The following is a 56,142-nucleotide window of genomic DNA, read 5'->3' as shown; positions in this document are numbered from 1 at the left end:
ATGGATAAATCGTCAGAGAAAATTACGCCATTGAAGCCTAATTCCTGACGCAGTACGGTTTTCAGCCAGTGCGGAGAGCCGCTGGCCGGACGCGGATCGACCTCACTGTAGATGACGTGCGCAGGCATGATGGCATCCAGCTTGTTATCAGCGATCAGCGAGCGGAAAACCGACATGTCTTTAGCGCGAATGTCTGCTTCCGGGCGCGGATCGCGCGGGGTTTCTTTATGGGAATCCGCCGTCACCGCCCCGTGGCCCGGGAAATGTTTGCCGGTGGTTTTCATGCCCGCAGCATGCATACCGTCAATAAAGCGCGTCGCCATTGCCAGCGCAATACGCGGATCGTCATGATACGAACGCTCACCAATTGCCGCGCTAATGTGTCCTACGTCCAGCACCGGGGCGAAGCTGATGTCGATATCCATGGCGATCATCTCGCTGGCCATCAGCCAGCCGGCGTCCTGCGCCAGTTGACCGCCCTCTTCGATCCCCAGCAGCGCAGCAAAAGATTGCGCGGCGGGTAAACGGGTAAACCCTTCGCGGAAACGCTGCACACGCCCACCTTCCTGGTCTACGGCCACCACCAGGTGATTGCGCGACGCCGCACGGATCTGGCGAACCAGCTCACGCAACTGCTCCGGATCATGATAATTGCGGGTGAAAAGAATCAGCCCCCCTACCAGCGGATGCGCCAGAATTTCGCGCTCTTCCGCATCCAGCTCAAACCCTTCGACATCCAACATTACTGGACCCACACCTACCTCTCTTATCCTTTCGTTTGTAACTGACGCCAGGCATCATTTGCCAGCGCAATAAATTGTTTGTCATCTGTCTGCTGAAGGCGCATTTCAAACCATCCCGCCATCAGCATCAACACCCACGGACGCCAGCGCGCGACCTGCCGCGCAAGGGTGAGCGTATTGATGTTGGCGTTTCGGGCATAGGCGGTTATCAGCTGCTCGCGCGACGCCTCATCAGGCATCCAGACCGCAGCGAGTTCGAGCGCCACGTCACCGTCTCCGGCATATTCCCAGTCGATAAGTTTCTCGCCTGCCGTGGTATGAACGATATTACCCGCGTGGACATCCATATGCAGCGGCGCCAGACGTAACGCCTGCGGCTCTCCCGCTCTGCGTAGCCGCTTAAGCTGCGCCAGCCAGTAGGGCGTGCGTCGTCCAGGCGCAGCCTGCTGCCAGTAGTGATCCAGCAAAGGAAGTAACGTTACCCGCCAGCCCAGACGCGGCTGGCGATGCAGATGATACAGCATGGCTGCAAGCGCAGGCGTATCGGGAAGCTCGCTTTTGATCTCACCCGCAATAAACGCCACCGCCATCCAGTCTCTGATAAAGAGATGAGGTTGTGGCGCAAGGTCGGCGGGCAGGCGCTTCAGGGCGCGGAACTGGCGATGAAAATGGGAGGCAGGCGCGGCGGCATCGTGATGCTGACGTAAAACCAGCCGATGGTCGCCACGCTCAATAATGCAACTCGCGCCGCCAAGCCCGGCGGGGGCTTGCGGCGCGATAACACGGTACTGAGGGAAATAACGCGTCAGGACGTCATGACGCGTGCGCTTATTGTTGCGTAACGGCACCTTTACCTGACCAGATAATTTCGCCGGTCTGAACCAGCATTAACTGCATCTGCAACGACGGCGTGTTCACGTTGCCTGTCGCGTTAGAATAAAGGACATACTGCGCGCCAACGTTGCGGGCAATACCCATCGCTTTACTGCGCGAACCCAGGCTGTCCTGAGGCGACAGACCAAGCTGCTGCTTGGCGACCGCGAGCTGCTGAGCTGAGACCAGCGTAAATTTACCGTTGTTTGCCAGCGCGTTGCGCAGGGTTTCCGTCGCTTCTCCCGCATTCAGGGAACCGTTTGTACGGTTGTTCACGCTATCCACCAGCAGCACGCTGCCGGGCGTAACGCCCTGTGCCTGCAACATTTTGCCCACCATCGGCTGCATTGCGCCGTTCCAGTCATAGTGGCGTACTCGCGGCGCAGGCTGTGCGGTGTCGTCCGGATGTTCGATCGGGCCAGGCTGCGCCGGAATGGTCGGTACAGACGGCACGGTTGGAACAGGCTGCGCTGGCGTTGTTGGCTGTTCCGTTCCCGGCTTCGCCTGATCTACCGGTGCTGGTTCTTCCGTTCGCGTCACACAACCCGCCAGAAAGAGTGCAAAAGCACTCAGGAGCGCATAACGGCTCATTGTTTTAATCAAGGTTCACTCCTTACAAATAAAGATAAAGTCTCACCTTATGTGCACCCAGATAGCTGGCGCTGCCGTAGAGCGTGACTGACGATCTTGCCGGGATGGTCACGCTGCGCGGCGCCTCAAGCGGGTGCATCTCAAGACCTCTCACGTCATACCAGTAGAAGCGATAATGCACCGTCACTGGCTCTTGCCTTTCGTTATAGAGCGTAGAGGAGGCTGAAGACTGGATTTCGCTTATGGTCAGCGAAGGCTTCTCCGCCGTGATGCCCGCAGCAAGCACTGAGGACTCCATCACCAGCGTCTGTTCTTCACTGACCGGGATGGCGGGACGCGCGCTGCACCCAACCATTACCAGCGTCACGATCAGCGCTGCAATACGCCCAGTTAACATATTAAAGACCTTTATGTGCCAGCATCGGTCCCAGTGGACGTCCACCCAGCAGATGCATATGAATATGATAGACTTCCTGGCCGCCATGGCGATTACAGTTCATGATCAGACGGTATCCGTCTTCAGCAATCCCTTCCTGCTCTGCGATTTTCGCGGCTACCGTAAGCATACGGCCCAGCGCCACTTCATGCTCGGTTTTAACGTCATTAACGGTCGGGATCAGAATATTGGGAATAATAAGGATGTGCGTCGGCGCCTGGGGAGAAATGTCGCGGAAAGCCGTGACCAGTTCATCCTGATAGACAATATCCGATGGAATTTCGCGGCGGATAATTTTACTGAAAATCGTTTCTTCAGCCATGACCTTTTCCTTTTAAGTTTAATCTGGCGTCGTGCGTCCGTTGTTAACACACATTGTCTGATTTACTGCGTGACACAAGACAAGAGTATGAGCGAGTTTCTCCTGTCCTTTCAACCTTCTCCCGTGATTTCTTTCCTGATTGTCCGCCATCTGGCTGAAGAGGCATCGCTTTAGGACATTTCTTTTCTGAAACCTTATTTCAGTTCATCCCGAAACATCTGTTTACAGCATTAATCACAATGCGTATATTTCGCATTTGCATTTTCATGCGCATTTTTAACATAGAAAACGACGTCAGCCCGTGTTAGCGGGACTGTCGCGAATTACCTTCACCATTCACTAAGGGTTTGATGATGTCTTTCATTAATCACACCAGGGATGGGCAACATCAGCCTGCCGCAACACCTTCGTTGCTGGCCGCCTGCATTGCTATGGCATTGACGCCAACCGCCGCTTTCGCTGCTTCAACCACCGAAGATACCGTCGTCGTAGACGGGGGTTTTGACAACACACAGGATCTTTCTGCCAGCCAGGATCAGGATTACAGCGTAAAAACCACCACCACCGGCACCAAACTGTTGCTGGTTCCCCGCGACATCCCACAGTCCGTCAGCGTTATCAGCCAGCAACGTATGGCTGACCAGAATCTGCAATCCATCGGACAGGTGCTGACGAATACCACGGGCATTACGGCCCAGGTGCAGGACAGCGACCGTACCGTGTTTTACTCACGCGGCTTTTTCGTCAGCAACTACGCCTATGACGACCTGCCGACGTCCATCAGTGAAGTGTGGAACTTTGGTGATACCGCCGCGGATACCGCGATTTATGACCGCATCGAAGTGGTTCGCGGCGCCACCGGCCTGATGTCCGGCACGGGCAACCCGGCGGCGTACGTTAATATGGTGCGTAAGCACGCGGACAGCCCGGAATTTAAAGGTAACGTCTCCGCCAGTTACGGCAGCTGGGACAAGCAGCGCTACGTGCTGGATCTCCAGGCGCCGCTGGTAGAGTCAGGTAAGGTACGGGGCCGTCTGATTACGGGTTATCAGGACAACGACAGCTTCGTGGATAACTACCACTACCGGAAGAAATTCCTCTACGGCGTGATGGACGCGGATGTCACCGACAGCACCACCCTCTCGGTAGGGTATGAGTATCAGGAAAGCCATACCGCCGACCCGACCTGGGGCGGGCTGCCGACCTGGTACAGCGACGGAAGTAAGACCCACTACAATCGTAGCCAGACCGTCGCACCTGACTGGGCTTATTCAGATAAAGACAGCACCCGCATCTTCGCTAACCTGACTCAGCGTTTCGATAATGGCTGGGAAGCGCACATCAACGGTATGCACGCTGAAACCAACTTCGACTCCAAACTGATGTATATGTCCGGCTATCCGGATAAAGAGACCGGTGCGGGCCTGGTGGGTTACGGCGGCTGGAACCGTGGGGAACGTAAACAGGATGCGGTTGACGCCTTCCTGCGCGGCGGCTTCGATCTCTTTGGCCGTCAGCACGAAATGATGTTCGGCGGCAGCTTCAGCCGTCAGCGTAACCATTACGACAACTCCATGCCGGATGCGGTATACGGCATGGTTGATGTCGGCAACTTTAAGAACTGGAACGGGAACATCGCCGATCCCCAGTGGACGCCGTGGAAACTCTACAGCAAGGATGATATTCGCCAGTCTTCAGCCTATTCGTCGGCTCGTTTCTCGCTGGCCGATCCGCTGCACCTGATCCTGGGCGCGCGCTACACCCAATATAACATTCGTTATAACCCGGCAGGATCGCCGAATACCCGTCTGGAAAGCACCAAAGATGATGTCACGCCGTACGCCGGCCTGGTGTATGACATCAATGAGGACTGGTCGACCTACGTCAGCTATACCTCTATCTTCCAGCCGCAGGATAAGCGCGATGCCAGCGGACGTTATCTTGACCCTACCACGGGTAAAAGCTACGAAGCTGGGGTGAAGGCGGACTGGTTTAATACCCGCCTCACCACCTCGCTGGCGATTTTCCGCATTGAGCAGGATAACGTCGCCAGCAACACCTATACCTACATGCCGAGCGGTGAGTCGATCTATGAATCGCTGGACGGGGTGGTCAGCAAAGGGGTCGAGTTCGAGCTCAATGGTGCCCTGACCGATAACTGGCAGCTGACCTTCGGCGCGACGCGTTACATCGCAGAAGATAAGAATGGCAACGCCGTCAGCTCCGATCAGCCGCGCACAACCATGAAGCTCTTCACCCGCTATCAGTTGCCAATGCTGCCGGAACTGACCGTGGGCGGTGGCGTAAACTGGCAGAACAAAGTGTGGACGGACGTGGAAGGCGGCCCGGCAGGACGTTCCCGCGCGGAGCAAGGCAGCTATGGGCTGGTGAACCTGTTCAGCCGTTATCAGGTCACCAAAGATTTTGCGGTGCAGGCTAACGTCAACAACCTGTTCGACAAAGAGTATTACGATTACGTCGGCTCTTATGTAGTGTATGGCGCGCCGCTGAACGTCTCGGTGAGCGCGAGCTACGATTTCTGAGTGACAGAAGCCCGGTGGCGCTGCGCTTACCGGGCCTACCCATCACGTAGGCCGGGTAAGACGCAGCCTCCACCCGGCACCGCAAGCAGCAGTAATAAAAAAGGCAGCCATTCGGCTGCCTTAGTCTCCCCAGGTCACAGCTTAGTTGTTGCGGATGTACTCATCCATTTCGGTTTTCAGGTTATCGGATTTCGTACCGAAGATTGCCTGAACACCAGAACCTGCAACAACGACGCCCGCTGCGCCCAGTTTTTTCAGACCCGGCTGGTCTACTTTCGCAACGTCGGCAACGCTCACACGCAGACGAGTGATACACGCGTCCAGGTTAGTGATGTTCTCTTTACCGCCGAAAGCAGCTACCAGAGCAGGCGCCATTTCGCTGGTCACACCGGCTTTGCTGTCTTCCGTTGCATCTTCACGACCCGGCGTTTTCAGGTCCAGTGCTTTGATCAGCACGCGGAAGACGGTGTAGTACACCACTGCGTAGCCCGCACCCACAATTGGGAACAGCCACAGCTTGCTGCTGTTACCGGACAGAACGATGAAGTCGATCAGACCGTGAGAGAAGGACGTACCGTCACGCATACCCAGCAGGATGCAGATTGGGAATGCCAGACCTGCCAGTACCGCGTGGATGATGTACAGGATCGGCGCAACGAACATGAAGGAGAACTCGATCGGCTCGGTGATACCGGTCAGGAACGAGGTCAGCGCTGCGGAGATCATGATACCGCCCACTTTTGCACGGTTCTCTGGTTTAGCAGAGTGCCAGATCGCAATTGCGGCGGCCGGCAGACCGTACATTTTGAACAGGAAGCCACCAGACAGTTTACCTGCCGTTGGGTCACCCGCCATGTAGCGTGGGATGTCGCCGTGGAACACCTGGCCTGCTGCGTTGGTGTATTCACCAATCTGCATCTGGAATGGAACGTTCCAGATGTGGTGCAGACCAAATGGTACCAGGCAGCGCTCAATGAAGCCGTAGATACCGAACGCCACAACCGGGTTCTGGTAAGCCGCCCACTGAGAGAAGGTCTGGATTGCCGTACCGATTGGTGGCCAGATGAAAGACAGAACCACACCGGTGAAAATCGCGGCCAGACCAGAAATGATCGGCACAAAACGTTTACCCGCGAAGAAGCCCAGATACTCAGGCAGCTTGATGCGATAGAAGCGGTTAAACATATACGCTGCAATCGCACCGGAGATGATACCACCGAGAACACCGGTGTCCGCCAGATGCTTAGCGGCAATCTCTTCAGCAGGTAAATGCAGTACCAGCGGCGCAACCACAGCCATGGTTTTCACCATGATGCCGTAAGCAACAACGGACGCCAGCGCGGATACACCGTCGTTATTGGTGAAGCCCAGAGCAACACCGATAGCGAAGATCAGCGGCATGTTAGCAAAAACAGAACCGCCTGCTTCGGCCATCACGTGGGAAACTACGGCTGGCAGCCAGCTGAAGTTTGCAGAACCGACACCCAGCAGGATACCTGCGATAGGCAGTACGGATACTGGCAGCATCAGCGATTTACCGACCTTTTGCAGGTTAGCAAATGCATTCTTAAACATAATTGAGAGTGCTCCTGAGTATTTGTGCTTTTTTTACGTTTTCACGCATTGGCCCGGGGGGAGTACCGCGCCGTGGACAGGACATCTAAGCGCCCTTTATTTATTACACAGAGTAAAATAATTCCCTCTGAGTTTGTTTGACGGCTATCACGTTTCAGTTCAAGACGGCCAAAAAACTTGCAGATATTTACATAAAGCATGTCTGGATGTGTCTAAAAACGCCATCACCGCCCCAAATGAGGCGGTGAACTTTACTCGTTTTACTTATTAATTACGAGCCTAAAAATAACAGGCGTATCAGACAGATTGCAGGTGGGCGGGGTCGATATGGAACAGACTAGCGAAGTTTTCCGTTGTCACGCGAGCCAGCTCTTCAATACTGACACCTTTCAGAACGGCCATATACTCAGCGACATCCCGGGTCATCGCTGGCTGATTTTCTTTGCCGCGATGAGGCACCGGTGCCAGGTACGGGGAATCGGTTTCCACCAGAATACGATCCAGCGGAACATATCGCGCCGCATCACGCAGTTGCTCAGCATTCCGGAACGTTACAATCCCCGAGAACGAGATATAAAAGCCTAAATCAAGCAGCTTACCCGCCGTTTCTCTGTCTTCAGTGAAACAGTGTAGTACGCCACCGCAATCCGTCACCTTTTCTTCCCGCAGGATCGCCAGCGTGTCGGCGCGCGCATCGCGGGTATGAACGATAACAGGCTTATTCAGTTCACGGCCAATACGGATGTGGTTGCGGAAGGATTCCTGCTGGCGAGGTTTCGTTTCCGGGGTGTAGAAATAGTCCAGGCCGGTCTCGCCCATCGCCACTACGCCCTCTTCTGCGGCAAGACGGCGTAAATCCTCAATATTGTACGCTTCATCCTGATTCAGCGGATGCACGCCGCAGGAGAAGACGACATTATCGCGCTCGCCTACCAGTTCACGCATGGAGCGGTAACCCGGCAACGTGGTCGCCACGGCCAGGCAAAATTTCACATCGCGCGCGGCGGCTTTCGCCAGCACGTCGTCCACATTTTTATGCAGGGACTGATAATCCAGGCCATCGAGATGGCAGTGTGAGTCGACTAAAAACATAATGTCTCTCTCAGAGGTGGGAAACCGGCGGTATGACGCCTGGTTGCAGGTAGTGTTCGATACGCAGTAACTGGTCGGTCAGTAAAAGCTCGCGATTGAGACCCGTTACCGTCAAAAGTTGTTCACGACTCTGGCAGATATCATGAAGGATAGCGTGCAGCGACTGCCCTGACAGGCGATTCGCCAGCGTGGTGACCAGCGCCCACACGTCAGGGTTAGTCAGAAGCGTCGCCCCCTGCTGGATTTTGAGCGCATCCAGCAGCAGTGCGGCCAGCCAGTGCAGCCGTTCCGGTGCCTGATCGCTGTTCAGCGCTGGCAGCACGCTCAGCCAGTCATGGCTGTCGAGGGCTGATTCAACCGCACGACATAGCGTTTCACGCTGGGACCACACTTCCGGCTGCAATAAGGCCAGCGCAGCCGCAGGCGCACCGCTGCACAGGCGCAACGCCGAGCGCGCCGCATCTTGTGACACCGTCACTTCTCGCTCAAGCCAGGCGAGCGCCCAGGATTCCTGAGGGACAGCGAGGTGGTGAAGAAGGCAGCGACTGCGCAGCGTCGCCAGCAAGCGTTCCGGCTCGCGGCAGGAGAGGAAAAACCAGGTATTCTCTGGCGGCTCTTCCAGGGTTTTTAACAGGGCGTTGGCTGCGGCTTCCGTGAGTAGCGCGGCGTCTTTCAGCCACACCACTTTCGCCCCCCCCAGACGCGCATATTCGTACAGTTTCTCACTGACCTCACGCACCGCGTCGATACCGAGCGTATTTTTGCCCTTCTCGGGTTCGAGGGTGTAATAGTCAGGATGCGTGCCCGCCTGCATAAGCTGGCAACCCCGGCATTTACCGCAGCTTTTATGTCCTTCCGGCTGTTGGCACATCAGAAAGCGGGTGATGGCGTAAATCAACGCATCATCACCCATTCCCGGCAGCGCCTGGATCAGTAACGCATGATGCCCCCGACCAACCTGATAGCTGCCGATCAGCTGTTCAAAGTGTGGGCGCAACCATGGATACCATTTCATGCCTGCTGCTCCTGTAGCCACTGCGTAACGGTCTGCTGAATATCACGCGTAACGTCTTCAAGGGATTGCGTCGCATCGATGGTACGAATGGTCTTGTCCTGCCCGGCCAGTTCCAGATAACGCGCACGGGTGCGGTTAAAGAAATCAAAAGACTCCTGTTCAATGCGGTCCAGTTCGCCGCGGGCACGGGCGCGCTTCAGGCCCACCTCAGGAGTTACGTCCAGATACAGCGTCAGGTCAGGACGGAAATCGCCCAGAACCGCGTCGCGAAGCGTAGCCAGCATGGCCTGATCGATACCCCGGCCCCCGCCCTGATACGCCTGGGTTGAGAGATCGTGGCGATCGCCAATCACCCATTTCCCTTCTGCCAGAGCGGGTTTGATCACCGTCTCCACCAGCTGAACGCGCGCAGCATAGAACATCAGCACTTCCGCTTTGTCGGTAATAACTTCATCGCCAACGGATTTGATATCCAGAACCAGGCTGCGCAGTTTTTCCGCCAGCTGCGTACCGCCCGGCTCGCGGGTAAAGACCATGTCGGCAACGCCAAGCGACGTAAGCGTATCCACCACCACGTTACGGGCAGTTGTTTTGCCCGCCCCTTCGAGTCCCTCAATGACAATGTATTTACTGCGCATTTTTTTCCTTAAGTGCCTTCAGATAGTCCTGAACGGAGCGATTGTGGCTGGCCAGGTTGGTATTAAACGTATGCCCCCCTTTTCCGTCAGCCACAAAATAGAGATACGGCGTTTTGGCCGGGTGCGCGGCGGCCTTCAACGATGCTTCACTCGGCGTCGCGATCGGTCCAGGCGGCAGGCCGCTAATCACGTAGGTATTATACGCCGTTGGCGTCTCCAGATCTTTTCTGGAAATCCTGCCGTTGTAGTTTTCGCCCATGCCGTAGATGACGGTAGGATCGGTTTGCAAACGCATGCCTATGCGCAGACGGTTAATAAACACCGAGGCAACCTGGTCACGTTCGGCAGCAACGGCCGTCTCTTTCTCGATGATCGAGGCCATCGTCATGAACTGGTTTTGATCTTTATAAGGCAGGCCCTCTGCTCGCCCTTTCCAGGCAGCATCTACCGCCGCGACCATTTTGTTGTGCGCGCGCTTCAGAATGGCCACATCCGTCGTGCCTGCCGTATACATCCACGTATCGGGCCAGAACCAGCCTTCCACCCACTCGGGATGTTGGAATTTTAAGGCGTCTGCCACGGTCTGGTAGCGGTCATCTTTCAGCGTATGCTTAATGTATGGCGCGTCCCGCAGCTGCCTGAGGTAATCGCTCAGACGCATACCTTCCACAAAACGCAGCGGGAACTGGGCTTCTTTACCACTCTCCAGCAGTTGCAGCATCTCGCGCACGGTCATGCCAGGGGTAAAGCGATAGGTGCCGGCCTTGAAATGGGACAGGTCCGGTTCAATACGCAGCAGCCACTGGAATACGCGTGGGCGATTGATAATTTTGTCGTCATACAGCTGCTGACCAAGCGCCTGCCGCCCGGTCCCCGCTTTCAGGGTAAAAATCGTCTCGTCTTTTATCAGGATCTGACTCTCCGCCAGCTGACGGACTTTCCACACTCCCGCTCCGCCAGCGATACCGAACGCAACGATAAGAAGGAGGACAAAGCGTAACATTTTCTTCATGACTACCTGGTTTGCTCACATAACGGGGCCAGAAACTGGAACAGCTCGCGGGATGACCAGCATTTGCGGCCATAAGCGCGAACGGGGACAACGGGCATCAGCGCATTGCAGATTACGACTTCATCGGCGGACAGCAGCGCCTCTTCCTTAGCGTTGACTTCGACAACGCGAAAGCCTGCGCGTGCCAGCTGGTGCAGACAAAACTGCCGCATAATGCCGTTGACGCCGGCCTGCTCCAGCGAAGGCGTGAACACGTCACTGCCCTTCCGCCAGAGTAAATTAGCCGCACAGCATTCCGTAATGTACCCTTCGCTGTCAAGAACCAGCGCCTCCCCGGCCTCCGTCTGCTCAAGATGAGTACGAATAAGCACCTGTTCAAGGCGGTTGAGATGTTTTATGCCAGCGAGCATCGGGTTTCGCCCCAGACGTACCGGACTTAACGCCAGGGCTACGCCCTCTTCACGCCAGTGCGCATAATGGGAAGGATAATCTGAAACGGAAAGGACCCGCGTAGGATGCAGACAGGCAGAACCGCTATAGCCCCGGCCACCGCTCCCGCGGCTAATAATGACTTTCAGGACGCCGCTTGCTTTATCTGACGCCAGCCGACGCATTTCACTTTCAAGAATGTCCCACTGCGAGAAGGGGATCAGTAATGCTTCGCAGGCTTTTTGTAAACGAAGGATATGGGCCCCGAGCAGACACACGCCACCGTCGAGAATACGCGCAGTCGTGAAACAGCCATCGCCAAACTGGGTCGCCCTGTCGCTTGCCGGCAGCGTTTCTTGCTCAAGGCCATTAATTAAAAACATGGTGGCTCCTTATGCGTGGAGGCTCAGTCTGGCAGGATGTGGACAGCCGGACAAGGGGATTTCGCCTAATAAAAAAGGCCCGGCAAGCGGACCTTTTTTTATCGTCAGCGACCAACCAGACTCAGACCTTTTTGAAGATCAGAGAGCCGTTAGTCCCACCGAAGCCGAAGGAGTTACACAGGGTATACTCCATACCGCTAACCTGGCGCGCTTCGTGAGGAACGAAGTCCAGATCGCAACCTTCATCTGGATTATCCAGGTTGATGGTTGGCGGTACAGCCTGATCGCGCAGCGCGAGAATAGAGTAGATTGACTCTACTGCCCCCGCAGCACCCAGCAGGTGACCGGTCATGGATTTCGTGGAGCTTACCATTACGCGGCCAGCAGATTCGCCGAAGATAGACTTAACAGCCTGCGCTTCTGCTTTATCGCCCGCAGGGGTAGACGTCCCATGGGCGTTAACGTAGCCAATCTGTGCCGGCGTAATGCCCGCATCGCGGATGGCGTTTTCCATCGCCAGCGCAGCGCCTGCGCCGTTCTCTGGAGGAGACGTCATGTGATAAGCATCGCTGCTCATGCCAAAGCCAACAACTTCAGCATAAATTTTCGCGCCACGTTTTTTCGCGTGTTCGTACTCTTCCAGTACGATCATGCCTGCACCGTCACCCAGTACGAAACCGTCACGGTCTTTATCCCACGGACGGCTCGCCGCCTGCGGATTATCGTTTCGGGTAGAGAGCGCACGCGCTGCACCGAAGCCACCGACGCCCAGCGGGGTACTGGCTTTTTCAGCGCCGCCCGCAACCATAGCATCTGCATCGCCGTACGCAATGATACGCGCGGCCTGGCCGATGTTATGCACGCCAGACGTACAGGCTGTCGCGATTGAGATGCTTGGGCCACGCAGGCCGAACATAATGGTCAAGTGACCTGCCACCATGTTGACAATCGTAGACGGAACGAAGAACGGGCTGATTTTACGCGGGCCGCCATTCATCAGAGATGTATGGTTTTCTTCAATCAGACCAAGACCGCCAATCCCGGAGCCGATAGCGGCGCCGATACGGGTCGCGTTCTCTTCCGTAATCTCAAGGCCAGAATCCTGCATGGCCTGAACGCCAGCGACAATTCCATATTGAATGAAGGCATCCATCTTGCGCTGTTCTTTGCGCGAGATGATCTCTTCACAGTTAAAATCCTTTACTAAGCCAGCAAATTTCGTTGCATAGGCGCTAGTATCGAAATGGTCGATTAGGCTGATGCCGCTCTGACCGGCAAGGAGAGCTTTCCAGGTGGACTCTACGGTATTGCCGACAGGAGACAACATGCCAAGTCCGGTCACAACTACACGACGCTTAGACACGCTTGTCCTCCAGGGAGGGATAAAAAAAGAGATTCGTGGGACAACAAAAGATAAAACTCAGGCGGTCGAATGACCGCCTGGAGATGTTCACTTACGCCTGGTGACCGTTGATGTAATCAATGGCAGCCTGAACGGTGGTGATTTTCTCAGCTTCTTCGTCCGGAATCTCAGTATCAAACTCTTCTTCCAGAGCCATTACCAGCTCAACGGTGTCAAGAGAATCTGCGCCCAGGTCTTCAACAAAGGAAGCGGAGTTCACAACTTCTTCCTGCTTAACGCCCAGCTGTTCGCCGATAATTTTCTTAACGCGTTCTTCGATAGTGCTCATACTCTTAAATTTCCTATCAAAACTCGCTTTCGCGATGGTTTTCGTAGTGTATAAAATGTTGAAAAATTTGCAACTAAATCCCGGCAGGTCTTACCACGATTTTACGTTATTTTGAGGCCATTTGCCCAAATAACGCAAATATTTTCGATCGTGATTAAACCATGTACATCCCGCCGTTGACGTGGAGGGTTTCACCAGTGATGTAACCCGCTTCGTCAGAGGCTAAAAATGCAACCGCGCTGGCGATTTCTTTAGGGTCGCCAAGACGACCCGCCGGAACTGCCGCCAGCGTACCCGCACGCTGCTCATCAGTCAGCGCACGCGTCATGTCCGTTTCAATAAAGCCCGGAGCAACAACGTTTACAGTAATTCCGCGGGACGCGACTTCACGCGCCAGCGACTTACTGAAACCGATCAGACCTGCTTTCGCCGCAGCGTAGTTAGCCTGACCAGCATTTCCCATGGTACCAACCACAGAACCTACAGTGATAATACGACCATGACGCTTTTTCATCATAGCGCGCATTACCGCTTTTGACAGACGGAATACAGATGACAGGTTGGTTTCGATAATATCGTTCCACTCGTCGTCTTTCATTCGCATCAGCAGGTTGTCGCGAGTGATCCCGGCATTATTGACCAGAATATCCACTTCGCCAAACTCTGCGCGAATATTTTCCAGAACAGATTCGATAGATGCTGGTTCAGTCACATTCAGTACCAGACCTTTACCGTTCGCACCCAGATAGTCGCTGATGGCCTGTGCGCCATTCTCACTGGTCGCAGTCCCGATCACCGTCGCGCCGCGCGCAACCAGTGTTTCAGCAATAGCGCGCCCAATACCGCGGCTTGCGCCGGTCACCAGGGCAATTTTTCCTTCAAAACTCATGGTATTCCTCTTTTATTGCGAGAGTGCCGCTTTCATGGCTTCCGGCTCGTTAATCGCCGAGGCAGTCAGGGTGTCTACAATACGTTTTGTCAGACCGGTAAGTACCTTACCTGGACCAACTTCATACAGATGTTCAACGCCCTGAGACGCCATAAATTCAACGGTTTTAGTCCACTGAACCGGGCTGTAGAGCTGGCGAACCAGCGCGTTACGGATAGCCTCCGGCGCGGTTTCGCACTGCACATCGACGTTATTCACAACGGAAATCGTCGGTGCGTTAAAGGTCATTTTTTCCAGCTCAACCGCCAGCTTATCGGCAGCGGGCTTCATCAGCGCGCAGTGAGACGGCACGCTCACCGGCAGGGGCAGTGCACGTTTTGCGCCCGCAGCTTTACAGGCAGCGCCTGCACGCTCAACCGCTTCTTTATGACCCGCGATAACCACCTGGCCTGGCGAGTTAAAGTTTACCGGAGAAACGACCTGACCTTCAGCAGATTCTTCACAGGCTTTAGCGATAGAAGCATCATCCAGACCGATGATGGCAGACATGCCGCCCGTGCCCTCTGGCACCGCTTCCTGCATGAATTTACCACGCAATTCAACCAGGCGTACCGCGTCAGCGAAGGCAATCACCCCTGCGCAGACCAGCGCAGAGTATTCACCCAGGCTATGACCCGCCATCAGCGTCGGCGCTTTGCCGCCCTGCTGCTGCCATACGCGCCACAATGCGACGGAGGCTGCCAGCAGTGCCGGTTGAGTCTGCCAGGTTTTGTTCAGCTCTTCAGCGGGGCCCTGTTGGGTCAGCGCCCACAGATCATAACCCAGCGCGTCAGAGGCTTCACGGAAAGTCTCTTCAATAACCGGATAGTTTGCTGCCATTTCAGACAACATCCCAACAGTTTGCGAGCCCTGTCCCGGGAACACAAAAGCAAATTGCGTCATTTTTTAATCCTTATCCTAGAAACGAACCAGCGCGGAACCCCAGGTGAACCCGCCACCAAAGGCTTCAAGCAAGACCAGTTGGCCCCGTTTAATTCGTCCATCGCGTACCGCTTCGTCAAATGCGCACGGTACCGATGCCGCAGAGGTGTTGCCGTGGCGATCAAGCGTCACCACAACGTTATCCATAGACATGCCCAGCTTCTTCGCCGTCGCGCTGATGATACGCAGGTTCGCCTGATGCGGCACCAGCCAGTCGAGTGCGGTGCGTTCAAGGTTATTGGCTTCCAGCGTCTCATCGACAATATGCGCAAGCTCAGTCACCGCCACCTTGAATACTTCATTACCTGCCATGGTGAGGTAAATGGAGTTATCAGGATTAACGCGATCGGCGTTAGGCAGCGTTAACAGCTCGCCGTAGCGGCCATCGGCATGCAAGTGCGTGGAGATGATGCCCGGCTCTTCGGACTGCCCCAGCAGCACCGCGCCCGCGCCATCGCCAAAAATAATGATCGTGCCGCGATCGGTTGGATCGCAGGTACGCGCCAGAACATCAGCGCCGATCACCAGCGCATATTTTACGGCGCCCGATTTTACATACTGATCGGCGATGCTCAGCGCATAGGTGAAACCCGCGCACGCTGCTGCAACATCAAATGCCGGGCAGCCTTTGATGCCGAGCATGTTCTGCACCTGGCACGCTGCGCTTGGGAAGGCATGCGTGGCAGAGGTTGTCGCCACCACAATAAGCCCGATCTGTTCTTTATCAATGCCAGCCATCTCAAGCGCTCGCTGAGCGGCTTCGTAGCCCATGGTGGACACAGTTTCGTCTGGCGCGGCGATACGACGTTCACGGATACCTGTGCGCGTGACAATCCACTCGTCAGACGTATCTACCATTTTTTCAAGATCGGCGTTGGTACGCACTTGTTTTGGCAGGTAGCTGCCGGTACCTAAAATCTTCGTATACATGTACGCTCAGTCACTTTTAGCTAATACAGATCCCAGGCGAGCGGCAATCCTCTGAGGGACTTGTCGCTGCACCGCCTGCACTGCCTGTTCAATCGCGACGGTAAATGCTCGCTGATTGGCGGCGCCATGACTCTTAATCACGATGCCGCGCAATCCTAACAGACAGGCGCCATTATACTGGTCGGGGTTGAGGTGACTGAATCGCCGCGTCAGGCTTTTTTGTAACCAACGCTTTAATAAAATCAGCCACCAGGACCTTTTTTTACCTTCTCCCTGCGATTTCAGCAGAGAAAGGAACATTCGTACGACCCCTTCCATGGTCTTCAACGTCACGTTTCCGGTGAAGCCATCACACACTAATACATCCGTTTTGCCCGTCAGCAACTCATTGGCTTCGAGATAACCAATATAGTTGATGGAGGGGACCTGTTTGAGTATTTCCGCAGCGTCGCGGATACTGTCCAGGCCTTTAGTCTCTTCTTCACCAATATTCAGTAATGCAACGCGGGGATTGTTAATCCCGACCACGTCTTCAGCCAGCACCGACCCCATAACGGCAAACTGAGCCAGCATTGTACTATCACAATCCACGTTAGCGCCCAGATCCAGCACCACCGTTTTGCCCTTCTGCTGATGCGGTAATACCGTCACCAGCGCCGGACGCTCAATGCCCTCAATCGGCTTGAGCAATAATTTCGACAGCCCCATCAGCGCGCCAGTATTTCCCGCGCTGACGCAAGCCTGCGCTCGCCCTTCTTTCACCAGCTCCAGCGCCATTCGCATAGAGCTGCCGCGGCTATTACGAATAGCCTGCGATGGCCGGGCATCACTGGCAATAACTGACTGCGCAGGAATAATCTGCAGACGCGAACGTTGTTCAAAGTCAGCTTTTGCAAGTAATGGCGTGATTGTGTCGGGATTACCGACTAAAAGAAGTGTGAGTTGCGAATTAGAATTCAGTGCCTGCAATGCTGCAGGCACTGTCACGGTAGGGCCAAAATCTCCCCCCATGACATCTAACGCCAGGGTTAGACGTGTCAAGGTATCGTCGCAGCCTGGTTCGGTAAACTCCCCGTTTGCACGGGGAAGTTCCTCACTAAGCCTAATCACGCTGACGCGTGATTACTTAGTGATAACCTTGCGGCCGCGGTAGAAACCGTCAGCGGTGATGTGGTGACGCAGGTGTTTCTCACCAGAAGTCTTGTCTACAGACAGGCTGGTAACTGCGGTCAGCGCGTCATGGGAACGACGCATGCCACGTTTGGAACGGGTTGGTTTATTCTGTTGTACGGCCATGGACCTTACTCCTCAATTACTTACGCTTTAAGCTGGCTAATACGGCAAATGGGTTTGGTTTTTGCGCTTCATCAGGCAGTTCCCCAAAGACCATGTCCGCCTCGGACACTTCACAGTGTTCAGAATCATGCACCGGAACGACTGGCAGGGAGAGGATGACTTCATCTTCAACCAGCGCCAGAAGATCGATTTCACCGAATTCGTTAACCTCAATCGGCTCATACGCTTCCGGGAGTGCTTCAGCCTGTTCGTCAGAACGAACCGGACTAAAACAATACGTTGTGTGAACATGCTGTACAAACGGTTTCCCGCAACGCTGACATTCGAGCGTTACCGTCACCTTTGCATCACCGGTTAACACGGCGAGACGCTGGTTGTCGATAGCGAACGACATGGAGCATTCTACATCACTGTCCACACTGACTACAGATTCGGCAATACGCTCAGCCTGATCGGAAGAATAGATTCCTTCGTAATCGAGGCGTTTTTGAGCCGTACGAACCGGATCAAGAGTCAGGGGTAATTTTACCTTTTGCATAGGGCGCGCATATTAACTTTGTAACGTCATAGAGTCAAAGAAAAAGGCAACCAGAGCTGCCTTTTGCCAATTATTCGCACACATTGCGGCCTGTAGTTTAAAATGGCTGGCATCGATACGCTATATCTGGTGATAAAAATATGCCAAATCTCGTCCTTGCTTCCACTTCACCTTATCGCCGAATGCTGCTGGAAAAGCTCGGGATCCCGTTTGAATGCGCTGCGCCGGAGGTGGATGAAACGCCACAGCCGGGCGAGTCACCGCGTCATCTGGTGACCCGTCTCGCGAAAGAGAAAGCACAGTCGCTGGCCGTACGTTACCCCGCACATCTGATTATAGGCTCCGATCAGGTTTGTGTGCTGGACGGCGAAATCACCGGCAAACCGCATACGGAAGAAAACGCCTGCCAGCAGCTGTTGCGTGCGCGAGGCGGTATCGTGACCTTTTATACCGGCCTGGCGCTTTATAATTCGGCTTCCGGTCATCTGCAAACCGAGTGCGAGCCGTTTGATGTGCACTTCCGTCATCTTAGCGAGCAGGAGATTATGGATTATGTGCGTCGGGAACGTCCGCTAAACTGTGCAGGGAGCTTTAAAAGTGAAGGACTAGGGATTGCGTTGTTCGACAAGCTCGATGGCCGCGATCCCAACACGCTGGTGGGGTTGCCGCTGATTGCGCTGTGCCAGATGTTGAGGCGAGAAGAGTGTAATCCGCTGACGATATGACCGTTGCGGCCTGATGCTCACAGGGAGGGGGAGAAAAACATGTTGGCCGGGTAAGCGCAGCGCCACCCGGCACAAAATCAGCCGCGCAGAACTTTCAGACAGCGTTTGAGCTGCTCATCCAGCGGCGCTTCAATACGGATAACTTCGCCGGTATTAGGATGGGTAAATTTCAGCGCTGCCGCGTGCAGGAACAGACGCGACAGCCCTGTTCCCGCCAGCTGCTTATCAAATTCGCGATCGCCATAGCGGTCATCAAACGCAATCGGATGGCCCGCAAACTGGGTATGGACGCGAATCTGGTGGGTACGCCCCGTCACCGGACTACAGCGCACCAGCGTGGCGAATTCGTAGCGCTCTTCAACTTTAAAGCGCGTCTCAGACGGTTTCCCTTCCTGATTAACACGAACAATGCGCTCGCCGCTTTGCAGAATATTTTTCAGCAGCGGCGCCTGCACCACTTTCACGTGGGACTGCCACTGGCCGCGCACCAGCGCCAGGTAATCTTTCTGCATCCCTTTTTCGCGCAGCTGTTCATGCAGTGAACGCAGCGCAGAACGTTTTTTCGCCACCAGCAGCACGCCAGAGGTATCGCGGTCAAGACGGTGAACCAGTTCGAGGAAACGCGCTTCCGGGCGCAGCGCGCGTAACCCTTCAATCACGCCGAAGCTCAGACCGCTCCCCCCGTGTACCGCCGTTCCGGACGGTTTATTCAGCACCAGAATGTGGTCGTCCTCATAAAGGATAACGTCGCTCAGGGCCGCGACTTTTTGCAGCTTCGGAGAAACGACCTCTTCTTCACGCTCTGCAACACGTACCGGTGGAATCCGGACTTCATCGCCCGCCTCGAGCTTATACTCGGGCTTCACGCGTTTTTTGTTCACCCGCACCTCGCCCTTACGCAAGATGCGATAAATCATACTTTTTGGCACGCCCTTCAACTGGGTGCGCAAAAAATTATCGATACGTTGCCCCGCCTCGTCGTCGGCGATGGCAACCATTTTTACGGCTGGAGTCTCTGTTTTCATGGTTGGCGATTCTAAATAGCGTCAGACATTAGCGCCACTCATTTTTCTATGCTTATATTTACTTTTATCCGGACCACTCCCCTTTCGCGCAATCGATTTGGTGGTTATTAAACCAATCACCCCGTTGAAGTGAAGAAACTGTGAGTAACCGGGTGATAATTGGTAAAAGTCATCTTGCTATAACCCGGCGAGCAGTGGAATAATGAATCCGTTTTCCGCGTTAAATCCGGGTTTTGTAAGGATGTCGACGGAATGACCAATTTTGTCTGACCGATCATCCACGCAGCAATGGCGTAAGACGTATTGATCTTTCAGGCAGTTAGCGGGCTGCGGGTTGCAGTACTTCCCGGTATAAGGATTGTTCTCTGGAGAGTTTTCCCAGGCAATTCCCCTGATAATTGCGCTGTGTTTCCGTATGAAACACAGGCAACCGACACTCTGCGCCTCTTAAGCGAGCGACAACCGTGAGGTTGGCGACGTGAATAGACACGAGGCCATCGGTTCATACCCCGGAAAGCGTCACCTTGCCCGCAGCTTTGTCGTCAATGTAAGAATAACGAGTAAGTTACGATGAAAAGAATGTTAATCAACGCAACTCAGCAAGAAGAGTTGCGTGTCGCCCTTGTGGATGGGCAGCGCCTGTACGATCTGGATATCGAAAGTCCTGGACACGAACAGAAAAAAGCGAACATTTACAAAGGCAAAATCACCCGCATTGAACCAAGCCTTGAAGCTGCATTTGTCGATTACGGTGCTGAGCGTCACGGTTTCCTTCCTCTCAAAGAAATCGCCCGCGAATATTTTCCTGCAAACTACAACTCCCATGGCCGTCCGAACATTAAAGATGTTCTGCGTGAAGGTCAGGAAGTTATCGTCCAGATCGATAAAGAAGAGCGTGGCAACAAAGGTGCCGCACTGACCACCTTTATCAGCCTGGCAGGAAGCTATCTGGTATTGATGCCAAACAACCCGCGTGCGGGTGGCATCTCTCGCCGTATCGAAGGCGATGACCGTACCGAGCTGAAAGAAGCGCTGGCAAGTCTCGAGCTGCCAGACGGCATGGGCCTTATCGTGCGCACCGCAGGCGTCGGCAAATCTGCCGAAGCGTTGCAGTGGGACCTGAGCTTCCGTCTGAAGCACTGGGAAGCCATCAAGAAAGCGGCTGAGAGCCGTCCTGCTCCGTTCCTGATCCACCAGGAAAGCAACGTTATTGTGCGTGCCTTCCGTGATTATCTACGTCAGGACATCGGTGAAATTCTGATTGATAACCCGAAAGTGCTTGAGCTGGCTCGCCAGCACATCGCCGCGCTGGGTCGCCCGGATTTCACCAGCAAAATTAAACTGTACACCGGTGAAATCCCGCTGTTCAGCCACTATCAGATTGAATCCCAGATCGAGTCTGCCTTCCAGCGTGAAGTGCGTCTGCCGTCCGGCGGTTCTATCGTAATTGATACCACCGAAGCGCTGACCGCTATCGACATCAACTCCGCGCGTGCAACCCGTGGCGGCGACATCGAAGAGACCGCCTTCAACACCAACCTTGAAGCCGCTGATGAAATCGCCCGCCAGCTCCGCCTGCGCGACCTGGGTGGTCTGATTGTTATCGACTTCATCGACATGACCCCGGTTCGCCACCAGCGTGCGGTTGAAAACCGTCTGCGTGAAGCGGTACGCCAGGATCGCGCACGTATCCAGATTAGCCATATCTCGCGCTTCGGCCTGCTGGAAATGTCCCGTCAGCGTCTGAGCCCGTCACTCGGCGAGTCCAGCCATCACGTCTGCCCGCGCTGTTCCGGTACGGGTACCGTGCGTGACAATGAATCGCTCTCCCTCTCTATTCTGCGTCTGATTGAAGAAGAAGCGCTGAAAGAGAACACCAAAGAGGTTCACGCCATCGTTCCGGTGCCGATTGCCTCCTACCTGCTGAACGAAAAACGTGCAGCGGTAAGCGCAATCGAAGCGCGTCAGGGCGGTGTTCGCTGCATCATCGTGCCAAACGACGAGATGCAAACCCCGCACTATCACGTGCTGCGCGTGCGTAAAGGCGAAGAGACAAGCACCCTCAGCTACCTGCTGCCGAAGCTGCATGAAGAAGAAATGGCGCTGCCATCGGATGAAGAGCCTGCCGAGCGTAAACTGCCTGAGCAGCCTGCATTAGCAACCTTCATCATGCCGGAAGCCCCGCCGGAAGCGACGCTGGAAAAACCAGCGGCAAAACCTGCCGTGCAAAAGGCGGCCCCTGCCGCGCCAAAAGCGCAGCCTGAGCAGCCGGGTCTCCTGAGCCGCATCTTCGGCGCGTTGAAAAAAATGTTTGCTGGCGAAGAAGTTCAGCCTGAGCAGCCGAAAGAAGCGCCAAAAGAAGCGAAACCTGAGCGTCAGCAGGACCGTCGTAAGCGTCAGAACAATCGTCGCGATCGTAATGACCGCAACGACCGTAGCGATCGTAACGAGCGCCGTGATAATCGTTCCGAGAACAATGAAGGTCGTGAACAACGCGAGGACAACCGTCGCAACCGTCGCGAGAAGCAACAGCAGAACGTTGAAGATCGTGAGATTCGCCAGCAGGCGGGCGATGAGTCCGAGAAGAGCAAACAGCGTGACGAGCAGCAACCTCGCCGCGAGCGTAACCGTCGTCGTAACGACGAGAAACGCCAGGCCCAGCAGGAAGTCAAAAACCTGAACCGCGAAGCGCCTGTTGAACAGCAGGACACGGAGCAGGAAGAGCGTACTCAGGTTATGCCGCGTCGTAAGCAGCGTCAGCTGACCCAGAAAGTACGTGTGGGTGCTGTTCAGACGGAAGAAAACGACGTTATCGCGGTTGAAGCAGCAGAAAGCACAACGGGTACCCAGGTCGCGAAAGTTGACCTGCCAGCCGTAGTGGAAAATCAGGTTGAGCAGGACGAAAGCAGCGAAAACCGTGACAACGCAGGTATGCCGCGTCGCTCCCGTCGTTCTCCGCGTCACCTGCGCGTGAGCGGCCAGCGTCGTCGTCGCTACCGTGACGAGCGTTACCCGACTCAGTCGCCAATGCCGCTGACCGTGGCGTGCGCGTCACCTGAGATGGCATCCGGTAAAGTCTGGATCCGTTATCCGGTTGCTCGCCCGGAGCAGGCTGTTGAAGAACAGGCTGTGACCGAAGAGGTGATTGCACCGGTAGCAGCGGTGGAAGACGTCGTGACTGAAGCGGCAACCGTGGTCGAACCGCAAGTTGTTGACACGGTGGCACCGCAGGCTGTGGAAGTGGAAACGACCCATCCTGAAGTCATTGCTGCGCCGGTTGATGCCGCTCCGCAGATCATTGCCGAAGAAGATACCGTGGTGGCTGAAGAAGTCGCGGAGGAAGCTGAGCCGGTCTCCGCAGCAGAAGAGCCCGCAGACGTTGCCGTCGAAACGGTGACGGAAGAGGTTGTTCAGGACGTCGAGATTCAGGTTGAGCCTGTTGTCGAAGAGGTCAAAGAGGCTGAAGTGAAATCCGAGCCGGTTGAGGTCGTTGCCGCTCCAGCGCCTGCTCACGTTGCTACCGCGCCGATGACTCGCGCCCCGGCACCTGAGTATGTACCTGAAGCGCCACGCCATAGCGACTGGGTTCGTCCGGCATTCAACTTCGAAGGCAAAGGTGCTGCCGGTGGTCACAGTGCAACGCACATGGCTACTGCGCCAGCTACTCGTCCTCAGCCTGTTGAATAACGCACGCTAAGACTGAAAGCCGACCTTCGGGTCGGCTTTTTTATGGCTGTTGCAGGGGCTTTCTCATTCCGGTGACCTCCGGCATTATCTGCCGCATCAGCTCCAGAAAACGCCGCAAGCGCGCCGGATAATAACGAGACCAGGGGTAAACCAGATGTACCGGTAACGCTGCCGGCTGCCACTCTGGCAGTAGATGCACCAGTCTTCCTTCCTGAATATCATCCTGTACCGTCCAGCTGGATACCACCGCCACGCCAAGCCCGGTGAATGCCGTATTGCGCGCCACATACAGGCTGTCTGTACTCAGGCGTGGCGTAATGGTAACCCGCGCCGGGGCGGATGATGCATCGTGGAAAAGCTCCACATGGCGTTGATAAAAAGAGCTGATGGCGATCCAGGGAAGCTGCTGCAAATCTTTCGGCGTTTTAACCGCGGGATAACGGGCCAGTAATTCCGGTGAAGCCACCACCGAGCGCGGCACTTCAGCCAGCAGCACGGACACGGTTGCCGGATCGACTTCCACACCCACCCGAATAGCACAGTCAAGGTTGTCGCCGAGGAAATCAACCGAGCGATCGTTGAGCATCCACTCTACAGAAAGCTGGGGATAGCGCTGTAAAAATTCGGTTAACGGTTTCAGAAGCTGATCCTGGCCAAACGCGTGCGGGGCGCGCACCCTCAGCACCCCAACCGGTTCATCTTCCGTCTGCCCTACCTCGTCTTCCAGCGCCAGCCAGCTGTCAATCACCCGTCGGGCATGCTGATAGCAGCGTTCGCCGTCATCGGTCAGCCGGGTCGTATGGGTTGTGCGCAACATCAGGCGTACTCCCAGCATGGTCTCAAGCGACTGCAACCGTCGGCTCACCGTGGCCTGGGTTGTTGCCAGCTGACGTGCCGCCGCAGAAAGAGACCCCGCCTCCACAATGCGAACAAACGTTCGCATCAGTTCTACCCGATCTATACGCTCAGACCTTTTCATACCATTTTTACCCATACGCCACACGTATAAGCGTTTTACCACCGCGCCCGCTACCGTCGCAAGGCGTACTGATAAAAAATAGCCGCACACGACGAATGAGGAACATCTTATGAACACAACCACCACCCGGGCCGTAAGCCGCTGGGTAATCTTAATGCTGGCGCTCGGTGCGGGCTTTAGCGTGGCATCCATCTATTATGCCCAGCCTCTGCTGCCGCTGATGGGCTCAGACCTGCATCTGAGCATCGAAGGCATGGGCATGGTCCCGACGCTCACCCAGGCGGGTTATGCCCTGGGCATCCTGTTTCTGCTCCCGCTCGGCGATCGTCATGACCGCAGAACGCTGATCCTGATAAAAAGTGCGGCTCTGGCGCTGTTCCTGCTGGGTTGTAGCCTGACCGGACAACTGCACTCCCTGCTGCTCACCAGCCTGCTGATTGGCATGGCCGCCACCATGGCGCAGGATATTGTCCCGGCCGCAGCGATCCTCGCGCCGGAAGGTAAACAGGGAAAAACGGTCGGCACGGTGATGACCGGCCTGCTGCTGGGGATTTTGCTCTCCAGAACCGTCAGCGGCGTGGTCGGTGAAGCCTTTGGCTGGCGGGTGATGTATCAGCTGGCTGCTGCAAGCATTGCCTTTGTCGGCGTGGTGATGTGGGCCGTACTCACACGTTTTGCTATTCACTCCACGCTGAGCTATCCCGCGCTGATGCGTTCCATGGAGCACCTGTGGCGTCGTTACCCGGCACTGCGTCGCGCGGCGCTGGCTCAGGGTTTTCTGTCGATTGCCTTTAGCGCATTCTGGTCAACGCTGGCGGTCATGCTGCTGGAACGGTATCACCTTGGCAGCGCCGTAGCGGGTGGATTTGGTATTGCCGGAGCCGCTGGTGCGCTGGCTGCACCGCTGGCAGGGGGTCTGGCAGATAAGCTGGGCGCCGGTAAAGTGACCCAGCTGGGTGCCGCGCTGGTGACCCTCTCGTTTGCCCTGATGTTCCTGATGCCGGCACTGGGTGTACACGGTCAGTTGATCCTGATTGCCCTCTCCGCGGTCGGTTTCGATCTCGGCTTGCAGTCCAGCCTCGTGGCCCACCAGAACCTGGTCTACAGCCTTGAGCCGCAGGCCCGCGGACGCCTGAACGCCCTGCTGTTTACCGTCATTTTCATCGGAATGGCGCTGGGTTCGGCATTAGGCAGCAATATCTATACGCTGGCAGGCTGGTCTGGCGTGGTGGCTCTGGCAACCCTGTGTGGTGCCATTGCGCTGGCTATCAGAGTGATTGAAAGCGCCCGGGTGCTGTCCGCACAGGCAGAACGTGTGTAAAAAAAATGCCCAACCCGGACGGGTTGGGCAGTCAAAACATGCCCAGTTTCAAGACATGTCAAACAGGTCAGAGTCTTATTTGTTCATCTGGAACAAAGACATACCCTGCATATCGCTAAAGGCTTTATACGAGGCCTGCAACGCCGCCTGCTGCATGGTGTAGGACGAAATCACCGAGTTCCAGTCCACGTCAACCAGGTTACTCATCTGCTGCGTCTGACCCAGCGCGCGGTCTTCACCCAGAGCGTCCAGCTTGCCCAGCTCATCCAGCTTGATGCCGAGGTCGGCGCGCACGGTCAGCACGTTGTTGAGGGAGTTGCTCAGGCCACGGTTGGCTTTATCAATAGCCGCCGTAAACGCCTCGGCTTTCGTTTCATCCTCCCCAATCGGCGTATTCAGCGCTTCAATTGCGGAGTCGAGGATCTTGAACAAATTCGTTTCCGGCGCACTACCATCTGGCTCTGGCTTGGCATTGCTGGTGAAGCTATCGAAAACTTCAGTGCCCGTATGGCTAATTTGCATCGTGCGCGCGGAGTCAACCTGCTGGCTGATTGGCGTTCTGCCGCCCTTATAATCACCCGTCGCCTGGTCGAAAGCCGCCGCTTCGGTCTTGTAACCGGAAAAAATATAGCGACCGTTACCGTCCGTGCTGTTAGCCAGGTTCATGAGCTGATCGCGAATACCTTGCAGGTTCGTGGCCAGCGAAGCGCGGTCATCGTCACTTAACGTACCGTTGCCCGCATTGACAATCTTTTCCTGAGCAGCCTGGATGGCGGTTGTCACTTGCGATAACACGTTCTCTTCCAGCGAGACTTTCGTCGTAGCGAAGGAGCGTGCCAGCGCATACTGGCTGTTTTGCGTTTGAGCCTGAGAGAGCACAACGGCCTGCGAGGCGGCAATCGGATCGTCAGACGGACGGTTGATACGCTTCCCCGTAGACATCTGCTCGCCGTAGCTGAGCCAGAGACTTTGGGAGTTCGTCACGCCGCGCATGCTTTGCTCATACATCATTTGAGTACTAATACGCATTTTTTATGCCTCAGCCTTAGCGGATATTGATCAATGCATCAAACAGCGTGCTCGCCGTTTGCAGCACCTGCGCATTCGCCAGATAGTACTGCTGATAGCGTTGCAGGTTGCCATACTCTTCATCCAGGTTAACCCCGGAGATTGACTGCTGTTGTTTGGTCAGCTGCGTCACCACGTTAACTTTGGTTTCGCTGCTGGTTTTCAGCGACGCCGTGGTGCTGCCCACCGTACTGACCAGCGCGGCATAAGCATCGTTAAAGGTTTTGTTCCCTCCCACCAATTTGGCGCTCTGTAAATCCAGCAGCTTCTGGCCATTGGTATTGTCGCTTTCACCGCTTCCTTTCGCGGAGGCCATCGCCAGTTTGGATTCGTCGCTGATCGCTACGTCCATATTCACAATGACGTCATTCACCGGTTTGACGATGAAACTGTCTTTATTATCGGCTGAGCCGCTAATCTTAACGTTGAGACCATCAAACGACAGATTACCGCTGGCGTCAGGCTTGGCCGTGAAGCTGGTATTGTCCGACAGACGCGTGATTGTCCAGTCAGTACCGTTGTACTCAACTTTATAGTTTGTCGCCTGGACCTTTGTACTGTCCGTCATCGTGGCCGTAACGGACGCGCTTCCGGTGTTTTTACCGTTACTCAGCACTGCCGGCGAGCCAAAATCAAACAGCTTGCCGCCTGCATCCCCGTTGGCATCAAAGCCAGCCTGGTGCTGGGTATTCATGGCATCCGCAAACGCCAGCGCCATCTGGTTAAGGGTGTTTCGCGCCTGATCCAGATCCTGAGAACGGAACGTTAACAGCCCCCCAAGCGACCCCGTGGTGATCTGTTTTTCTGAGATCTCCACGTTGCCCGCTGCGGTATCCACATACGCAATTGTTGTACGCGCTGGGTCCGCACTGGATTTCACCGCCGCCAGCTGGCTGGCGTTGCTGCCCTGTACCAGGGTGTAACCGTTGGCGATAGAGATGTTGTAGGTGCCGCTGTCCTGTACGGTGACGTCCACACCGACAATCTTGTTCAGTTCACTCACCAGCTGATCGCGCTGATCGAGCAGTTCATTCGGGGATGCGCCCGCACCGACGCCAGTCAGCCGGGAGATCTGATCGTTAAGATTGGCAATCTGTTTCGCGTAGTTATTGATCTGATCGACGCTGGTAGAAATCGCCGTATTGACCTGCGCATCCTGATCGCGGAGATATTGATCGTTGGTTTTAAACTGGTTTACCAGACCATCCGCCTTCCCGAGTACCGTCTGGCGAGCAGCCGGATCTTCTGCGTTACTCACCAGCGTTTGCAGGCTTTTAAAGAAATCCTGGAGGTTGGCAGAAAGCGAGTTCGTGGTATCAGAAAGCACGTCGTCAATTTTTGACATCTGCTGGTAGCGCGTGGTCAGCCCACTGCTCTGGTTCTGCGCCGCGCGCAGCTGGTTGGTGATAAACGCATCATATTCACGCTGAACACCGGAGACATAGACCCCGTTACCCACCCAGCCACCGCCGGTCAGGGTGCTGTTTGATGCCCCCAGAATGGTGGACTGGCGGGTATAACCTGCCACGTTGTAGCTTGAAATATTATTACTGACGGTATTGAGTGCCGACTGCGCAGCACTGAGGCCACTCATGGCGCTGTTAATCAAACTGGACATGGGGGTTCCTTTTATACGTTCAGACACGAGTCCTGATGAAGGTTATCGGCAACCTCCACCGGGACTTGAGAACTTTCAGAACAGATTTTCGAGATCTGTGCTATACGCTTTGCTGACCTTCTCAGACATGGATTTCAGCTGCTGGATCATGCTGGTCAGCTTGCGCGCATAGTTTGGATCGGTCGCGTAGCCAGCATTCTGCAATGCCTGAGCGCCCTGCTCTGGCGTGGCGGCCTGGGTCACGGCGGTGTAGCGCGGATTCCGGCTCAGCAGCCCGACATAATCCGACAACGCTTCCAGATACGAGCTGTAGACGCGGAATTTGGCTTTCACCTTCACTGCCGCACCGTTCTCATATTCGGTGGTGGTGATCTCGGTGGTCGGCCCTTTCCAGCTGGAGGTGGCCTTCACGCCAAAGATGTTGAAGCTCGGCTCACCGTTCTCCCTGCGGATCTGACGTTGCCCCCAGCCCGACTCCAGCGCCGCCTGCGCCAGAATCAGATGGTGCGGCACGCCGCTCTCTTCACTGGCAAGACGCGCCGGCAGGGAGAGCTGCGCCAGGAAGTCTTTGCTGTCGCCGGAGAGCGGCTCGTCACGCGTTTCTGCCGGCTTCGGCATCGCCTTACGCACCATCTGCGTCAGCGCCTGATTTTGATAACTGGTCACCTTTTCCAGATCAAACTTCAGCGGCACCTGCTGCGGGGCCTCTTCAGGCGGGAGCCCCTGAGCGGCTGCGGTCTGCTTCACAATCATGTCCGCCAGGCCGAGCCCCTTTCCGGCGGTCATTTGCTGGGCAATCTGCTGATCGTACATGCTGGTGTAAAGCCGCGTGGAATCGCTGCTGAACATGCCATCTTTCGGCAGGGTTTCACGCATGCTTTTCAACATCATCTGCACGAACATGCCTTCCACCTGACGGGCAACCGGGCGGATATTCGCCGCCGGATCCTTGCCCGCTTTGGTTTTCAGCTCGTTGAGCGACTGGGCATCCCAGGCGGCACTGGTCAACAGTTTGCTATCGGTCAGCATTTAGATGATTTCCAGTCTGGCGCGCAGGCAGCCTGCACTTTGCATGGATTGCAGAATGGACATCAGATCCATTGGCGTTGCACCCAGCGCATTCAGAGCACGCACCACGCTGTTCAGGTTGGCGCTGGAGCGCACGCTCTGCAACGAACCGCCGCTCTGTCGTAAATCAATCTGCGTTTGCGGGGTCACTACCGTCTGACCGCCACCAAACGGGGTATCCGGCTGGCTGACGTTGGCCGAGCGGTTAACCGTGACGGAGAGATTGCCCTGCGCCACGGCGCAGCTGTCCAGCGTCACTTCGCGGTTCATCACCACCGAGCCGGTACGGGAGTTGATAATGACTTTCGCATCCTGCACCGGCACGTTCACTTCCATATTCTGGATATCGGCCAGCAACCGCACCTGGTTGCTGCTGCCGGTTGACGTGCGGATCTGCACGGTACGGGCATCCAGCGCGGTGGCGCTGCCGTAGCCCCGGCTGCGGTTGATGGTGTCAGCGATCTGCTGCGCCATCGTGAAGTCTTCGTTATTCAGTTGCAGGTTAATGGTGTTGCCGGTGCCGAACTGGGTCGGCAGCTCACGTTCGATGATCGCGCCGTTGGTAATACGTCCCCCGTTCAGCTGGTTCACCTGCACGCTGCTGCCGCCCGCCGACGCGCCTGCTCCGCCAACCAGAATGTTGCCCTGCGCCAGAGCATACACCTGGCTGTCGACGCCTTTCAGCGGCGTCATCAGCAACGTACCGCCGCGCAGGCTTTTGGCGTTACCCATCGACGAGACAACCACGTCGATGGTCTGCCCCTGACGCGCAAAGGCCGGATAAGACGCGGTCACCATCACGGCCGCCACGTTTTTCAGCTGCATGTTGGTCCCGGCCGGTACGGTAATACCGAGCTGCGAGAGCATATTGTTCAGGCTCTGGGTGGTGAACGGCGTCTGGGTCGTCTGGTCACCCGTCCCATCCAGCCCCACCACCAGGCCGTAGCCAATCAGCGAGTTTTCGCGCACGCCCTGCACGCTGGTGAGATCGCGTATGCGATCGGCCTGCGCAACGGTAGCGACCAGCGACAGCGCCACGGCGAAGAGAAATTTATACATAGGTCACCTCGCTTACATCGGCGATAAGTTAAGGAAGAAGCGTTGCAGCCAGCCCATATTTTGCGCTTCGTTGATGTAGCCGTTGCCGACGTACTCAATGCGCGCATCCGCCACCTGAGTGGACGGTACGGTGTTGGTGCCGCTGATGGTGCGAGGGTTAACCACACCGGAGAAGCGAATGAATTCCGTACCCTGGTTAATGGCGATCTGTTTTTCGCCCACCACGTGCAGGTTGCCGTTCACCAGAACCTGGTCAACCGTAACCGTCAGCGTTCCGCTGAAGGTGTTGCTGGCGTTCGCACCACCTTTACCGTTAAAGGTGTTGCCGCCGGAGGCTTCCACATCCGCACGGGCGTTGCCGAACAGCCCTTGCAGATAGCGCGGCACGGTGTCGAAGCCAAAATTGGTTTTGCCGTCGCGGCTGGCGTTCGCCGACGAGCTCTTACTCGCACTGACGTTTTCCTGCAACACAATGGTCAGCGTATCGCCAACGTTACGCGGACGACGGTCTTCAAACAGCGGCTGATAACCGTAGTTAATCGGCTGCGCGGTCTGGAAAATAGAGCCGTTCACCACCGGCGCGGGGCCGGGAACGGGTTGGGCGGTAGTCGCACCCTGTACCAATGGTTTAGACGGGATCCAGGCACACCCGCTGAGGGTGACGGCCAGAACAGTCAGGATCGGATAACGAAACGCCGCGTTTTTTTGCATTGCCTTCATCTTCGAAAACAGGGAGCCGGTGCGACGTTTACCGCACCGGGCTACACCTTAGAGTTGCGTCAGTTTTTGCAGCATCTGGTCGGTCGTCGACACTGCTTTACTGTTAATTTCATAGGCGCGCTGGACCTGGATCATATTCACCAGCTCTTCCGCCACGTTAACGTTCGAGGTTTCCACATACCCCTGATACAGCAGCCCCGCCCCGTTCAGGCCCGGGGTACTTTCATTTGGCGTGCCGGAAGACTGCGTTTCGGTGTAGAGGTTCTCGCCGATGCTTTCCAGTCCGGTATCGTTCATGAAGGTGGTCAGGTTGAGCTGTCCAACCTGGACCGGCGCGGCCTGACCTTGCTGAGTGACGCTGACGATACCGTCACGACCAATGGTGATACTCAGCGCGTTCGCCGGGATGGTGATCGCAGGCTGAACCTGGAAACCGCCCGCCGTCACCAGCTGGCCGTTCTGATCCACCTGGAACGAACCATCGCGGGTATAGGCGGAGGTCCCGTCAGGCAGCTGCACCTGGAAGAAACCCTGACCTTTAATGGCAACGTCTTTACTGTTGTTGGTCTGGGACAGGTTGCCCTGGCTGTGCAGACGCTCGGTGGCGACCGGGCGCACGCCGGTACCAATTTGCAGACCGGACGGCAGCGTGGTTTGCTCAGAAGACTGCGCCCCTGGCTGACGAATCGTTTGATAAAGCAAATCTTCGAAAACCGCACGCTGGCGCTTGAAACCATTGGTGCTGACGTTTGCCAGGTTGTTGGCAATCACATCCATATTGGTTTGCTGTGCGTCCAGACCGGTTTTCGCGATCCATAAAGAACTGATCATAGGGAGTCCTGTTAACTCATAGCCAGAAGTTGGTTAGCCTTGCCTGCGTTTTCATCGACGCTGCTGATGATTTTCATCTGCATTTCGAAGCGGCGGGCGCTGGCGATCATGTCGGTCATGGCTTCCACCGGTTTGACGTTACTGCCTTCCAGCACGCCGGACATCACGCGGATGGTCGGGTCGGCCTGTAACGTGGCGCCACGCGTGGCCTGCGCCGCCTGGGTCAGACGGAACATCCCGTCATCGCCACGCTGCACTTCGTTGCCTTCCGCTTTCACCAGCTTCAGACGACCGACAGGCGCAACGGTGTTCGCCGGGTCGCCCGGGTTTAACGCCGAGATCGTCCCGTCTGCCGCAATGGTCAGCTCTGACCCTTCCGGCACCGTCAACGGACCGGCTTCGCCCATAACCGGATGCCCCTGAATCGTCAGCTGCCCGGTGGCGCTCACCTGGATATTACCGTTGCGGGTATACCCTTCCCCGCCGTCAGCCGTTTGCACCGCCAGCCAGCCGTCCTGCTGAAGGGCAACGTCCAGCGGACGCGCGGTGTAATCCATCTGACCTGGCGTCATGTCGGCGCCCGGCGTGGAGGCGGTGACCAGCGTACGCGTGGGCAATGACAGCCCTTCTACCGGCACCGCACGCAGCGCGTTGAGCTGCGCACGAAAACCTGGCGTGGAAGCGTTCGCAAGGTTGCTGGCGGTAACAGCCTGCTGATTGAGCGTCTGGCTTGCTGCGCCCATCGCTGTATATATTGCGTGATCCATTGCGCTTTCCCGTCAGCTGCTTAACGCAGGTTAACCAGCGTGTTGAGGATCTGATCCTGGGTTTTGATGGTCTGCGCGTTGGACTGGTAGTTACGTTGCGCGACGATCATGTTCACCAGCTCTTTACTCAGATCGACGTTGGAGGCTTCCAGCGCGCCGTTAGTCAGCGTGCCGAAGTTACCGGAACCCGCGGTACCCAGCAGGGCAACACCGGAAGACTGCGTGGCAGACCAGACGTTATCCCCTTCGGATTTCAGGCCTTCGTTGTTGGCGAAGTTTGCCAGCACGATCTGGCCCAGCACCTGGGTCTGTTCGTTCGAATAGTTACCGACAACGGTACCGTCATCGTTGATCTGGTAGCTCACCAGATCGCCCGGCTTATAGCCGTTCTGGCTCGTCGCCACGATATTGTTCGCACCGGTGTTTTGCTGCATGGAGTTGGCGAAACTCATGTCAAACGTGGCTGGCGTCGCGCCCGGAACGGTGCCCGTTGTGATCTTGATATCATCGCCACCCGTCAGCACACCACTCTCGTTAAAGGTCAGCGTGGTTGCCAGTTTCGCTGCATCTCCCGCTACGCTGCCGTCCTGCGAATACACTTTCCAGGAGTTAGCTGGCGTCTCGTTTTTGACATAAAACAGGTTCATGTTGTGCGCATTACCCTGGCTGTCAAACACCGTCACGGTGCCTTTCTTGTTGTAAGAGTCAGGGTTGGACGGATCGAAGGCGACGGTTGGCGCGGTATCGGTGGAGTTCAGGTTGATCTGCTGAGAGGCCGTGGTGGTGGACTTCGCCGCCATCAGCGTCGTTGGGATGGAGATCGCCTGCGGATTCGCACCGGTTTGCACCGTAGGCGGCGTGCCGGCAACCGGATAACCGGTTAACTGAAGCCCCTGCATGTTCACCAGGTTACGGTTTTCATCCAGCTTGAACTGGCCGTTGCGGCTGTAGAACACGGAACCGTTGGCATCCACCATACGGAAGAAACCGTTCTGGCTGATGGCGACGTCCAGACCGCGACCGGTGTTGGTGGTCGTCCCATCGGTGAAGTCCTGGGTGATACCCGCAACCTTCACGCCCAGGCCCACTTTAGAGCCTGCAAACATATCTGCAAAAGACGCAGAACCGGATTTAAAACCATAGGTCGCGGAGTTGGCGATGTTGTTGCCAATGACGTCCAGGTTGGTGGCCGCAGCATTCAGGCCGCTGACCGCTTGAGAAAAGGCCATGACTTACTCCTGATAAGTATTAAGGCTTAGATAATCTGCCGAACTTCGTCGAGTGTGGTGGTACCGGAGGTACCCAAATCCAGTTTGTTGCCATCGCTACCCTTGATGACGCCCTGAACCAGGGCAAACTGTAGCGGCTGAGCCACCAGCTGAGTGGTGCCGTTGCTGGCGCTAATCGCAACCTGATACGAGCCGTTAGGCGCTTTAGTGCCGTCGGTCAGGCTGCCATCCCAGGTAAAGGTATGAACGCCCGCTTTAAGCTCGCCAATCTCAATCGTGCGCACCACGTTGCCGCTGGCGTCTTTGATTGTGGCGGTGACTTTGTCGGCCGGCTGCTGCAACTCAACGCCAAACGGCGTCGTGGTGGTGGTGGACGTGCCATCGGTAGTGCTGGTGCCCGCCAGAATCGTGGTCCCCGGGATCATCACCCCGTGACCGATCAGGTTGGCGGCCTGCAAGGACTGGCTGTTATCGATTTGACCGGAGACCGAGCCGAGCGTGGTGTTCAGTTTCTCAATGCCGCTGACGGTACTGATCTGCGCAAGCTGCGTGGTCAGTTCGTTGTTCTGCATCGGATTGGTCGGGTCCTGATTTTTCAGCTGCGCCACCAGCAGGGTCAGGAAGCTGCTCTGTAAATCGGAGGCATTGCTCCCGGTGAGAGAGCTGGAACCGGTCGCACTGCTGGTGCTGTTGACGCCGGTATTTGTCGGGTCATTCACGTTTACGGCGATGGACATGCGTGTCTCCTTTACTGGCCGAGAGTGAGTGTTTTGAGCATCATGCTCTTCACGGTATTAAGCACTTCGACGTTTGCCTGGTAGCTGCGCGACGCGGACATGGAGTTCACCATCTCCCCGACCACATCCACGTTCGGCATTTTCACGTAGCCGCTGGCATCCGCGAGCGGGTTGCCTGGCTCGTAAACCAGCTTGTCGGGCGCCTGGCTCTCAACCACGTCCGCCACTTTAACGCCGCCCGTTGCCGCACCCGGTGCAGCATCAACCTGGAAGACAACCTGCTTAGCGCGATACGGTTGTCCGTCAGGGCCGGTCACGCTGTCGGCGTTGGCCAGGTTACTGGCGGCCACGTTCAGTCGTTTGGACTGCGCCGTTAATGCCGAACCGGCGATATCAAAAATATTCAGCAAGGCCATTTACTAATTGCCCCCCTGTAGGACGGTCATCATGCCTTTAATTTGCCCGCCGAGTAGCGTCAGACCTGTCTGGTATTGCAGGCTGTTATCGGCAAACTGTGTGCGCTCCCGGTCCATGTCGACGGTATTGCCATCAAGTGAGGGCTGATCGGGAATACGGTAAAGCAGGTCGGTCGTTGGCGCGGTCATCGCCTGAGCGGGAATATGACGTGAGGATGTCAGGGCCAGTGAGACACCCGTTCCTTCGGCACGTCCACGCTCCATCACTTTTTTGAGTTCACTGGAAAAATCAATATCGCGCGCCTGATACCCGGGGGTATCCGCGTTGGCGATATTGGCGGCTAAAATCTCCTGCCGCTGGGCGCGTAAATTGAGCGCTTCCTGCTGAAAACGTAACGCGGCGTCGAGTTTATCGAGCATGTCTCCTCCGCTGATGAGAAAATTTCAGTTCACAGCTTAAATCTCACCCCGTCTCCCCTATCGACGGAATAAGCGCAAAATGCGTCGCTATTTGTTGCGTTGATGGAAAACCACTGCGGGTAGAATTTGCTAAATTCTGGACATGGTGGAACGTGCGATGCGGACTTTTAAACGTGGCCTGGCGGCGACCCTACTGCTTTTAAGCCCTCTGGTGCAGGCTGAGGGGTTAGAAGACCAGCTCAATGCATTCTTTGCGCAGAAGCTGGCCGGTTTCAGCGATGACGTACGCGTGACCGTGCGCACCCCGCCTAACCTTTACCCTTCCTGCGAAGCCCCGTCATTTAGCGTGACCGGCAGCACCCGCTTATGGGGCAACGTGAACGTGCTGGCGCGTTGCGCCAACGAAAAACGCTACTTACAGGTTGCGGTTCAGGCGACGGGCAATTATGTTGTCGCCGCCGTTCCCATTCCCCGGGGCAGCCTGCTGCAACCTGACAGCGTAACGCTGAAGCGAGGCCGTCTGGATCAGCTTCCACCGCGGACGATGCTGGATATCAACCAGGCTCAGGAGGCGGTCAGCCTGCGCGATGTCGCTCCTGGACAGGCGATACAGCTATCCATGCTGCGCCAGGCGTGGCGGGTGAAAGCGGGACAACAGGTGATGGTGGTCGCCAATGGCGAAGGCTTTAGTATCAACAGTGAAGGAAAAGCGCTGAATAATGCCGCAGTGGCGCAAAATGCCCGGGTCAGAATGTCCTCAGGCCAGGTGGTCAGCGGCACGGTCGGTCCTGATGGGAATATTCTGATTAACCTGTAATCTTTTTAAAGATTTCGCGGCGACTGCCGATAAATATTCAACAAATGATGATGTCAGGCGCAAACGCCGCGAACCCTCGATGAGGACAACACTATGAGCATTGATCGTACATCAGCCCTGAAGCCGGTTAGCACTGTACAACCTCGCGAAACGAATGAGGCTGCCCCGCAAAAAACGCGTCTGGAAAAAACGTCGACGGCTAACAGCACCAGCGTCACGCTGAGCGATGCGCAGTCGAAGCTGATGCAGCCAGGCAGCAGCGATATCAACATGGAACGTGTTGAAGCGCTGAAAACGGCTATCCGTAACGGCGAACTGAAAATGGATACCAGCAAAATCGCTGATGCGCTGATTCAGGACGCACAGAGTTTCCTCCAGAGTAACTAACCGTATGAGTCGACTGTCAGAAATACTGGATCAGATGACGGTGGTCCTGAACGACCTGAAAACGGTGATGGATGCAGAACAGCACCACCTCTCTTCTGGTCAAATCAACGGCAGCGCGTTGCAACGCATAACTGAAGATAAAAGCTCGCTGCTGGCGACCCTGGATTATCTGGAAAAACAGCGACGCGCTGAGCAAGACGCGAAACGCAGCGCCAATGATGAGATCAACGAACGCTGGCAGACCATTACAGAAAAAACCCAGCATCTTCGCGATCTCAACCAGCATAACGGCTGGCTGCTGGAAGGACAGATTATCCGTAATCAGCAGGCGCTTGAAGTGTTAAAGCCCTATAAAGAGCCGGGGCTGTACGGTGCGGATGGTCAGACGGCCACGGCACGTATCACGGGTGGGAAAAAGATTTCGATTTGACGCAGTAGCGGCACGTCATGAAGCGGGGAGCACCTTCTGGTGAACTCCCCTTTTGGCGTTTATACCGTGCGGCGGGTGAACTCTTTCACTTTGAAGCCAAGCACTGCCAGCGTGGCAAAGTACGCCACCACACCGACCACCACCACGGCCATCAGACGCATCAGGCGGTAAGGCATGGTGCCCTGCGCCCACTCAGGCATGACATACAACATGCCAACCAGCGCGGCCGCCATCACCACTACCGCAATCGCCAGACGCAGCAGGAAGCTTGCCCAGCCCGGCTGCGGTGTGAAGATATCCTGCTTGCGCAGCTGCCAGTACAGCAGCCCGGCGTTCAGACAGGCCGCCAGACCAATCGACAATGACAGCCCCGCGTGTTTCAGCGGTCCAATAAACGCCAGGTTCATCAGCTGCGTCATGATCAGCGTCACAATGGCAATCTTAACCGGCGTTTTGATGTCCTGACGTGAATAGAAACCGGGCGCAAGCACCTTCACGACAATCAGCCCCATCAGCCCCACCGAGTAGGCTACGAGCGCACGCTGGGTCATAGCGGCATCAAAGGCGGTGAACTTTCCATACTGGAACAACGACACCGTCAGCGGTTTCGCCAGGATCCCCAGCGCCACCGCGCTTGGCAGCGCCAGCAGAAAACAGAGACGCAGGCCCCAGTCCATCAGGCGGCAGTATTCATCGTGGTTGCCGCTGGCGAAACTTTTCGACAGCGACGGCAGCAGAATAGTCCCCAGCGCCACGCCCAGCACCCCGGATGGAAACTCCATCAGACGATCGGCGTAGTACATCCAGGACACCGAGCCCGACACCAGGAAAGAGGCGAAGATGGTATTGATGATCAGCGAGATCTGGCTAACGGACACACCGAGTATCGCCGGTCCCATCTGTTTGATAACGCGCATGGCGCCCGCATCTTTGAAATTAATGCGCGGCAGAACCAGCATGCCGATTTTTTTCAGGTGCGGAAGCTGGTAAGCAAGCTGTAACACGCCGCCGACGGTCACGGCCCAGGCCAGCGCCAGCACCGGTGGGTTAAAATGCGGCGCGGCGAACAGCGCAAAGCCAATCATGCTGACGTTAAGGAACGTGGGGGCAAAGGCCGGAACGGAGAAGCGGTTCCAGGTATTCAGGATGGCACCCACCAGCGACGCCAGCGAAATCAGCAGAATATAGGGGAAGGTTATACGCAGCAGTTGGGTGGTCAGGGCAAATTTATCCGCCGTGTCAGCAAAACCCGGCGCCGTCACCATGATCACCCAGGGCGCTGCCAGCATCCCCAGGACGGTCACGATCGCCAGCGCCAGCGTCAGTAATCCGGAAACGTAGGCCACAAAGACGCGGGTGGCATCTTCGCCCTGTTTGCTTTTATATTCTGCGAGGATCGGAACAAATGCCTGTGAAAAGGCCCCTTCGGCAAAAATACGGCGCAGCAGGTTTGGCAGCTTAAAAGCGACGAAAAAGGCGTCAGTCGCCATCCCGGCGCCAAAAACCCTTGCCACAATGGCATCGCGCGCAAAGCCAAGCACGCGGGAAAACATGGTCATCGAGCTGACGGCCGCCAGCGATTTTAATAAGTTCATTAACGTGAAGTTCCACAACCCTACGGATTTCCAGGACGGATAAGCGTTAGCGCCACCCGGCAAAGCCAACAAGCGGCGCTTAGTCTAACCGGATTTCAACGAATTACTATCGGCAGATGTTACAACGCGTTATTCCGACATGGCTTCGCGCCAGAGTCGTTCCACAATGCGCTGCGCCAGAATAGCCTGCTCCCCGGACGTTTCAGGAACCGTCTGATTCTGCACGCAGGTGATGAAGTGACGCGCGCAGCCCACGAAGCCACGCTGCTCCAGGGTGCTTTGCCAGCCGGGAACCGGTAACGCGACCACGCCATTGCCCTTCTCTTCCCGCCACTCTCGCATATCGGTGACGTCATACAGCGCGCCATCCGTAACGGCCTGCACGGACTCGCGCTGGCTGCCCGCCCGACGATGCATGCTGGTCGTCACCTGCAAATGCTCAACGGCAAAATGATGTTCGGCGTAAACCATCTCACCCTGCTCGTTGGTCAGCAGCGTGCCGCTTTGCAGCTGGGCTTTTCCGCTACTCAGCCACAGGGCCGTATCCACGACATGGAGATAATCATCCAGCAGCGTGAAGCGCAGATCGTTCGGCCCCACGCTGTCGGTACGGTGCTTATCCATACGCAGAGAGGCGAACGAGCCGGACTGTGCTTTAAGCTGCTGATAGAGCGGTGCAAAACGGCGGTTGAAGCCGACCATCAGCGTCAGCTTTTTACGCGCGGCCAGCTCAATCAGTCGCTCAGCATCCTGTACATTTTCCGCCAGGGGTTTATCCACGCAGACGTGAACGCCTGCGTTAAGCAACTCGCTCACCACCTGGTAGTGCGTCGCGGTTGAGGTATGCACAAATACCGCATCACATTCACGGGCTAAATCCTGTAGCGAACCGGCATAAGGGATGCGCCAGGTTTTGCAGATGCGCTCTGCTTTCTCGCGGGTGGGCGACCACGCCCCTTGCAGCGTCCAGTCGGACGCGGCGCCTAAAACGGGCAGCCAGGCTTTTTGCGCGATCCCTCCCAGCCCCACAACACCAATGCGTAATGTTGTCACGATTAATCTCCCAGATGTGCGAGTAACGCATCCAGACGCTGCTTCAGCCCGGCAACCTCGTCTTCCAGGGCCGCCACGCGCGCGTTCAGGCTGTCGTTTGATGCTGGCGTGTCGGATTCGACGGACAGCGCAGAGGCCTCCACGTCGCCGCTAAACAGGTGCATGTAGCGGCTTTCACGCTTGCCCGGCTCGCGGGGCAGACGCACCACGTAAGGACCGTCCTCGCGTGAGGCCAGCCCCTCCAGCGTCTGTTCAACGTCCTGCATATCACGAAATTCATGCATGCGAGAGGCGCGCGTGCGCAGTTCCCCCGGCGTCTGCGCCCCGCGCAGCAGCAGCGTGGTGATCACCGCCACTTCCGCAGCGCTGAGTTTTAAATCGCCAAATTCGGAATTACAAAAGCGCTGTTCATATTTAGTGACGCGATTACCGAAGCCGCTGACGGTGCGCAGGTAGTGGCGCTTCACCAGCTCGTCAAGGGTATCCTGCACCTCGTGCTCGCCAAGGTTCATCACCGGTTCACGGTTCGTCTTCTGGTTGCAGGCCATCGTGACGGCATTCACGGACAGTGGATACTGTTCCGGCGTGGTGACCTGCTTTTCCAGAAGGCAGCCGACCACGCGCGCTTCGGCGCCATTTAACTGATATTTCATTTTTTCTCCTTAACGACCCGCGGTCCACTCCTGCGTGGTGAGCGCGGTGAGCACATGGTCCCGCCACTCGCCATCAATCAGCAGATAATCTTTGGCATAGCCCTCTTTCTCAAACCCCAGGCGGGCCAGCAGATCGCCGCTGCGCTTATTGTGCGGCATGTAGTTGGCCATAATGCGATGGATATGTTGCGTGCGCTGCATGTAGCGAATCGCCGCCGTCAGCGCCTCAAACATGAGCCCCTGCCCCTGCCATTTCTGGCCGATGGAGTACCCGAGGTAACAGGCGTGAAACGACCCGCGTACCACGTTTGAAAAATTGGCAATGCCAACGATCTCTTTCTCTTCCGGATCGAGAAGCGCGAAATAAAACGCACTTCCCTGTTTATGAAATTCCGCAATCATACTGAGGCGCGCCTGCCAGCCAGAGGGGTAGCAGTGGCTCTCGTCCCGAACGGGTTCCCAGGGTTTTAAAAACTGGCGATTCTCGGCGTAATAATCCGCCAGACGCCAGGCATCACGCTCATGCACCAGACGAACGACCAGCCTGTCCGTCGTCAGACGCACTTTTGGCACATTACTGCGATAGCCAAACATCGTTACCACTCCTTCCCGTCGCTTCTGCTCTGCCTGTTAGCTTTACTATACCTGCGCCTGTGCCTTCTGTGAAAACAGTGACATACCATTTTGATCGCTTTTCACATTTTTCGATGAGAACTCTCTATCAAAGCACCTTTTTGATAAAAAAATATTGTCGCCAGCGGGTATGGGAAAAAGCCCGGCGACACCGCAGAATGTTAGCGTGCTCACCTTTTATTTTCCCTGGAGGGAAAATGTCCCGCGTATCACAGGCCAGGAGCCTGGGTAAATATTTCCTGCTCGTCGATAACATGCTGGTCGTGCTCGGCTTTTTTGTCGTTTTTCCGCTTATATCGATTCGTTTTGTCGATCAAATGGGCTGGGCGGCATTGATGGTCGGGATCGCGCTGGGTCTACGCCAGTTTGTACAACAGGGTCTGGGCGTGTTTGGCGGCGCAATAGCCGACCGCTTCGGCGCGAAACCGATGATCGTTACCGGCATGCTGTTACGTGCGGCGGGATTCGCCACCATGGCAATCGCTCATGAACCCTGGCTGCTGTGGTTCTCCTGTTTCCTTTCCGGGATTGGCGGCACCCTTTTCGACCCACCGCGTACCGCGCTGGTGGTGAAGCTTATCCGTCCGCAACACCGGGGGCGCTTCTTCTCGATTTTGATGATGCAGGACAGCGCTGGCGCGGTGGTGGGCGCCCTGCTGGGAAGCTGGCTGCTGCAATACGATTTCCGCCTGGTTTGCGCCACCGGCGCGGTGTTGTTTATTCTCTGCGCGCTGTTTAACGGTCTGTTTCTGCCCGCGTGGAAGCTGTCGACGGTGAAGGCGCCTGTGCGGGAAGGGCTTGACCGCGTGCTGAGCGATAAACGCTTCGTCACCTATGTGTTAACCCTGACCGGCTACTACATGCTCGCCGTGCAGGTCATGCTGATGCTGCCCATTATGGTTAACGATATTGCCGGCACGCCGGCAGCGGTGAAATGGATGTATGCCATTGAGGCCTGCCTCTCTCTGACGCTGCTCTATCCGATTGCCCGCTGGAGCGAGCACCGTTTCCGGCTTGAGCACCGTCTGATGGCCGGGCTGTTGCTGATGACGCTGAGCATGATGCCCATCGGCCTGGTGAGTTCGCTTCAGCAACTGTTTATGCTCATCTGCACCTTCTATATTGGCTCAATCATTGCCGAGCCAGCCCGTGAAACGCTGAGCGCGTCACTTGCCGACGCCCGGGCCCGCGGCAGCTACATGGGCTTCAGCCGTCTCGGGCTGGCGCTTGGCGGCGCACTGGGTTACACCGGTGGCGGCTGGCTGTTTGATGCCGGAAAAGCGCTCCATCAGCCGGAGCTGCCGTGGGTCATGCTCGGCATGGTCGGCTTTATGACGCTGATTGCCCTCTGGTGGCAGTTCAGTGATAAACGCAGCACCCGCGGGATGCTGGAGCCTAACCCTCTTTCACTATCAGTTTTTTCTGCTGGTTTCTGTTGGATCACCCTGACATACTGGCGTATCAGGACAGATGCGCCGATTTTATGTTGAGGAACGCCATGAAAAAGATCGTTATTGCCGCTGCGTTAATTGTCAGTGGTCTGCTGGTGGGATGTAACCAGCTTACGCAGTACACCGTCAGTGAGCAGGAAATTAATCAGGCGCTGGAAAAACATAATAACTTTTCAAAAGATATCGGCGTGCCCGGCCTTGCGGATGCGCATATCGTCCTGACGAATCTCGCCAGCCAGATTGGGCGCGAGGAGCCTAACAAAGTCACCCTTTCCGGCGATGCCAGCCTCGATATGACCTCGCTCTTCGGCAATCAGAAAGCGGATATCAAGCTGAAGCTCAAGGCGCTGCCGGTCTTTAATAAAGAGAAAGGGGCAATATTCCTGCAAGAGATGGAAATCGTCGATGCGGTTGTGACGCCGGATAAAATGAAACCGGTGCTGCAAACGCTGATGCCGTATCTCAACCAGTCGTTGCAGAACTACTTTAACCAACAGCCTGCCTATGTTCTGAGCGAAGACAAGAGCAAAGGCGAATCTCTGGCGAAAAAATATGCCAAAGGGATAGAGGTGAAACCGGGTGAAATCATCATCCCTTTCACCGACTAAACACTCCGGGCGCTCAGGCGCCCGTTTTTTTTAACGGAATAGTGTGCAAACGAAAACGTTTCCGCTTATGATTTGTGTCCGGCAAAAACAGCCCTCTTATGACTGATCTCTTTCAAGCCGGAGCTTCCATGACTGTACAATCCCAGGTTCTCAAAATCCGCCGCCCAGACGACTGGCATATCCATCTTCGTGATGGCGACATGCTGAAAACCGTCGTGCCGTATACCAGCGAAATTTATGGCCGTGCGATTGTTATGCCTAACCTGGTTCCGCCAGTCACTACCGTCGAGGCCGCGATTGCCTATCGCCAGCGTATCCTTGACGCCGTTCCGGCCGGACACGATTTTACCCCATTGATGACCTGCTATCTGACGGACTCGCTGGATCCGAATGAAGTTGAGCGCGGGTTTAACGAAGGTATATTCACCGCCGCGAAGCTCTACCCGGCGAATGCCACCACCAACTCCAGCCATGGGGTGACCAGCATTGACGCCATCATGCCCGTTCTGGAGCGTATGCAAAAACTGGGCATGCCGCTGCTGGTGCACGGGGAAGTGACCCACGCTGACATTGATATTTTCGATCGCGAAGCACGTTTTATCGAAACGGTCATGGAGCCGCTGCGCCAGCGTCTTCCTGGGCTGAAAGTGGTGTTTGAACACATTACGACTAAAGATGCCGCAGAGTATGTCCGGGATGGAAACGAGCTGATTGCCGCCACCATCACCCCTCAGCACCTGATGTTTAACCGTAACCACATGCTGGTGGGCGGCGTTCGCCCACATCTGTATTGTCTGCCGATCCTCAAGCGCAACATCCACCAGCAGGCGCTACGTGAGCTGGTCGCCAGCGGCTTTCCACGCGCGTTCCTCGGCACGGATTCCGCCCCGCATGCCCGTCACCGTAAAGAGGCGAGCTGCGGCTGTGCAGGCTGCTTTAACGCCCCGACCGCCCTGGCAAGTTACGCAACCGTGTTTGAAGAGATGAATGCGTTAGACCATTTCGAAGCCTTCTGCTCCCTTAACGGCCCGCGTTTCTACGGTCTGCCGGTTAATGACACGTTCATTGAGCTGGAGCGCAAAGAAAGCCAGGTTGAAGCGTCGATTGCGCTCACCGACGATACGCTGATCCCCTTCCTGGCCGGTGAAACCGTAAACTGGACGGTAAAACGCTAAAAAAATCGCGCCCCCTGTTGTCAAAGCGACAATATAACTGTATAAATAAACAGTATATTACACAGGGGGCATTTATGCGTATCGAAGTCACCATTGCCAAATCCACCGTCCTGCCTGCTGGCGCACTCGACGCTCTGGCGGGTGAACTATCCCGACGTATTAGCAGCACTTTTCCTGAAAACGATGGCGCCGTAACGGTACGTTATGCGACAGCAAACCATCTTTCCGTCATCGGCGGCGCGAAGGAAGACAAAGAACGCATCAGCGAAATTTTGCAGGAAACATGGGAAAGCGCCGACGACTGGTTCATCACTGATTAAAATTTGCTCCCTCATTGTGTTTTTTTGCCGGGTCGCCCCGGCTTTTTTTCGTTTCGTCTCCTGAAAGTTCAAAATATTTCAGCATCTTCTTAGAAAATCGTGAACAAGATGGCGTTTTATTGTTCGAACAATCCTAAAAAGCAGAAAAATGTGTTGCTACCCGTTTATTTTTTCCTTCTGAACCCTTATTAATTGATATACTGAAATTGCTTTCAGAAAAACATGCATTGAACCTCAAAGTCGTTGTCTTCTAACACGCATTAAGGGGGTTATAATGGAAAAGAATAGTGAAGTCATCCAGACCCATCCGCTTGTTGGCTGGGATATCAGCACCGTAGACAGCTACGATGCGCTGATGCTGCGTTTGCACTACCAGACCCCAAATCAGCAAAACCGTGACGAAGCGGAAGTTGGACAGACGCTGTGGCTTACAACAGACGTCGCCCGTCAGTTTATCTCTATTTTAGAAGCAGGCATCGCAAAAATAGAATCTGGCGACTATCAGGAAAATGAGTATAAACGGCATTGACCTTATGCCCCTTTTCACTCAACAGGCACCCTCGCGGTGCCTTATTTATTTCGCTCTTGTATAAGCCCACTTAGTTAATTACTCTGCTAACAAAGCGTTAGTAAAGAGAAGCCTATGAAATACGATTTAATCATTATCGGAAGCGGCTCCGTAGGATCTGCCGCCGGTTATTACGCCACGCAGGCGGGTCTGAAAGTGCTGATGATTGACGCCCACCTTCCCCCCCACTCTGAAGGAAGCCATCACGGCGATACCCGTCTGATCCGTCACGCTTACGGCGAAGGTGAACGTTATGTACCGCTGGTGCTTCGGGCTCAGACGCTGTGGGATGAGCTGGCCACACTCACCGAAGATCGCATTTTTGAGCGCACCGGGGTCGTTAACCTGGGGCCAGCCAGCTCCACGTTTCTGGCGACCGTCGAGGAGAGCGCGAAAGCCTACCGCCTGGACGTCGAGCGTCTGGATGCAAACGGCATCATGGCGCGCTGGCCGGAAATTTCTGTTCCTGAAGACTACATTGGATTGTTTGAAGCCAATTCCGGGGTACTGCACAGCGAAACGGCCATTAAGACCTGGATTGATCTCGCCGCCAAAGCGGGCTGCGCACAGTTGTTCAACTGTCCGGTCACGGACATCACCCACCATGCAGAGGGTTCAACCGTCACCACCTCTGAAGGTGAATATAACGCCACGCGTCTGCTGGTGAGTGCGGGAACGTGGGTGACGAAACTGCTGCCGGACCTGCCCATCCAGCCGGTGCGAAAAGTCTTCTCCTGGTTCCAGTCTGACGGGCGTTATAGCAGTCAGAACAAATTCCCGGCGTTTACAGGCGAGCTACCCAATGGCGACCAGTTCTACGGTTTTCCCTCGGAAAAAGACGCGCTCAAGATTGGCAAACATAACGGCGGGCAGGTAATTTCCTCTGCGGAAGAACGCAAGCCGTACGGCGCTTATCCGCAGGATGGTTCCGAAGCCTTCACGTTCCTGCGTAATATCCTGCCGGGCGTAGGCGGGTTGCTTTACGGCGCAGCGTGCACCTACGACAACACCCCGGATGAAGACTTTATCATCGACACCCTGCCGGGACACGATAACACCCTGCTCGTAACCGGGCTCAGCGGTCACGGGTTTAAATTTGCCTCTGTGTTAGGTGAAATCGCCGCCCAGTTTGCGCAGGGGATCGCGCCTTCGTTTGATCTCAAGCCCTTCGCGCTCTCGCGCTTTAACCGATAATACCTCTACAGGCTCCGAATAACCGGAGCCTGTTTAGCGAGAGGGGCATGATGCGCAGACTGGTAAATTACCTTATCAATAACATCCGCGAGCATTTCATGCTCTACATTGTTCTTTGGTCGCTGCTGGCGATCATTGACGTTATCTACATTGTATTCTTCTGAAAGTTCTCGCTGACGTTTATTGACACTCCTTTAAAATTATTTAACTTATATTTTTTTAAAAAACGTCACCTCAAATTTATTGAACGAAGCGATTGAAATACATTGCGGAAAAATATTCAAATTCGCTGAAATAAATTAAATAAAATACATTATTCATTTTTTTCAGTTGCATTATTTATTTAACCCGTCCATTTTTATTGCTCAGTCATTTGAGAACGGAAATTCATATGCAATGGCGTAACTCCTCCCGTCGCTACGGAATAATATCCATGTGTTTACACTGGCTATTTGCACTTGCCGTCTATGCCATGTTTGGTCTCGGCCTCTGGATGGTGACACTAAGCTATTATGACGGTTGGTATCATCAGGCCCCCGAATTGCACAAAAGCATTGGGGTTCTGCTGATGATGGGTCTGGTTTTTCGCGTGATCTGGCGACATATCTCTCCGCCCCCTCCAGCGCCCAAAAGCCATGGCCGACTTACCCGCATAAGCGCTGTTGGCGCACATATCGCACTCTATGCCCTGCTGTTCGCCATTCTGATCAGCGGTTATCTCATTTCGACCGCAGACGGTAAACCGATCAGCGTGTTTGGGCTTTTTGACGTCCCAGCCACGCTGGCTGACGCCGGTTCACAGGCTGACACCGCAGGTGTGGTTCATCTGTGGCTGGCATGGAGCGTGGTGATCCTGTCTGTCCTGCATGGCCTTGCGGCCCTGAAACACCACTTTATTGATAAAGACGATACGCTGAAGCGCATGCTTGGCCGTTCGTCAGTTGACTCTGGAGCATAAAATGAAAAAACGCCTGTTGGGTATCGCATTAGGTTCGCTGCTATTTACCACCGGTTCGGCCCTGGCCGCCGACTATAAAATTGATAAAGAGGGCCAGCATGCCTTCGTCAATTTCCGTATTCAGCATCTGGGTTACAGCTGGTTATATGGCACATTCAATGATTTCGATGGCACATTTACTTTCGACGAGAAAAACCCTGCTGCCGATAAAGTGAACGTCACCATTAATACCAACAGCGTCGACACTAATCACGCCGAGCGTGATAAACATCTGCGCAGCGCTGAATTTCTGAACGTGGGCAAATTCCCGCAAGCTACTTTCGCGTCGACAGAGGTGAAGAAAGACGGTGATAAGCTCGCTATTACCGGTAATCTGACGCTGAACGGCGTAACAAAACCGGTCACACTGGATGCCAAATTAATTGGACAGGGCGACGATCCGTGGGGTGGCAAACGTGCTGGCTTTGAAGCCGCAGGCAAAATTCATCTGAAAGATTTTAATATCACCACGGATTTAGGCCCGGCATCGCAGGATGTTGAGTTGATTATTTCGGTGGAAGGCGTTCAGCAGAAGTCATAAAACAGGCCCGGCAGGCTTTCGCGCCGCCGGGCAGTGTTTTACTCCGGGTCCGGAATACCCAGTTTGGTATTCAGTCGGCCCCGGGATTTATTAAAGATCTTATTCCCGTTCTCGCGTCCGGCACGGCGACGACGTTGCTCTTCTTCAGGCAACATACTCTCTTCACTGCACAGCTCGCTACAGCAGCCATTAAACTTCTCGGCACATGCAGGGCACTGAATAAACAGCAGATGACATCCGTCGTTTTTGCAGTTGGTATGCGTATCGCACGGCGTACCGCACTGGTGGCAGTGCGCGATCACGTCCTCTGAAATTCGCTCGCCCATACGCTCGTCAAACACAAAGTTCTTACCGATAAAACGCACCGGTAAACCCTGCTCACGGGCGCGACGGGCATACTCAATGATCCCACCCTCAATGTGCCAGACTTTATTAAACCCGTTGTGCTTCATCCAGGCGCTGGCTTTTTCACAGCGGATCCCCCCGGTGCAGTACATCACGATCTTTTTGTCTTTATGCTCCTGCATCATCTCAACGGCTTTTGGCAGTTGCTCGCGGAAGGTGTCGGCAGGAATTTCCATCGCATTCTCGAAGTGCCCCACTTCATATTCGTAGTGGTTACGCATATCAATGAACACCGCATCCGGATCGTCGAGCATCGCGTTCACTTCAGCGGCCTTCAGGTACTCCCCCACATTAGCGGCATTGAAGCTCGGATCGTCAATGCCATCCGCTACAATACGCTCGCGCACCTTCATGCGCAGCACCCAGAATGATTTACCGTCATCATCCAGCGCAATGTTCAGGCGTACGCCGTTAAGCGCCGGATCAAACCCGTAAAGGAGGTCGCGGAAGGCGCTGACCTTGCTTTCCGGCACGCTGATCTGCGCGTTAATCCCCTCACGCGCCAGATAGACGCGACCAAACACGTTCAGGGCGGTGAAAGCCTGGTAAAGCACATCGCGGGTCGCCTGGGGATCATCGATGGTGAAATACTTATAGAAAGAGATCGTTGTGCGCGGTTCGGTTTCGGCCAACATACGCGCTTTCAACATCTCATTCGAAACGCGGTTGTGTAACACTGGCATGGTGTACAAGTCCTGCAATCGTTGAGAATTAAAAATCGGTCGGCATGATATAGCAAACAAAGACAATTTACATCCACACAATTTACGCTACATTTCAGTCAACCTGATTAATCAGACTTAACATTTGCATATTCTTTCATGTTTCGATGACAGACATTTTGGCTATGCCTTAAAAAATGAGACAATATCCTTTCAGGACGTTAGAACACAGGACAGACATGACCCAGTTACCGAAATTTACTGCCGCGCTTTTGCATCCCCGCTATTGGTTAACATGGTCAGGCATTGGCTTGTTGTGGCTAATTGTACAGTTGCCTTATCCCGTCATTTTCCGCATGGGTAAAGGACTGGGCCGCATTGCTCAGCAGTTTATGAAGCGTCGCGCCAGGATCGCGTATCGTAACCTTGAGCTTTGTTTTCCTCAGATGAGTGAATCTGAGCGCCACGACATGGTGGTTAAAAACTTCGAATCTGTCGGCATGGGGCTGATGGAGACCGGTATGGCCTGGTTCTGGTCGGATAAACGCATGGCGCGCTGGACGGAAGTGGCCGGGACCGGCATGGAGCCGGTGCATACTCTTCAGGCCAACCAGACTGGCGTCCTGCTGATTGGCGTTCATTTCCTGACGCTCGAAATTGGCGCGCGGATGTTCGGCATGCAGGCGCCGGGTATAGGCGTTTATCGTCCTAACGATAATCCGGTGATCGATTTGATCCAGACCAACGGACGCATGCGCTCCAATAAAAGCATGATCGATCGCAAAGACCTGAAAGGGATGATCCGCGCCCTGAAATCAGGTGAAGTGGTCTGGTATGCCCCGGATCATGACTATGGCCCGCAATCCAGCGTATTTGTCCCGTTCTTTGCGGTGGAAGATGCAGCGACGACCACCGGGACCTGGATGCTGGCGCGGATGTCCAAAGCGGCTATCGTGCCGTTTGTGCCGCGCCGTAAACCAGACGGTTCAGGCTATCAGCTCATCATGCTGGAGCCGGAACTCGCGCCGCCGCTGATTGATGCGGAAACCACCGCGCGCTGGATGAACGGCGTTGTCGAGAAATGCATTATGCTCGCCCCGGAGCAGTACATGTGGCTGCATCGCCGCTTTAAAACCCGGCCTCAGGGCGTCCCTTCCCGGTATTAACCTGCATGCGGCCTTCCGGGCCGCATGTTGTTTTAGCTTTAAAAGCTCCCCGTCATTGCGGCAATCATACCCCGGGCGCATAATTAGCAGGCTTATTACCTCACTGTTCACGGTGCCCTGCACCTCATTATGCGGATAGTTATGTCCCCCACAGATGCTCCCATAAACTGGAAACGTAACCTGACGGTTGCGTGGCTGGGTTGTTTTCTTACTGGCGCCGCCTTTAGCCTGGTGATGCCCTTCCTGCCCCTCTACGTTGAACAGCTCGGCGTCACCGGACATAGCGCCCTGAATATGTGGTCCGGCCTGGTGTTCAGCATTACGTTCCTGTTCTCCGCCATTGCGTCGCCTTTCTGGGGTGGGCTGGCGGATCGCAAAGGCCGCAAAATTATGCTGCTGCGCTCCGCGCTCGGCATGGCGATCATTATGCTGCTGATGGGGGTGGCGCAGAATGTCTGGCAGTTCCTGATACTACGTGCGCTTCTGGGCCTGCTCGGGGGATTTATCCCTAACGCCAACGCCCTGATCGCCACCCAAATCCCGCGCCAGAAAAGCGGCTGGGCGTTGGGCACGCTATCCACTGGCGGCGTAAGCGGCGCACTGCTGGGCCCACTGGCGGGCGGGCTGCTGGCCGACCACTACGGACTGCGGCCGGTATTCTTCATTACCGCCAGCGTGCTGTTCCTCTGCTTCCTGGTGACGCTTATCTGTATCCGCGAGAATTTCACGCCCGTGGCCAAAAAAGAGATGCTGCACGCCCGGGATGTGCTGGCCTCGCTGAAAAACCCAAAGCTGGTGCTGAGCCTGTTTGTAACCACCATGATTATCCAGGTGGCCACCGGTTCAATCGCGCCTATACTGACGCTCTACGTACGCGACCTGGCGGGAAACGTCAGTAATATCGCCTTTATCAGCGGCCTAATCGCCTCTGTTCCCGGCGTGGCGGCGCTACTGAGCGCGCCGAGGCTCGGCAAGCTGGGAGACCGTATCGGCCCGGAAAAGATCCTGATCTGCGCCCTGATCGTCTCCGTCCTGCTGCTGATCCCCATGGCGTTGGTGCAGTCTCCGTGGCAGCTCGGCGTCCTGCGCTTCCTGCTGGGGGCTGCGGATGGTGCGCTACTCCCGGCTGTACAGACGCTGCTGGTCTATAACTCCACCAACCAGATAGCCGGTCGTATTTTCAGTTATAACCAGTCGTTTCGCGATCTGGGTAACGTCACCGGACCGCTGGTCGGCGCGGGGATTTCGGCCAGCTTCGGTTTCCGGGCAGTCTTTATCGTGACGGCAGGCGTCGTGCTGTTCAACGCCGTTTATTCGTGGCTCAGCTTATCCCGGGCGCTACGCCCGGCGCGAATAAGACAACATCGTGACGGCTAATTTTCGCATTCATACTTGCAAAATCACATAATCAGCTATTCTTTCCCTGAATACCTTCACGAAAAACAGGGAGACACCAATGACCATGTACGCCACGCTGGAAGCAGCGTAAAGTAAAATACATAGATGTTTTATGTCATTACATTTACGGTCATAAGTACGTACTTTAGCCTTCGGCTGTATCAGTCCGTCCTTTCAAAATCCCCGGGTTCGTTTTAAACACGCTTCACCTATAACCTTATACTTCATACGTCATTGAAAGCTCCCTATAAGGGGTGTATATTCTCACAAGCTGTTCATCCAAACAGTACGCAAAGATAAGGAAATGTAATGGCAGATAATTCAGAATCTTTTGCAACAATAGAACAAATTACCTCACGCCCTAATTTTTCTTCTGATTTAGAAATTACTGTTAAAAGTTTTCGTTCTCTTGTAGGACGCTATCATCTTAGTGAGAGTGTGAAGTGCCAGGTAAAAACCGAGCATGGGAACTGTGGTCAAAAACATCAGCATGGATATCTTGGTGTTGATGATACTGGACATGAAGGTTTAATTGGAGGCATTTGTGGGGATAAGTACTTTGGTGAGCACACGCAATATATACAGGAAAGAAATCGTATTGATGCTGAGCTTGACAGGCGTGAGAGCATAGAGAAACTAATATCTTATAAAGATAATTTTTTAGCCTTATCTTCTACGTACGCTAATTTATTGAAAGAAACTCACAACATAAAAAATAAAATCAATTATTTATATAAAGGCTTTCCTGAATCGCCACGGATAATCTAGACACTTCCTAGCCGTTGATAATACTGGTTTTCATATTCTGTCGGTGACATCTGATCGCTGGAACCATGCCGACGCTTACTGTTATAAAACATTTCGATGTAATCAAAAATATCGCTGCGGGCTTCTTCCCGCGTTCCGTAGCTCTTTTTCTTTATCCGTTCGCGTTTCAACAACTGGAAAAAGCTTTCTGCAACCGCATTATCATGGCAGTTACCGCGACGGCTCATGCTGCCCTCCAGGCCGTGTGATTTCAGGAACGACTGCCACTCATGGCTTGTGTACTGACTGCCCTGATCCGAATGAACCAGCACCTGTTTTTGGGGATTACGGCGCCATACAGCCATCAGCAGTGCGTTCAGGACAATGTCCTTTGTCATCCGGGATTGCATGGACCAGCCGATAATTTTGCGTGAGAACAGATCAACAACCACGGCAAGATACAGCCAGCCTTCGTGGGTCCTGATGTAGGTTATGTCCGTTACCCAACGCTTATCCGGAGCATCCGGATTGAACTGTCGCTGGAGCCTGTTGGGCGACACGATACTGGCCTCGCCTTTACGTGCCCGCGGGCTCCGGTATCCGACCTGAGCCTTTATCCCGACACGTTTCATCAGTCGCCAGACTCTGTTCACTCCGCACTGTTGCCCGCTGTCCCGCAGATCCAGATGGATTTTGCGATAACCATAGACGCATCCCGATTCCAGCCAGAACTGTTTAATCTGTCCTGTCAGTCTCAGGTCTGCCTGATGGCGTTGTGAATGCGGCTGCTGAAGCCAGGCGTAAAAACCACTGGGATGAACATCCAGCACCCGACAGAGCAGGCGAACAGGCCAGCAACAGGTGTTGTCACGGATAAAGGCGTACCTCAGTCGGACAGCTTTGCGAAGTACGCCGCGGCTTTTTTTAATATGTCCCGTTCGTCGGTAACCCGCTTCAGCTCTTTCTGGAGACGGCGGATCTCGGCCTGAGCATCTGACTGTTCTTTATTAGCGGAAGAATCCGGACCGTACTTCTTTATCCAGGCGTAAAGGCTGTGGGTGGTGATATCGAGACGTGTTGCAACGCTGGCAACAGAATAACCGCGATCAACAACCTGTTTGACTGCTTCAGTTTTAAACTCTTCGGGATAACGCTTACCGCTCATGGGCACCTCTCTTTAAGCCATCTTAAATGACTCTGAGGTGTCTGTTAAACCCGTGGCGATTCATTCCTGACATAGTACTTACTTATCTTTATCAAGCCCAAAGAACACAAAATTGGGATTTATATATTGATGTGTTGCGTCATACTCGTGGTGAAAAGGGAATGACGAGTAATTGGTATATTGAAAAACTCTGTACTTTTCCACCCTTGCCGTCTCAACAAGAAATTAAAAGTTTGTTAGGGAAAATTGAGAGCTTGCAATCTATTTTCAACGAGGCCTGTTCAAAAAAACTAGATGAACTTGGAACGCCAAAATTGAAAAGTTACGTGAAAAGCATTTCCGAATTCTCAGAATTAGAGACTTCTTTTAACAAACATCACAAAAACACTGAAGACTTCATTAGAAAAGAAAACATCTTTAATCTATATTATGCCTGTGCAAATACTAAGGACAAATATAGTACTATCAAAACAATTTTATACCTTATGAAGAATTCAAATCCAACTGAAGCATCAGTTAGAAAAAAATGTGATGAGATTGAAGCTGCAACAAGAAAAAGATTTGATAATTGTGAAATCCGATACAACAAAAAAGTAATGAAGTTTAAGAAGAATAGCTTAGGTTAAGTATAAAAGCCCCTGATGGGGCTTTTTAGCCCCTTTTATTTTTTAGCGTTTTAAGCATTGTAATTACACGCTCAATTTTAATATCAAGCATATGTACACTATCTTCTAAGTTTTTTAATGTCTTCTTCATTTGATCTTGTTCCTGCTCAAGCGAAGTTAGAGACTGATCCATCAAAGCAACTTTCGTTTCAACGGTAGAAATTCGTGCATCTAATTCGTCTGAGTCAGATATAAAATCCCTATAAACAGTCCAGCACAATACTAAATAAAATGAGGTATTAGCGATTGGCCTGAAACTTTCTTAGTACTAAGCGTGCGACCAAGAACAGTATGGTAGCGTAGATAAGTACCATCAGGATTAAGGCGATGAACCTTACCGGATCTGCATCAGCTTCATATGAACCACTCAGGCCAGAACCGAAAGTACTATAGGCGGTATCCATAACCCATTGAGTTAGTCCATTGAGAGGCTTACCGAAACTTGATAGCCACCATGCAAAGACAATACAGATACTGTATATGGCCGCATTCTTAACGAATCCTGCACTTCGCATAGTCGCTCCCCCCTTGTACATCAACATAACCATATGCCATCAATCCAGTCCTTGATCCTGGTACTTTAACCTTTTTAGTACGGAGCAACTGACTACGTACACTATAGAAATCGGGTCGATTGACGAATGTAATACACCCCTCTGAGAAACCAGAACCATCTGGCCTGAGTGGATGTAACCGGAAGCTACCACGAGATACACCGTTAATCATTATACTATCTGTCATGGTTTGAGCACTGAAGAGTGCAAACCATTCGGAGTGGTCATTACCTGTGATTGTATCAACGCCCCAGGCCCGGATCTTATTCAATGTAGAGCCAGTTGGCCTATCAACTATCCAGTACCGCCCAGTAGGTATTGCACTGTTTGGTAAGTACGCACAGTTTGGATCATTGGTATATGGGTTTTGCCCACTAAAAACCGAGAAAGTTCCTATTCCATAGACGTGTAATTTGGCGTAGCCATTATTATCAATATCGTCGTATGTCATCCTCATTATTTGCATTTTCTTTTCCCTGCTCTTTGCATATAACGATTCTAACATATGCTATCTAAACAAACAGCCTCCTAAATGTAGTGAATCTAAAAAACAACTTAAATTATCTTATTTCATAAGAATGCTATGTTATTCAATCGTATTTGTTTAGCTATCTTTATTTTCGATATATTATGCATTTCTTGAAAACATTGAAATAAGATTTCTTGAGTTAGGAATGTCATGCTCTTTCCCTTCAACATCTAATACGGTAATGTTTTCTAACTCATAAGCATTGCCATCATCATCTGTAATTACTAAATCCCTGAATTCGATTTGAAACATTTCCCTTTGCTTTTCTTTAAGTATAAAACCATTTTTTTCAAAAATATGTCTGGTATTATTCCCTTCATAATGACATAGAATCCCTTCTAATACAGCATCACGCCTACCAACATTAAGAACGGTCACTTCAATTTTATAAGCCTTTTCGTAAACCGGTTCGTATACAACTCGCCCTGTAATTTTCAATCTTGATCTATCATGCCATGCTGTTCGACCTGAAAAAAATAAGGAAGTACATGCTATGATAAATGAAAGTACAGAAAAACAAATAGTTAACACATCTTTGTATTTAGCTGCTACTGTTAATATGCTCATTTTTTCTCAACTATTATTTTTAATCTTTCGACACTTAAGACTTCACTTCCCCTATGTATCATTGCATGACAGTTTGGACAAAGGGGAGCCATATCTTCAATCGGGTTTACTACATAGTTCTCACCTACTGTATGCAGTGGTTTGATATGATGAACGTGTATAAATCCTTTACCGTGTTCGCCATAGACTTTCTCAAAGTCAAACCCACAACACTT

The 56,142-nt window shown here is 54.4% G+C and carries 60 protein-coding genes and 1 pseudogene (2 of these 61 only partly in view); 20 read left to right on the top strand and 41 right to left on the bottom strand.

What is annotated here, in order from left to right:
* The 5 genes in view from nagZ to hinT are tightly spaced (at most 13 nt apart) and all read right to left on the bottom strand, a layout consistent with a single transcriptional unit that may run on beyond the window.
* Positions 1-755, bottom strand: the 5' portion of a protein-coding gene (gene nagZ, locus L463_RS10130; protein ID WP_003857934.1) for a beta-N-acetylhexosaminidase. It extends 271 nt beyond the left edge of the window; 755 of the gene's 1,026 nt are visible here — the first part of the coding sequence; the start codon lies at positions 753-755; its stop codon lies off the left edge, out of view.
* Between the two features lie 11 nt (positions 756-766).
* Complete coding sequence (gene thiK, locus L463_RS10135) at positions 767-1,591, bottom strand: thiamine kinase (RefSeq protein ID WP_032104502.1); 825 nt, start codon at positions 1,589-1,591, stop codon at positions 767-769.
* Entirely contained in the window at positions 1,572-2,216 is a 645-nt protein-coding gene (lpoB, locus tag L463_RS10140; RefSeq protein ID WP_085939398.1) for a penicillin-binding protein activator LpoB, read from the bottom strand. The genes thiK and lpoB overlap by 20 nt, the downstream gene beginning before the upstream one ends.
* Positions 2,217-2,229: 13 nt before the next feature.
* A complete protein-coding gene (locus L463_RS10145) occupies positions 2,230-2,604 on the bottom strand; it encodes a YcfL family putative periplasmic lipoprotein (protein WP_003857939.1) in 375 nt (124 codons plus the stop codon).
* Between the two features lies 1 nt (position 2,605).
* Positions 2,606-2,965, bottom strand: coding sequence for a purine nucleoside phosphoramidase (gene hinT / locus L463_RS10150; RefSeq protein ID WP_006809243.1), 360 nt, complete (start codon positions 2,963-2,965; stop codon positions 2,606-2,608).
* Positions 2,966-3,318: 353 nt separating this feature from the next.
* Here hinT and fhuE point away from each other — a divergent pair, with 353 nt between their 5' ends.
* Positions 3,319-5,508, top strand: coding sequence for a ferric-rhodotorulic acid/ferric-coprogen receptor FhuE (gene fhuE, locus L463_RS10155; protein WP_017693635.1), 2,190 nt, complete (start codon positions 3,319-3,321; stop codon positions 5,506-5,508).
* 141 nt (positions 5,509-5,649) lie between these two features.
* Here fhuE and ptsG read toward each other — a convergent pair whose 3' ends face one another.
* From ptsG to yceD, 14 genes are all read right to left on the bottom strand, one after another.
* Positions 5,650-7,083 carry a PTS glucose transporter subunit IIBC gene (gene ptsG / locus L463_RS10160; RefSeq protein WP_006809245.1) on the bottom strand — a complete coding sequence of 478 codons (1,434 nt, stop codon included), beginning with the start codon at positions 7,081-7,083 and terminating at the stop codon, positions 5,650-5,652.
* A 297-nt stretch (positions 7,084-7,380) separates the two neighbouring features.
* A complete protein-coding gene (locus L463_RS10165) occupies positions 7,381-8,175 on the bottom strand; it encodes a metal-dependent hydrolase (protein WP_032104503.1) in 795 nt (264 codons plus the stop codon).
* A 10-nt stretch (positions 8,176-8,185) separates the two neighbouring features.
* Positions 8,186-9,190 carry a DNA polymerase III subunit delta' gene (holB, locus tag L463_RS10170; protein WP_032104504.1) on the bottom strand — a complete coding sequence of 335 codons (1,005 nt, stop codon included), beginning with the start codon at positions 9,188-9,190 and terminating at the stop codon, positions 8,186-8,188.
* Positions 9,187-9,828, bottom strand: coding sequence for a dTMP kinase (tmk, locus tag L463_RS10175; RefSeq protein WP_015570821.1), 642 nt, complete (start codon positions 9,826-9,828; stop codon positions 9,187-9,189). The genes holB and tmk overlap by 4 nt, the downstream gene beginning before the upstream one ends.
* Positions 9,818-10,840, bottom strand: coding sequence for a cell division protein YceG (yceG, locus tag L463_RS10180; protein ID WP_032673183.1), 1,023 nt, complete (start codon positions 10,838-10,840; stop codon positions 9,818-9,820). The genes tmk and yceG overlap by 11 nt, the downstream gene beginning before the upstream one ends.
* Positions 10,841-10,842: 2 nt before the next feature.
* A complete protein-coding gene (pabC, locus tag L463_RS10185) occupies positions 10,843-11,652 on the bottom strand; it encodes an aminodeoxychorismate lyase (RefSeq protein WP_023303428.1) in 810 nt (269 codons plus the stop codon).
* A gap of 121 nt (positions 11,653-11,773) precedes the next feature.
* Positions 11,774-13,015, bottom strand: coding sequence for a beta-ketoacyl-ACP synthase II (fabF, locus tag L463_RS10190; RefSeq protein ID WP_032104090.1), 1,242 nt, complete (start codon positions 13,013-13,015; stop codon positions 11,774-11,776).
* Positions 13,016-13,106: 91 nt separating this feature from the next.
* Entirely contained in the window at positions 13,107-13,343 is a 237-nt protein-coding gene (gene acpP, locus L463_RS10195) for an acyl carrier protein (RefSeq protein WP_003857954.1), read from the bottom strand.
* 154 nt (positions 13,344-13,497) lie between these two features.
* Entirely contained in the window at positions 13,498-14,232 is a 735-nt protein-coding gene (gene fabG / locus L463_RS10200; RefSeq protein ID WP_003857956.1) for a 3-oxoacyl-ACP reductase FabG, read from the bottom strand.
* Between the two features lie 12 nt (positions 14,233-14,244).
* A complete protein-coding gene (fabD, locus tag L463_RS10205; RefSeq protein ID WP_015570824.1) occupies positions 14,245-15,174 on the bottom strand; it encodes an ACP S-malonyltransferase in 930 nt (309 codons plus the stop codon).
* A gap of 15 nt (positions 15,175-15,189) precedes the next feature.
* Positions 15,190-16,143, bottom strand: coding sequence for a beta-ketoacyl-ACP synthase III (locus tag L463_RS10210; protein ID WP_017384725.1), 954 nt, complete (start codon positions 16,141-16,143; stop codon positions 15,190-15,192).
* Between the two features lie 6 nt (positions 16,144-16,149).
* On the bottom strand, positions 16,150-17,184 hold the full coding sequence (plsX, locus tag L463_RS0122740; protein ID WP_017693638.1) for a phosphate acyltransferase PlsX: 1,035 nt from the start codon (positions 17,182-17,184) through the stop codon (positions 16,150-16,152).
* Positions 17,185-17,265: 81 nt separating this feature from the next.
* Positions 17,266-17,439, bottom strand: coding sequence for a 50S ribosomal protein L32 (gene rpmF / locus L463_RS10215; protein WP_003857964.1), 174 nt, complete (start codon positions 17,437-17,439; stop codon positions 17,266-17,268).
* Positions 17,440-17,455: 16 nt separating this feature from the next.
* Entirely contained in the window at positions 17,456-17,977 is a 522-nt protein-coding gene (yceD, locus tag L463_RS10220) for a 23S rRNA accumulation protein YceD (RefSeq protein ID WP_003857966.1), read from the bottom strand.
* A 140-nt stretch (positions 17,978-18,117) separates the two neighbouring features.
* On the opposite strand from yceD, the gene L463_RS10225 reads away from it, so the two are divergent.
* Complete coding sequence (locus L463_RS10225) at positions 18,118-18,702, top strand: Maf family protein (RefSeq protein ID WP_017384726.1); 585 nt, start codon at positions 18,118-18,120, stop codon at positions 18,700-18,702.
* A 77-nt stretch (positions 18,703-18,779) separates the two neighbouring features.
* Here the strand turns inward: L463_RS10225 and rluC are convergent, their stop codons facing one another.
* Positions 18,780-19,727 (bottom strand): 23S rRNA pseudouridine(955/2504/2580) synthase RluC, encoded by a 948-nt coding sequence (gene rluC, locus L463_RS10230; protein WP_003857970.1) that lies wholly within the window; start codon positions 19,725-19,727, stop codon positions 18,780-18,782.
* A 570-nt stretch (positions 19,728-20,297) separates the two neighbouring features.
* Between rluC and rne the strand changes: the two genes are divergently transcribed.
* Positions 20,298-23,414: a ribonuclease E gene (gene rne, locus L463_RS10235; RefSeq protein WP_032104086.1), complete on the top strand. Its 3,117-nt coding sequence runs from the start codon at positions 20,298-20,300 to the stop codon at positions 23,412-23,414.
* A gap of 40 nt (positions 23,415-23,454) precedes the next feature.
* On the opposite strand, the gene L463_RS10240 is transcribed toward rne, so the two are convergent.
* On the bottom strand, positions 23,455-24,408 hold the full coding sequence (locus L463_RS10240) for a LysR family transcriptional regulator (protein WP_032104094.1): 954 nt from the start codon (positions 24,406-24,408) through the stop codon (positions 23,455-23,457).
* A 94-nt stretch (positions 24,409-24,502) separates the two neighbouring features.
* On the opposite strand from L463_RS10240, the gene L463_RS10245 reads away from it, so the two are divergent.
* On the top strand, positions 24,503-25,714 hold the full coding sequence (locus L463_RS10245) for an MFS transporter (protein WP_032104085.1): 1,212 nt from the start codon (positions 24,503-24,505) through the stop codon (positions 25,712-25,714).
* 75 nt (positions 25,715-25,789) lie between these two features.
* Here L463_RS10245 and flgL read toward each other — a convergent pair whose 3' ends face one another.
* From flgL to flgB, 11 genes are all read right to left on the bottom strand, one after another.
* Positions 25,790-26,743, bottom strand: coding sequence for a flagellar hook-associated protein FlgL (gene flgL / locus L463_RS10250; RefSeq protein WP_032104084.1), 954 nt, complete (start codon positions 26,741-26,743; stop codon positions 25,790-25,792).
* 16 nt (positions 26,744-26,759) lie between these two features.
* Entirely contained in the window at positions 26,760-28,400 is a 1,641-nt protein-coding gene (flgK, locus tag L463_RS10255; protein ID WP_032104082.1) for a flagellar hook-associated protein FlgK, read from the bottom strand.
* A 75-nt stretch (positions 28,401-28,475) separates the two neighbouring features.
* Positions 28,476-29,429, bottom strand: a complete 954-nt coding sequence (gene flgJ, locus L463_RS10260) for a flagellar assembly peptidoglycan hydrolase FlgJ (protein ID WP_032104080.1) — start codon at positions 29,427-29,429, stop codon at positions 28,476-28,478.
* Positions 29,430-30,527, bottom strand: a complete 1,098-nt coding sequence (locus L463_RS10265) for a flagellar basal body P-ring protein FlgI (RefSeq protein ID WP_017384733.1) — start codon at positions 30,525-30,527, stop codon at positions 29,430-29,432.
* Between the two features lie 12 nt (positions 30,528-30,539).
* Positions 30,540-31,238, bottom strand: coding sequence for a flagellar basal body L-ring protein FlgH (gene flgH / locus L463_RS10270; protein ID WP_003857987.1), 699 nt, complete (start codon positions 31,236-31,238; stop codon positions 30,540-30,542).
* A 57-nt stretch (positions 31,239-31,295) separates the two neighbouring features.
* Positions 31,296-32,078, bottom strand: coding sequence for a flagellar basal-body rod protein FlgG (gene flgG / locus L463_RS10275; protein WP_000625853.1), 783 nt, complete (start codon positions 32,076-32,078; stop codon positions 31,296-31,298).
* An 11-nt stretch (positions 32,079-32,089) separates the two neighbouring features.
* Positions 32,090-32,845, bottom strand: coding sequence for a flagellar basal body rod protein FlgF (locus L463_RS10280; RefSeq protein ID WP_003857990.1), 756 nt, complete (start codon positions 32,843-32,845; stop codon positions 32,090-32,092).
* A gap of 20 nt (positions 32,846-32,865) precedes the next feature.
* Positions 32,866-34,074, bottom strand: a complete 1,209-nt coding sequence (gene flgE, locus L463_RS10285; protein WP_015570832.1) for a flagellar hook protein FlgE — start codon at positions 34,072-34,074, stop codon at positions 32,866-32,868.
* Positions 34,075-34,100: 26 nt separating this feature from the next.
* Positions 34,101-34,811 carry a flagellar hook assembly protein FlgD gene (flgD, locus tag L463_RS10290; RefSeq protein ID WP_003857994.1) on the bottom strand — a complete coding sequence of 237 codons (711 nt, stop codon included), beginning with the start codon at positions 34,809-34,811 and terminating at the stop codon, positions 34,101-34,103.
* An 11-nt stretch (positions 34,812-34,822) separates the two neighbouring features.
* A complete protein-coding gene (flgC, locus tag L463_RS10295) occupies positions 34,823-35,227 on the bottom strand; it encodes a flagellar basal body rod protein FlgC (RefSeq protein WP_003857997.1) in 405 nt (134 codons plus the stop codon).
* A 3-nt stretch (positions 35,228-35,230) separates the two neighbouring features.
* Positions 35,231-35,647 carry a flagellar basal body rod protein FlgB gene (gene flgB / locus L463_RS10300; RefSeq protein ID WP_003857999.1) on the bottom strand — a complete coding sequence of 139 codons (417 nt, stop codon included), beginning with the start codon at positions 35,645-35,647 and terminating at the stop codon, positions 35,231-35,233.
* Positions 35,648-35,804: 157 nt separating this feature from the next.
* Here flgB and flgA point away from each other — a divergent pair, with 157 nt between their 5' ends.
* From flgA to flgN, 3 genes are all read left to right on the top strand, one after another.
* Positions 35,805-36,464, top strand: a complete 660-nt coding sequence (gene flgA, locus L463_RS10305; protein WP_023296301.1) for a flagellar basal body P-ring formation chaperone FlgA — start codon at positions 35,805-35,807, stop codon at positions 36,462-36,464.
* 93 nt (positions 36,465-36,557) lie between these two features.
* A complete protein-coding gene (gene flgM, locus L463_RS10310) occupies positions 36,558-36,851 on the top strand; it encodes a flagellar biosynthesis anti-sigma factor FlgM (protein WP_003858002.1) in 294 nt (97 codons plus the stop codon).
* Positions 36,852-36,855: 4 nt separating this feature from the next.
* Positions 36,856-37,281 carry a flagella biosynthesis chaperone FlgN gene (gene flgN, locus L463_RS10315; protein ID WP_003858003.1) on the top strand — a complete coding sequence of 142 codons (426 nt, stop codon included), beginning with the start codon at positions 36,856-36,858 and terminating at the stop codon, positions 37,279-37,281.
* 59 nt (positions 37,282-37,340) lie between these two features.
* Here flgN and murJ read toward each other — a convergent pair whose 3' ends face one another.
* The 4 genes from murJ to rimJ all read right to left on the bottom strand — a co-directional run bounded on the left by murJ (position 37,341) and on the right by rimJ (position 41,176).
* Entirely contained in the window at positions 37,341-38,876 is a 1,536-nt protein-coding gene (murJ, locus tag L463_RS10320) for a murein biosynthesis integral membrane protein MurJ (protein ID WP_017384735.1), read from the bottom strand.
* Positions 38,877-39,005: 129 nt separating this feature from the next.
* On the bottom strand, positions 39,006-39,929 hold the full coding sequence (locus tag L463_RS10325; protein WP_032104078.1) for a Gfo/Idh/MocA family protein: 924 nt from the start codon (positions 39,927-39,929) through the stop codon (positions 39,006-39,008).
* 2 nt (positions 39,930-39,931) lie between these two features.
* A complete protein-coding gene (locus tag L463_RS10330) occupies positions 39,932-40,582 on the bottom strand; it encodes a YceH family protein (protein ID WP_032104077.1) in 651 nt (216 codons plus the stop codon).
* A 9-nt stretch (positions 40,583-40,591) separates the two neighbouring features.
* Positions 40,592-41,176 (bottom strand): ribosomal protein S5-alanine N-acetyltransferase, encoded by a 585-nt coding sequence (rimJ, locus tag L463_RS10335; RefSeq protein WP_003858007.1) that lies wholly within the window; start codon positions 41,174-41,176, stop codon positions 40,592-40,594.
* A gap of 236 nt (positions 41,177-41,412) precedes the next feature.
* Here rimJ and mdtH point away from each other — a divergent pair.
* The 9 genes and pseudogenes from mdtH to L463_RS10380 form a co-directional block, all read left to right on the top strand.
* A pseudogene (gene mdtH / locus L463_RS10340) lies at positions 41,413-42,609 on the top strand (multidrug efflux MFS transporter MdtH); the annotation flags it as partial.
* Positions 42,610-42,713: 104 nt separating this feature from the next.
* Complete coding sequence (locus L463_RS10345; protein WP_023305855.1) at positions 42,714-43,274, top strand: lipoprotein; 561 nt, start codon at positions 42,714-42,716, stop codon at positions 43,272-43,274.
* A 128-nt stretch (positions 43,275-43,402) separates the two neighbouring features.
* Positions 43,403-44,449: a dihydroorotase gene (gene pyrC / locus L463_RS10350; protein ID WP_032104075.1), complete on the top strand. Its 1,047-nt coding sequence runs from the start codon at positions 43,403-43,405 to the stop codon at positions 44,447-44,449.
* Between the two features lie 74 nt (positions 44,450-44,523).
* Positions 44,524-44,769, top strand: coding sequence for a DNA damage-inducible protein I (gene dinI, locus L463_RS10355; RefSeq protein ID WP_017384741.1), 246 nt, complete (start codon positions 44,524-44,526; stop codon positions 44,767-44,769).
* Between the two features lie 274 nt (positions 44,770-45,043).
* Positions 45,044-45,298 (top strand): biofilm formation regulator BssS, encoded by a 255-nt coding sequence (gene bssS / locus L463_RS10360; protein WP_015570838.1) that lies wholly within the window; start codon positions 45,044-45,046, stop codon positions 45,296-45,298.
* Between the two features lie 114 nt (positions 45,299-45,412).
* The gene (solA, locus tag L463_RS10365; RefSeq protein WP_032104074.1) at positions 45,413-46,531 is read left to right on the top strand and encodes an N-methyl-L-tryptophan oxidase; all 1,119 of its coding nucleotides are present in this window, start codon (positions 45,413-45,415) and stop codon (positions 46,529-46,531) included.
* 50 nt (positions 46,532-46,581) lie between these two features.
* The gene (locus L463_RS10370; protein WP_003858014.1) at positions 46,582-46,695 is read left to right on the top strand and encodes a YceO family protein; all 114 of its coding nucleotides are present in this window, start codon (positions 46,582-46,584) and stop codon (positions 46,693-46,695) included.
* Between the two features lie 227 nt (positions 46,696-46,922).
* A complete protein-coding gene (locus L463_RS10375) occupies positions 46,923-47,489 on the top strand; it encodes a cytochrome b (RefSeq protein WP_017384743.1) in 567 nt (188 codons plus the stop codon).
* Between the two features lies 1 nt (position 47,490).
* Entirely contained in the window at positions 47,491-48,069 is a 579-nt protein-coding gene (locus tag L463_RS10380) for a YceI family protein (RefSeq protein ID WP_022650779.1), read from the top strand.
* Positions 48,070-48,107: 38 nt separating this feature from the next.
* On the opposite strand, the gene L463_RS10385 is transcribed toward L463_RS10380, so the two are convergent.
* Complete coding sequence (locus L463_RS10385; RefSeq protein WP_032104448.1) at positions 48,108-49,157, bottom strand: oxygen-dependent tRNA uridine(34) hydroxylase TrhO; 1,050 nt, start codon at positions 49,155-49,157, stop codon at positions 48,108-48,110.
* Positions 49,158-49,375: 218 nt separating this feature from the next.
* Between L463_RS10385 and L463_RS10390 the strand changes: the two genes are divergently transcribed.
* From L463_RS10390 to L463_RS0122735, 3 genes are all read left to right on the top strand, one after another.
* The gene (locus tag L463_RS10390; protein WP_003858019.1) at positions 49,376-50,302 is read left to right on the top strand and encodes a Kdo(2)-lipid IV(A) acyltransferase; all 927 of its coding nucleotides are present in this window, start codon (positions 49,376-49,378) and stop codon (positions 50,300-50,302) included.
* Positions 50,303-50,443: 141 nt separating this feature from the next.
* Positions 50,444-51,679, top strand: coding sequence for a multidrug efflux MFS transporter MdtG (gene mdtG, locus L463_RS10395; RefSeq protein WP_017384746.1), 1,236 nt, complete (start codon positions 50,444-50,446; stop codon positions 51,677-51,679).
* 330 nt (positions 51,680-52,009) lie between these two features.
* Positions 52,010-52,468, top strand: coding sequence for a hypothetical protein (locus L463_RS0122735; RefSeq protein ID WP_050596930.1), 459 nt, complete (start codon positions 52,010-52,012; stop codon positions 52,466-52,468).
* Here L463_RS0122735 and L463_RS0122730 read toward each other — a convergent pair.
* A protein-coding gene (locus tag L463_RS0122730) for an IS3 family transposase (RefSeq protein ID WP_088581786.1) occupies positions 52,465-53,612 on the bottom strand; the annotation gives its coding sequence in 2 pieces (ribosomal slippage) (positions 52,465-53,375 and positions 53,375-53,612; 1,149 coding nt in all). The genes L463_RS0122735 and L463_RS0122730 overlap by 4 nt on opposite strands.
* A 161-nt stretch (positions 53,613-53,773) precedes the next feature.
* Between L463_RS0122730 and L463_RS0122725 the strand changes: the two genes are divergently transcribed.
* On the top strand, positions 53,774-54,238 hold the full coding sequence (locus tag L463_RS0122725) for a hypothetical protein (protein WP_032673182.1): 465 nt from the start codon (positions 53,774-53,776) through the stop codon (positions 54,236-54,238).
* Positions 54,239-54,769: 531 nt separating this feature from the next.
* On the opposite strand, the gene L463_RS23570 is transcribed toward L463_RS0122725, so the two are convergent.
* From L463_RS23570 to L463_RS10415, 3 genes are all read right to left on the bottom strand, one after another.
* On the bottom strand, positions 54,770-55,282 hold the full coding sequence (locus tag L463_RS23570) for a DUF2778 domain-containing protein (protein ID WP_309148580.1): 513 nt from the start codon (positions 55,280-55,282) through the stop codon (positions 54,770-54,772).
* 177 nt (positions 55,283-55,459) lie between these two features.
* Positions 55,460-55,927: a hypothetical protein gene (locus L463_RS10410; protein ID WP_032104442.1), complete on the bottom strand. Its 468-nt coding sequence runs from the start codon at positions 55,925-55,927 to the stop codon at positions 55,460-55,462.
* Positions 55,924-56,142, bottom strand: the 3' end of a protein-coding gene (locus L463_RS10415) for an HNH endonuclease (protein ID WP_032104440.1). The gene runs 513 nt beyond the window's last position; the window shows 219 of its 732 coding nt (coding positions 514-732); its start codon lies off the right edge, out of view; the stop codon is at positions 55,924-55,926. The genes L463_RS10410 and L463_RS10415 overlap by 4 nt, the downstream gene beginning before the upstream one ends.

The organism is Enterobacter sp. BIDMC 27, assembly GCF_000534415.1.
Lineage (GTDB): Bacteria > Pseudomonadota > Gammaproteobacteria > Enterobacterales > Enterobacteriaceae > Enterobacter > Enterobacter hormaechei_C.
This window is presented reverse-complemented; position numbering and strand designations above follow the sequence as displayed.

What these genes read in the sequence shown, in the direction of transcription:
- L463_RS10145 (WP_003857939.1), bottom strand. Translation starts at nt 2,604, where the DNA reads ATGTTAACTGGGCGTATTGCAGCGCTGATCGTGACGCTGGTAATGGTT.
- hinT (WP_006809243.1), bottom strand. Translation starts at nt 2,965, where the DNA reads ATGGCTGAAGAAACGATTTTCAGTAAAATTATCCGCCGCGAAATTCCA.
- fhuE (WP_017693635.1), top strand. Translation starts at nt 3,319, where the DNA reads ATGTCTTTCATTAATCACACCAGGGATGGGCAACATCAGCCTGCCGCA.
- ptsG (WP_006809245.1), bottom strand. Translation starts at nt 7,083, where the DNA reads ATGTTTAAGAATGCATTTGCTAACCTGCAAAAGGTCGGTAAATCGCTG.
- L463_RS10165 (WP_032104503.1), bottom strand. Translation starts at nt 8,175, where the DNA reads ATGTTTTTAGTCGACTCACACTGCCATCTCGATGGCCTGGATTATCAG.
- holB (WP_032104504.1), bottom strand. Translation starts at nt 9,190, where the DNA reads ATGAAATGGTATCCATGGTTGCGCCCACACTTTGAACAGCTGATCGGC.
- tmk (WP_015570821.1), bottom strand. Translation starts at nt 9,828, where the DNA reads ATGCGCAGTAAATACATTGTCATTGAGGGACTCGAAGGGGCGGGCAAA.
- yceG (WP_032673183.1), bottom strand. Translation starts at nt 10,840, where the DNA reads ATGAAGAAAATGTTACGCTTTGTCCTCCTTCTTATCGTTGCGTTCGGT.
- pabC (WP_023303428.1), bottom strand. Translation starts at nt 11,652, where the DNA reads ATGTTTTTAATTAATGGCCTTGAGCAAGAAACGCTGCCGGCAAGCGAC.
- acpP (WP_003857954.1), bottom strand. Translation starts at nt 13,343, where the DNA reads ATGAGCACTATCGAAGAACGCGTTAAGAAAATTATCGGCGAACAGCTG.
- fabG (WP_003857956.1), bottom strand. Translation starts at nt 14,232, where the DNA reads ATGAGTTTTGAAGGAAAAATTGCCCTGGTGACCGGCGCAAGCCGCGGT.
- fabD (WP_015570824.1), bottom strand. Translation starts at nt 15,174, where the DNA reads ATGACGCAATTTGCTTTTGTGTTCCCGGGACAGGGCTCGCAAACTGTT.
- L463_RS10210 (WP_017384725.1), bottom strand. Translation starts at nt 16,143, where the DNA reads ATGTATACGAAGATTTTAGGTACCGGCAGCTACCTGCCAAAACAAGTG.
- rpmF (WP_003857964.1), bottom strand. Translation starts at nt 17,439, where the DNA reads ATGGCCGTACAACAGAATAAACCAACCCGTTCCAAACGTGGCATGCGT.
- yceD (WP_003857966.1), bottom strand. Translation starts at nt 17,977, where the DNA reads ATGCAAAAGGTAAAATTACCCCTGACTCTTGATCCGGTTCGTACGGCT.
- L463_RS10225 (WP_017384726.1), top strand. Translation starts at nt 18,118, where the DNA reads ATGCCAAATCTCGTCCTTGCTTCCACTTCACCTTATCGCCGAATGCTG.
- rluC (WP_003857970.1), bottom strand. Translation starts at nt 19,727, where the DNA reads ATGAAAACAGAGACTCCAGCCGTAAAAATGGTTGCCATCGCCGACGAC.
- rne (WP_032104086.1), top strand. Translation starts at nt 20,298, where the DNA reads ATGAAAAGAATGTTAATCAACGCAACTCAGCAAGAAGAGTTGCGTGTC.
- L463_RS10240 (WP_032104094.1), bottom strand. Translation starts at nt 24,408, where the DNA reads ATGGGTAAAAATGGTATGAAAAGGTCTGAGCGTATAGATCGGGTAGAA.
- L463_RS10245 (WP_032104085.1), top strand. Translation starts at nt 24,503, where the DNA reads ATGAACACAACCACCACCCGGGCCGTAAGCCGCTGGGTAATCTTAATG.
- flgL (WP_032104084.1), bottom strand. Translation starts at nt 26,743, where the DNA reads ATGCGTATTAGTACTCAAATGATGTATGAGCAAAGCATGCGCGGCGTG.
- flgK (WP_032104082.1), bottom strand. Translation starts at nt 28,400, where the DNA reads ATGTCCAGTTTGATTAACAGCGCCATGAGTGGCCTCAGTGCTGCGCAG.
- flgJ (WP_032104080.1), bottom strand. Translation starts at nt 29,429, where the DNA reads ATGCTGACCGATAGCAAACTGTTGACCAGTGCCGCCTGGGATGCCCAG.
- L463_RS10265 (WP_017384733.1), bottom strand. Translation starts at nt 30,527, where the DNA reads ATGTATAAATTTCTCTTCGCCGTGGCGCTGTCGCTGGTCGCTACCGTT.
- flgH (WP_003857987.1), bottom strand. Translation starts at nt 31,238, where the DNA reads ATGCAAAAAAACGCGGCGTTTCGTTATCCGATCCTGACTGTTCTGGCC.
- flgG (WP_000625853.1), bottom strand. Translation starts at nt 32,078, where the DNA reads ATGATCAGTTCTTTATGGATCGCGAAAACCGGTCTGGACGCACAGCAA.
- L463_RS10280 (WP_003857990.1), bottom strand. Translation starts at nt 32,845, where the DNA reads ATGGATCACGCAATATATACAGCGATGGGCGCAGCAAGCCAGACGCTC.
- flgE (WP_015570832.1), bottom strand. Translation starts at nt 34,074, where the DNA reads ATGGCCTTTTCTCAAGCGGTCAGCGGCCTGAATGCTGCGGCCACCAAC.
- flgD (WP_003857994.1), bottom strand. Translation starts at nt 34,811, where the DNA reads ATGTCCATCGCCGTAAACGTGAATGACCCGACAAATACCGGCGTCAAC.
- flgC (WP_003857997.1), bottom strand. Translation starts at nt 35,227, where the DNA reads ATGGCCTTGCTGAATATTTTTGATATCGCCGGTTCGGCATTAACGGCG.
- flgB (WP_003857999.1), bottom strand. Translation starts at nt 35,647, where the DNA reads ATGCTCGATAAACTCGACGCCGCGTTACGTTTTCAGCAGGAAGCGCTC.
- flgA (WP_023296301.1), top strand. Translation starts at nt 35,805, where the DNA reads ATGCGGACTTTTAAACGTGGCCTGGCGGCGACCCTACTGCTTTTAAGC.
- flgM (WP_003858002.1), top strand. Translation starts at nt 36,558, where the DNA reads ATGAGCATTGATCGTACATCAGCCCTGAAGCCGGTTAGCACTGTACAA.
- flgN (WP_003858003.1), top strand. Translation starts at nt 36,856, where the DNA reads ATGAGTCGACTGTCAGAAATACTGGATCAGATGACGGTGGTCCTGAAC.
- murJ (WP_017384735.1), bottom strand. Translation starts at nt 38,876, where the DNA reads ATGAACTTATTAAAATCGCTGGCGGCCGTCAGCTCGATGACCATGTTT.
- L463_RS10330 (WP_032104077.1), bottom strand. Translation starts at nt 40,582, where the DNA reads ATGAAATATCAGTTAAATGGCGCCGAAGCGCGCGTGGTCGGCTGCCTT.
- rimJ (WP_003858007.1), bottom strand. Translation starts at nt 41,176, where the DNA reads ATGTTTGGCTATCGCAGTAATGTGCCAAAAGTGCGTCTGACGACGGAC.
- L463_RS10345 (WP_023305855.1), top strand. Translation starts at nt 42,714, where the DNA reads ATGAAAAAGATCGTTATTGCCGCTGCGTTAATTGTCAGTGGTCTGCTG.
- pyrC (WP_032104075.1), top strand. Translation starts at nt 43,403, where the DNA reads ATGACTGTACAATCCCAGGTTCTCAAAATCCGCCGCCCAGACGACTGG.
- dinI (WP_017384741.1), top strand. Translation starts at nt 44,524, where the DNA reads ATGCGTATCGAAGTCACCATTGCCAAATCCACCGTCCTGCCTGCTGGC.
- bssS (WP_015570838.1), top strand. Translation starts at nt 45,044, where the DNA reads ATGGAAAAGAATAGTGAAGTCATCCAGACCCATCCGCTTGTTGGCTGG.
- solA (WP_032104074.1), top strand. Translation starts at nt 45,413, where the DNA reads ATGAAATACGATTTAATCATTATCGGAAGCGGCTCCGTAGGATCTGCC.
- L463_RS10370 (WP_003858014.1), top strand. Translation starts at nt 46,582, where the DNA reads ATGCGCAGACTGGTAAATTACCTTATCAATAACATCCGCGAGCATTTC.
- L463_RS10375 (WP_017384743.1), top strand. Translation starts at nt 46,923, where the DNA reads ATGCAATGGCGTAACTCCTCCCGTCGCTACGGAATAATATCCATGTGT.
- L463_RS10380 (WP_022650779.1), top strand. Translation starts at nt 47,491, where the DNA reads ATGAAAAAACGCCTGTTGGGTATCGCATTAGGTTCGCTGCTATTTACC.
- L463_RS10385 (WP_032104448.1), bottom strand. Translation starts at nt 49,157, where the DNA reads ATGCCAGTGTTACACAACCGCGTTTCGAATGAGATGTTGAAAGCGCGT.
- L463_RS10390 (WP_003858019.1), top strand. Translation starts at nt 49,376, where the DNA reads ATGACCCAGTTACCGAAATTTACTGCCGCGCTTTTGCATCCCCGCTAT.
- mdtG (WP_017384746.1), top strand. Translation starts at nt 50,444, where the DNA reads ATGTCCCCCACAGATGCTCCCATAAACTGGAAACGTAACCTGACGGTT.
- L463_RS0122735 (WP_050596930.1), top strand. Translation starts at nt 52,010, where the DNA reads ATGGCAGATAATTCAGAATCTTTTGCAACAATAGAACAAATTACCTCA.
- L463_RS0122725 (WP_032673182.1), top strand. Translation starts at nt 53,774, where the DNA reads ATGACGAGTAATTGGTATATTGAAAAACTCTGTACTTTTCCACCCTTG.
- L463_RS23570 (WP_309148580.1), bottom strand. Translation starts at nt 55,282, where the DNA reads ATGACATACGACGATATTGATAATAATGGCTACGCCAAATTACACGTC.
- L463_RS10410 (WP_032104442.1), bottom strand. Translation starts at nt 55,927, where the DNA reads ATGAGCATATTAACAGTAGCAGCTAAATACAAAGATGTGTTAACTATT.